57 protein-coding genes and 1 pseudogene (1 of these 58 only partly in view) are annotated in these 56,874 nt (G+C 51.7%); 23 read left to right on the top strand and 35 right to left on the bottom strand.

Going from position 1 to position 56,874, the window contains the following annotated elements; translation table 11 throughout:
- Both PGL01S_RS11895 and PGL01S_RS11890 read right to left on the bottom strand, forming a co-directional pair.
- On the bottom strand, positions 1-1,176 hold the 5' portion of the coding sequence (locus PGL01S_RS11895; RefSeq protein WP_127494814.1) for a polysaccharide deacetylase family protein. It extends 129 nt beyond the left edge of the window; 1,176 of the gene's 1,305 nt are visible here — the first part of the coding sequence; it begins with the start codon at positions 1,174-1,176; the stop codon falls past the left edge of the window.
- 29 nt (positions 1,177-1,205) lie between these two features.
- Positions 1,206-1,922, bottom strand: a complete 717-nt coding sequence (locus PGL01S_RS11890) for a hypothetical protein (protein ID WP_127494812.1) — start codon at positions 1,920-1,922, stop codon at positions 1,206-1,208.
- Positions 1,923-2,174: 252 nt separating this feature from the next.
- On the opposite strand from PGL01S_RS11890, the gene PGL01S_RS11885 reads away from it, so the two are divergent.
- On the top strand, positions 2,175-4,616 hold the full coding sequence (locus tag PGL01S_RS11885) for a CLIPPER-2 domain-containing protein (RefSeq protein WP_127494810.1): 2,442 nt from the start codon (positions 2,175-2,177) through the stop codon (positions 4,614-4,616).
- An 87-nt stretch (positions 4,617-4,703) separates the two neighbouring features.
- Here the strand turns inward: PGL01S_RS11885 and PGL01S_RS11880 are convergent, their stop codons facing one another.
- The 4 genes from PGL01S_RS11880 to PGL01S_RS11865 all read right to left on the bottom strand — a co-directional run bounded on the left by PGL01S_RS11880 (position 4,704) and on the right by PGL01S_RS11865 (position 8,906).
- Positions 4,704-6,275, bottom strand: a complete 1,572-nt coding sequence (locus PGL01S_RS11880; RefSeq protein WP_127494808.1) for a helix-turn-helix domain-containing protein — start codon at positions 6,273-6,275, stop codon at positions 4,704-4,706.
- Between the two features lie 76 nt (positions 6,276-6,351).
- Positions 6,352-7,380, bottom strand: a complete 1,029-nt coding sequence (locus PGL01S_RS11875) for an ABC transporter substrate-binding protein (protein ID WP_164775446.1) — start codon at positions 7,378-7,380, stop codon at positions 6,352-6,354.
- A 193-nt stretch (positions 7,381-7,573) separates the two neighbouring features.
- Complete coding sequence (locus PGL01S_RS11870) at positions 7,574-8,290, bottom strand: DUF5666 domain-containing protein (RefSeq protein WP_127494804.1); 717 nt, start codon at positions 8,288-8,290, stop codon at positions 7,574-7,576.
- A 118-nt stretch (positions 8,291-8,408) separates the two neighbouring features.
- Positions 8,409-8,906, bottom strand: a complete 498-nt coding sequence (locus tag PGL01S_RS11865) for an RNA polymerase sigma factor (RefSeq protein WP_127494802.1) — start codon at positions 8,904-8,906, stop codon at positions 8,409-8,411.
- 272 nt (positions 8,907-9,178) lie between these two features.
- On the opposite strand from PGL01S_RS11865, the gene PGL01S_RS11860 reads away from it, so the two are divergent.
- On the top strand, positions 9,179-9,484 hold the full coding sequence (locus PGL01S_RS11860) for a hypothetical protein (protein WP_127494800.1): 306 nt from the start codon (positions 9,179-9,181) through the stop codon (positions 9,482-9,484).
- A gap of 77 nt (positions 9,485-9,561) precedes the next feature.
- Complete coding sequence (locus tag PGL01S_RS11855; RefSeq protein WP_127494798.1) at positions 9,562-10,200, top strand: class F sortase; 639 nt, start codon at positions 9,562-9,564, stop codon at positions 10,198-10,200.
- Between the two features lie 44 nt (positions 10,201-10,244).
- Here PGL01S_RS11855 and PGL01S_RS11850 read toward each other — a convergent pair whose 3' ends face one another.
- From PGL01S_RS11850 to PGL01S_RS11835, 4 genes are all read right to left on the bottom strand, one after another.
- Positions 10,245-11,075: a sugar phosphate isomerase/epimerase family protein gene (locus tag PGL01S_RS11850; protein WP_127494796.1), complete on the bottom strand. Its 831-nt coding sequence runs from the start codon at positions 11,073-11,075 to the stop codon at positions 10,245-10,247.
- A gap of 126 nt (positions 11,076-11,201) precedes the next feature.
- Positions 11,202-11,642 carry an SRPBCC family protein gene (locus PGL01S_RS11845; RefSeq protein WP_127494794.1) on the bottom strand — a complete coding sequence of 147 codons (441 nt, stop codon included), beginning with the start codon at positions 11,640-11,642 and terminating at the stop codon, positions 11,202-11,204.
- Between the two features lie 108 nt (positions 11,643-11,750).
- Positions 11,751-13,307: an SAM-dependent methyltransferase gene (locus tag PGL01S_RS11840; RefSeq protein WP_127494791.1), complete on the bottom strand. Its 1,557-nt coding sequence runs from the start codon at positions 13,305-13,307 to the stop codon at positions 11,751-11,753.
- A 91-nt stretch (positions 13,308-13,398) separates the two neighbouring features.
- The gene (locus PGL01S_RS11835) at positions 13,399-14,169 is read right to left on the bottom strand and encodes a TerC family protein (RefSeq protein WP_127494788.1); all 771 of its coding nucleotides are present in this window, start codon (positions 14,167-14,169) and stop codon (positions 13,399-13,401) included.
- A 234-nt stretch (positions 14,170-14,403) separates the two neighbouring features.
- Here PGL01S_RS11835 and PGL01S_RS11830 point away from each other — a divergent pair, with 234 nt between their 5' ends.
- A complete protein-coding gene (locus PGL01S_RS11830; protein WP_127494785.1) occupies positions 14,404-14,919 on the top strand; it encodes a cupin domain-containing protein in 516 nt (171 codons plus the stop codon).
- Here the strand turns inward: PGL01S_RS11830 and PGL01S_RS11825 are convergent.
- From PGL01S_RS11825 to PGL01S_RS11790, 8 genes are all read right to left on the bottom strand, one after another.
- Positions 14,916-15,530, bottom strand: coding sequence for a histidine phosphatase family protein (locus PGL01S_RS11825; RefSeq protein ID WP_127494783.1), 615 nt, complete (start codon positions 15,528-15,530; stop codon positions 14,916-14,918). The two genes, PGL01S_RS11830 and PGL01S_RS11825, sit on opposite strands and share 4 nt — an antisense overlap.
- Positions 15,531-15,635: 105 nt before the next feature.
- Entirely contained in the window at positions 15,636-16,343 is a 708-nt protein-coding gene (locus PGL01S_RS11820) for a DNA alkylation repair protein (protein WP_127494781.1), read from the bottom strand.
- Between the two features lie 156 nt (positions 16,344-16,499).
- On the bottom strand, positions 16,500-17,852 hold the full coding sequence (locus PGL01S_RS11815) for an LLM class flavin-dependent oxidoreductase (RefSeq protein ID WP_127494779.1): 1,353 nt from the start codon (positions 17,850-17,852) through the stop codon (positions 16,500-16,502).
- A gap of 38 nt (positions 17,853-17,890) precedes the next feature.
- Positions 17,891-18,724, bottom strand: coding sequence for an ABC transporter permease (locus PGL01S_RS11810; protein WP_127494777.1), 834 nt, complete (start codon positions 18,722-18,724; stop codon positions 17,891-17,893).
- A 4-nt stretch (positions 18,725-18,728) separates the two neighbouring features.
- Positions 18,729-19,523, bottom strand: coding sequence for an ABC transporter permease (locus tag PGL01S_RS11805; protein ID WP_127494775.1), 795 nt, complete (start codon positions 19,521-19,523; stop codon positions 18,729-18,731).
- A gap of 15 nt (positions 19,524-19,538) precedes the next feature.
- Entirely contained in the window at positions 19,539-20,594 is a 1,056-nt protein-coding gene (locus PGL01S_RS11800; RefSeq protein WP_127494773.1) for an aliphatic sulfonate ABC transporter substrate-binding protein, read from the bottom strand.
- Between the two features lie 27 nt (positions 20,595-20,621).
- Positions 20,622-21,389, bottom strand: coding sequence for an ABC transporter ATP-binding protein (locus tag PGL01S_RS11795; RefSeq protein WP_127494771.1), 768 nt, complete (start codon positions 21,387-21,389; stop codon positions 20,622-20,624).
- Between the two features lie 251 nt (positions 21,390-21,640).
- On the bottom strand, positions 21,641-22,246 hold the full coding sequence (locus tag PGL01S_RS11790) for a TetR/AcrR family transcriptional regulator (protein WP_127494769.1): 606 nt from the start codon (positions 22,244-22,246) through the stop codon (positions 21,641-21,643).
- Between the two features lie 170 nt (positions 22,247-22,416).
- Between PGL01S_RS11790 and PGL01S_RS11785 the strand changes: the two genes are divergently transcribed.
- Positions 22,417-23,481, top strand: a complete 1,065-nt coding sequence (locus PGL01S_RS11785) for an SDR family oxidoreductase (protein ID WP_127494767.1) — start codon at positions 22,417-22,419, stop codon at positions 23,479-23,481.
- On the opposite strand, the gene PGL01S_RS11780 is transcribed toward PGL01S_RS11785, so the two are convergent.
- From PGL01S_RS11780 to PGL01S_RS11770, 3 genes are all read right to left on the bottom strand, one after another.
- On the bottom strand, positions 23,471-23,854 hold the full coding sequence (locus tag PGL01S_RS11780; RefSeq protein WP_127494765.1) for a winged helix-turn-helix transcriptional regulator: 384 nt from the start codon (positions 23,852-23,854) through the stop codon (positions 23,471-23,473). The genes PGL01S_RS11785 and PGL01S_RS11780 overlap by 11 nt on opposite strands.
- A gap of 109 nt (positions 23,855-23,963) precedes the next feature.
- A complete protein-coding gene (locus tag PGL01S_RS11775) occupies positions 23,964-24,590 on the bottom strand; it encodes a nitroreductase family protein (protein WP_127494763.1) in 627 nt (208 codons plus the stop codon).
- Between the two features lie 98 nt (positions 24,591-24,688).
- Positions 24,689-25,036, bottom strand: coding sequence for a winged helix-turn-helix transcriptional regulator (locus tag PGL01S_RS11770; protein ID WP_127494760.1), 348 nt, complete (start codon positions 25,034-25,036; stop codon positions 24,689-24,691).
- A gap of 141 nt (positions 25,037-25,177) precedes the next feature.
- On the opposite strand from PGL01S_RS11770, the gene PGL01S_RS11765 reads away from it, so the two are divergent.
- Both PGL01S_RS11765 and PGL01S_RS11760 read left to right on the top strand, forming a co-directional pair.
- Complete coding sequence (locus tag PGL01S_RS11765; RefSeq protein WP_127494758.1) at positions 25,178-26,068, top strand: alpha/beta fold hydrolase; 891 nt, start codon at positions 25,178-25,180, stop codon at positions 26,066-26,068.
- A complete protein-coding gene (locus PGL01S_RS11760; RefSeq protein WP_127494756.1) occupies positions 26,065-26,574 on the top strand; it encodes a dihydrofolate reductase family protein in 510 nt (169 codons plus the stop codon). Before PGL01S_RS11765 ends, PGL01S_RS11760 begins: the two co-directional genes overlap by 4 nt.
- A gap of 18 nt (positions 26,575-26,592) precedes the next feature.
- On the opposite strand, the gene PGL01S_RS11755 is transcribed toward PGL01S_RS11760, so the two are convergent.
- Positions 26,593-26,946, bottom strand: coding sequence for a winged helix-turn-helix transcriptional regulator (locus tag PGL01S_RS11755; RefSeq protein ID WP_127494754.1), 354 nt, complete (start codon positions 26,944-26,946; stop codon positions 26,593-26,595).
- A gap of 261 nt (positions 26,947-27,207) precedes the next feature.
- Here PGL01S_RS11755 and PGL01S_RS11750 point away from each other — a divergent pair, with 261 nt between their 5' ends.
- Both PGL01S_RS11750 and PGL01S_RS11745 read left to right on the top strand, forming a co-directional pair.
- A complete protein-coding gene (locus PGL01S_RS11750; RefSeq protein WP_127494752.1) occupies positions 27,208-28,083 on the top strand; it encodes an aminoglycoside phosphotransferase family protein in 876 nt (291 codons plus the stop codon).
- Positions 28,084-28,213: 130 nt separating this feature from the next.
- Positions 28,214-29,848: a response regulator transcription factor gene (locus PGL01S_RS11745; RefSeq protein ID WP_127494750.1), complete on the top strand. Its 1,635-nt coding sequence runs from the start codon at positions 28,214-28,216 to the stop codon at positions 29,846-29,848.
- Between the two features lie 306 nt (positions 29,849-30,154).
- On the opposite strand, the gene PGL01S_RS11740 is transcribed toward PGL01S_RS11745, so the two are convergent.
- From PGL01S_RS11740 to PGL01S_RS11730, 3 genes are all read right to left on the bottom strand, one after another.
- Positions 30,155-30,991: a carbohydrate ABC transporter permease gene (locus PGL01S_RS11740; protein WP_174806555.1), complete on the bottom strand. Its 837-nt coding sequence runs from the start codon at positions 30,989-30,991 to the stop codon at positions 30,155-30,157.
- Positions 30,992-31,002: 11 nt separating this feature from the next.
- The gene (locus PGL01S_RS11735; protein WP_127494748.1) at positions 31,003-31,899 is read right to left on the bottom strand and encodes a carbohydrate ABC transporter permease; all 897 of its coding nucleotides are present in this window, start codon (positions 31,897-31,899) and stop codon (positions 31,003-31,005) included.
- Between the two features lie 115 nt (positions 31,900-32,014).
- On the bottom strand, positions 32,015-33,406 hold the full coding sequence (locus PGL01S_RS11730; RefSeq protein WP_127494746.1) for an ABC transporter substrate-binding protein: 1,392 nt from the start codon (positions 33,404-33,406) through the stop codon (positions 32,015-32,017).
- Between the two features lie 207 nt (positions 33,407-33,613).
- Here PGL01S_RS11730 and PGL01S_RS11725 point away from each other — a divergent pair, with 207 nt between their 5' ends.
- The 9 genes from PGL01S_RS11725 (at position 33,614) to PGL01S_RS11685 (ending at position 42,845) form a co-directional block, all read left to right on the top strand.
- On the top strand, positions 33,614-35,422 hold the full coding sequence (locus PGL01S_RS11725; RefSeq protein WP_127494744.1) for a cache domain-containing sensor histidine kinase: 1,809 nt from the start codon (positions 33,614-33,616) through the stop codon (positions 35,420-35,422).
- Positions 35,423-35,729: 307 nt separating this feature from the next.
- Positions 35,730-36,641, top strand: coding sequence for a dihydrodipicolinate synthase family protein (locus PGL01S_RS11720; RefSeq protein WP_127494741.1), 912 nt, complete (start codon positions 35,730-35,732; stop codon positions 36,639-36,641).
- 50 nt (positions 36,642-36,691) lie between these two features.
- The gene (locus tag PGL01S_RS11715) at positions 36,692-38,092 is read left to right on the top strand and encodes an ABC transporter substrate-binding protein (RefSeq protein ID WP_127494739.1); all 1,401 of its coding nucleotides are present in this window, start codon (positions 36,692-36,694) and stop codon (positions 38,090-38,092) included.
- Between the two features lie 103 nt (positions 38,093-38,195).
- The gene (locus tag PGL01S_RS11710) at positions 38,196-39,050 is read left to right on the top strand and encodes a carbohydrate ABC transporter permease (protein WP_236013253.1); all 855 of its coding nucleotides are present in this window, start codon (positions 38,196-38,198) and stop codon (positions 39,048-39,050) included.
- Between the two features lie 21 nt (positions 39,051-39,071).
- On the top strand, positions 39,072-39,914 hold the full coding sequence (locus PGL01S_RS11705; protein WP_116394582.1) for a carbohydrate ABC transporter permease: 843 nt from the start codon (positions 39,072-39,074) through the stop codon (positions 39,912-39,914).
- 32 nt (positions 39,915-39,946) lie between these two features.
- Positions 39,947-40,627 (top strand): N-acetylmannosamine-6-phosphate 2-epimerase, encoded by a 681-nt coding sequence (locus PGL01S_RS11700; protein ID WP_127494735.1) that lies wholly within the window; start codon positions 39,947-39,949, stop codon positions 40,625-40,627.
- Between the two features lie 5 nt (positions 40,628-40,632).
- Positions 40,633-41,484: an ROK family protein gene (locus PGL01S_RS11695; RefSeq protein WP_127494733.1), complete on the top strand. Its 852-nt coding sequence runs from the start codon at positions 40,633-40,635 to the stop codon at positions 41,482-41,484.
- Between the two features lie 10 nt (positions 41,485-41,494).
- Positions 41,495-42,349, top strand: a complete 855-nt coding sequence (locus tag PGL01S_RS11690) for a MurR/RpiR family transcriptional regulator (protein WP_116394579.1) — start codon at positions 41,495-41,497, stop codon at positions 42,347-42,349.
- Positions 42,350-42,374: 25 nt separating this feature from the next.
- The gene (locus PGL01S_RS11685; RefSeq protein ID WP_127494731.1) at positions 42,375-42,845 is read left to right on the top strand and encodes a NanQ anomerase/TabA/YiaL family protein; all 471 of its coding nucleotides are present in this window, start codon (positions 42,375-42,377) and stop codon (positions 42,843-42,845) included.
- A 14-nt stretch (positions 42,846-42,859) separates the two neighbouring features.
- Here PGL01S_RS11685 and PGL01S_RS11680 read toward each other — a convergent pair whose 3' ends face one another.
- Both PGL01S_RS11680 and PGL01S_RS11675 read right to left on the bottom strand, forming a co-directional pair.
- On the bottom strand, positions 42,860-43,390 hold the full coding sequence (locus tag PGL01S_RS11680) for an SRPBCC family protein (RefSeq protein ID WP_127494729.1): 531 nt from the start codon (positions 43,388-43,390) through the stop codon (positions 42,860-42,862).
- Entirely contained in the window at positions 43,387-43,719 is a 333-nt protein-coding gene (locus PGL01S_RS11675) for an ArsR/SmtB family transcription factor (protein WP_127494726.1), read from the bottom strand. Before PGL01S_RS11675 ends, PGL01S_RS11680 begins: the two co-directional genes overlap by 4 nt.
- Positions 43,720-43,924: 205 nt before the next feature.
- On the opposite strand from PGL01S_RS11675, the gene PGL01S_RS11670 reads away from it, so the two are divergent.
- From PGL01S_RS11670 to PGL01S_RS11660, 3 genes are read left to right on the top strand one after another with little or no spacing between them, the layout of a single operon-like run.
- On the top strand, positions 43,925-45,439 hold the full coding sequence (locus PGL01S_RS11670; RefSeq protein WP_127494724.1) for an MDR family MFS transporter: 1,515 nt from the start codon (positions 43,925-43,927) through the stop codon (positions 45,437-45,439).
- Between the two features lie 45 nt (positions 45,440-45,484).
- The gene (locus PGL01S_RS11665; protein ID WP_127494722.1) at positions 45,485-46,447 is read left to right on the top strand and encodes a helix-turn-helix transcriptional regulator; all 963 of its coding nucleotides are present in this window, start codon (positions 45,485-45,487) and stop codon (positions 46,445-46,447) included.
- A 26-nt stretch (positions 46,448-46,473) separates the two neighbouring features.
- A complete protein-coding gene (locus PGL01S_RS11660; protein ID WP_127494720.1) occupies positions 46,474-47,217 on the top strand; it encodes an SDR family NAD(P)-dependent oxidoreductase in 744 nt (247 codons plus the stop codon).
- A 100-nt stretch (positions 47,218-47,317) separates the two neighbouring features.
- On the opposite strand, the gene PGL01S_RS11655 is transcribed toward PGL01S_RS11660, so the two are convergent.
- Positions 47,318-47,659 (bottom strand): zinc ribbon domain-containing protein YjdM, encoded by a 342-nt coding sequence (locus PGL01S_RS11655; RefSeq protein ID WP_127494945.1) that lies wholly within the window; start codon positions 47,657-47,659, stop codon positions 47,318-47,320.
- Entirely contained in the window at positions 47,659-48,264 is a 606-nt protein-coding gene (locus PGL01S_RS11650; RefSeq protein WP_127494718.1) for a hypothetical protein, read from the bottom strand. Before PGL01S_RS11650 ends, PGL01S_RS11655 begins: the two co-directional genes overlap by 1 nt.
- Before the next feature lie 174 nt (positions 48,265-48,438).
- Here PGL01S_RS11650 and PGL01S_RS11645 point away from each other — a divergent pair, with 174 nt between their 5' ends.
- Both PGL01S_RS11645 and PGL01S_RS11640 read left to right on the top strand, forming a co-directional pair.
- Positions 48,439-48,774 carry an ArsR/SmtB family transcription factor gene (locus tag PGL01S_RS11645; RefSeq protein ID WP_127494716.1) on the top strand — a complete coding sequence of 112 codons (336 nt, stop codon included), beginning with the start codon at positions 48,439-48,441 and terminating at the stop codon, positions 48,772-48,774.
- Between the two features lie 173 nt (positions 48,775-48,947).
- On the top strand, positions 48,948-50,702 hold the full coding sequence (locus PGL01S_RS11640; RefSeq protein ID WP_127494714.1) for a SulP family inorganic anion transporter: 1,755 nt from the start codon (positions 48,948-48,950) through the stop codon (positions 50,700-50,702).
- 54 nt (positions 50,703-50,756) lie between these two features.
- Here PGL01S_RS11640 and PGL01S_RS11635 read toward each other — a convergent pair whose 3' ends face one another.
- The 6 genes and pseudogenes from PGL01S_RS11635 to PGL01S_RS11610 form a co-directional block, all read right to left on the bottom strand.
- Positions 50,757-51,020 (bottom strand): HPr family phosphocarrier protein, encoded by a 264-nt coding sequence (locus PGL01S_RS11635; protein ID WP_127494712.1) that lies wholly within the window; start codon positions 51,018-51,020, stop codon positions 50,757-50,759.
- Positions 51,020-52,738, bottom strand: a complete 1,719-nt coding sequence (gene ptsP / locus PGL01S_RS11630; RefSeq protein ID WP_127494710.1) for a phosphoenolpyruvate--protein phosphotransferase — start codon at positions 52,736-52,738, stop codon at positions 51,020-51,022. Before ptsP ends, PGL01S_RS11635 begins: the two co-directional genes overlap by 1 nt.
- A 42-nt stretch (positions 52,739-52,780) precedes the next feature.
- Complete coding sequence (locus tag PGL01S_RS11625; protein ID WP_127494707.1) at positions 52,781-53,932, bottom strand: mannitol-1-phosphate 5-dehydrogenase; 1,152 nt, start codon at positions 53,930-53,932, stop codon at positions 52,781-52,783.
- Positions 53,932-54,366, bottom strand: coding sequence for a PTS mannitol transporter subunit IIA (locus PGL01S_RS11620; RefSeq protein ID WP_116394569.1), 435 nt, complete (start codon positions 54,364-54,366; stop codon positions 53,932-53,934). The genes PGL01S_RS11625 and PGL01S_RS11620 overlap by 1 nt, the downstream gene beginning before the upstream one ends.
- The gene (locus PGL01S_RS11615) at positions 54,363-56,426 is read right to left on the bottom strand and encodes a BglG family transcription antiterminator (protein ID WP_127494705.1); all 2,064 of its coding nucleotides are present in this window, start codon (positions 56,424-56,426) and stop codon (positions 54,363-54,365) included. Before PGL01S_RS11615 ends, PGL01S_RS11620 begins: the two co-directional genes overlap by 4 nt.
- Positions 56,427-56,511: 85 nt before the next feature.
- A pseudogene (locus PGL01S_RS11610) lies at positions 56,512-56,874 on the bottom strand (PTS mannitol transporter subunit IIBC); the annotation flags it as partial.

The following is a 56,874-nucleotide window of genomic DNA, read 5'->3' as shown; positions in this document are numbered from 1 at the left end:
CGCGGTGATATCCTCCGGCGTCTTAGCATTCCAGTCCTCCGGGTCCCGGTTCCACAGTAAAGTCTTCATATTATGCTGATCGGCCGCGGAGACGAGCTCGTCATTAACCGCGCCATACGGCGGGCGGAATAACGTAACCGGCTTATCGGTCAGCTCTTCAATCGCTTTGCTTGCTTTGGACAAGTTCTCGCTTTGTTCTTGCACGGTCGATTTGGTGAGCACGCTATGATCCCAGGAATGATTGCCGATGGACATGCCATGCCCGGCTGCGTAAGTGACGGCTTCTTTATGGCGGGCCACATTTTGCCCGATAAACAGGAAGGTCGCCGGTACGTTCTGCTCCGTCAGGATATCAACGATATCCTTTGTCAGCTTGGAGGGGCCATCGTCGAAGGTTAAAGCCACATACTGCTTCGGCAAACCGAAAAACTTCTTGTCTTTATCGATATCAATGATTTTGAAAGCCGGCTTCTCTTCCTTTGACTCGGACAGTACCGTATTCTGAGCAGCGGCAGTGACAGGCTGTTCAGCCGTTACTACAGCGGCAGCGTCCTGAGTGACTGCCGTGTCGCTTTCTGTGGATGAAGCATAGACAACCGGCAGGCCGGAATTACCTTTTGTCACCTCGGCCTTCGCCACTTGACCGCCAAGCAAACGCGCGGAGTCCACCTTGCCTCCGGTAGCGATCGAAAGGATGGCCAGCAAGCCAATCATTATAAGAATAGCAACCGCAACCTTCGGCAGCCGCGAAGAGAAGCCGCTTCTTGAATCCGGCCGGTTGGGAACAGGCATCAAGATCGCTTGAACCACTTGCTCTTCTTTTGCCGGCGATACAGGCGGAAGCTCCCCTTGGCGGATTTGTTTAATCAACGCCATATAGGCTTCGCTGCAAGCAAAATATAACGGAACGCGGGTACTGCCCGTCGTTCGGATAAAAGAACTATAATACGAATTGCGGTAAGGATCCCACTTGGAGTAAGGAGAGATTCGAATCCTGTCTCCATGCAATGGCCCCAGCGCTTCAAGTTCAAGAAACGTAAACTCGTCAACTTCGATTACGTAGGTTGCGTAATTGTCATCTTGGGTGACGCCGATCTTCATCTGGCTAATACCGCTTGAGGTCCTCCCAAGAGACAGCAGCTCCAACACCTGCGTGCTGTATGTCTCCATCCCCATATCGTTCTTCTCCCGTTCCCGGCATGACTTTAATCGGATGAACCACCATCAATAGAGCTTGTGTTTGGCGCAAACGGAGACGTCAGCCGGTTCGTAAAGTCGTTTACAATGTTAAGAAGATGCGTCTTCTCCTGACGGAGGGCATCAAATTTCTGCTTCATCTGGGAGAGCTCGGCTTCCAGCCGTGTATTCTTCTCCTCGAGCTCGTTAATCTTCTTGTTCTTTTCCGCGGTTGTTTCATTGTGCTTCTGCAGCAGGCCCGCATAGTTCTGGCGCTCGAGCTCGATCACGCTCTTAAGCTCCTCTATCTCCCCGGATAAAGTGGCGTGAAGCTCGCGGTAGTCATCCATCATCTGATCAACCTTCAGATTCTTGTCGCTAAGCCGCTTTTCCAGATCCAAAATGCTTTTTTCCCGTTCCTCGATAACCTTGCCGAGGTTCTTCAAATCCCTGTTCAGCCGGTCAATCTGACCATTCGCATGCCCAAGCCGGTCCTGCAGGTCGTTATGGCTCATTTCGACATGCTGCTTGGCTTTAATCATCTGCTCAACGGCGAATACGAGATCAAGCGACCGCTTGTCCAAGTGGCCCTTATTAATCAGAACCGAGCCTGAAGACTCATCGCTCTGTTCAGCTTTGGCCGAACTAGCCGACACTTCCTCCTGAGGCTCCTCCACGTCCCTCCTAATCCCAAGATCCTCTCGCGATTGCTGCTGCTCTTTCTTCTTTTGGAAAGGAGAAAACATAGATCAACTCACCTTTTCTGAGAAAATATGTCGATTAATATCGAAAAATGTTTCCTTCATTATAGATTAATTTTCCAAGTTTATATGCGGGGCTAAAGTACCTAATTGCGCCGTGTAACTAGGCTTAAAGGAGTGGTCATGCAGGAGGATATGCCGATTTTTCCGCGGCCTGCCGGTCCTCCGAAATATGACACTATAGGCGGCCGGAGAGCATATATTGGCTTATCTATTTATGGGATAGGCGGTGATGACATGCCATTTATTCTTCGCTTCAGCGGCAACGATACCGGAGCGATTACCTTTACAGGCAATACGCTGGGATTAAGCAGATCCTCGACCGAAGGGGTTCCCGGCACCCGCGATTATATCGGAGATTTTATTACTGTAAATACAGCCCTGCAGTTCGGAAGCTACCCGCCCGGATCAACCTCTGACTTTAATCTGGACAGTTCCATGGCAATGCTTCGATTGCCGGAAGACAGTACGGTTCTTTACGCAGAGCTGGTGTGGGCAGGTACTTACCGGGTTAGCGGCGGGACAAACAATTATTTGCCATTCATCGATAAATCCGTTTCCATTACAACGCCGCAGGGCACGACCTTGTCCGTGGCGCCCGATCCCGCTACGGCGCAGGTATCTTACCGCAACGCGACCTACAACTATTTTCGCTCTGCCAATGTGACCTCTATCGTACAGGCCGGAGGTGCCGGCCCCTATATCGTGGGTGGCGTTGTCGGCAATATCGATTTCGGCAACAGCACGGCCAACAGCTGCGGCTGGACGCTCTGCGTCGTTTACGAAGATACGAATATGCCGTTCCGTAACCTGAGCCTAAATGTCGGCATCGTAGAGATTGCCGCCGGCAGCGATCCCTCCGTAACGACGGTCCTGACCGGATTCGCAACACCCGTCTCGGGGCCGGTGAGCGGCCGCATGGCGCTTTGCGCCCAGGACGGCGATGCCAACAAGGTTGGCGATCAGGTATTATTCGGCCCCAATGAAGCCAGCCTGACCGTCTTGTCCGGTCCCAACAACTTCCCGAACAACTTTTTTGCCTCGCAGATTAACGATGACAGCGGTCAGTTGGACACCTCCGGCACCTTTGGCGACCGGAACCAGATTAGCGGCGAGCCCGGAACCCAAATCGTCGGCGGCCGGCAAAGCTGGGATATTACAAACGTCGATATTTCCGAAACGTTAACGAATAATCAAACAACGGCCGCCTTCCAGCTCCGGACGTCCAATGACGGCTACTCCGTCATCGCCGCGGGAATCTATATCGACATCAATTCCCCACGGATTACGGTTCAGAAGAGCGTTAATGCCGAAACGGCGGAGTTAGGCCAAACGCTTACCTATACAGTGATCGTTAGCAACTCGGGCACGGCAGCGGCAGACGCCGTATTCCTGCTCGACACCTTGCCGAACGACACCTCGTTTGTGCCCGGCAGCGTTACCGTTGACGGAGCGCAGACGGAAGGCAATCCGCTGACCGGAATCAGCCTGGGCATTCTGGAGCCGGGCGGAACCATTACCGTCACTTTTCAGGCGGTAGTCGGTTCTTACCCGGAGGACGGTCTTATTCGCAATCAGGCCCTTGTGGAATTCCAATACGAGAGTATAATCGGCGGTCCGATTCTAGCAGGCGATATTCCATCCAACGAAGTCATTACGACGATTATCCCTCCCGACTACGAGCTAGCCCTTGTCAAATCCGTCGACCGTGAGATTGCGCTGCCGGGCGAAACGGTCCAGTATACGATAACGGTAACGAACCTGTCGAACGCTCCGCTGACGAATGTCCGTGTGACCGATCCTACTCTGTCGCTGGATCAGACGATCCCGATTCTTCCGGCCGGCGAATCTCGGAGCTTTCCAGTCGCATATGTTGTTCCTGCGGAGACAAGAGGCAACACCGCAATTGTCAATATCGCCTCTGCCGTCTCCGATCAGACCGGCCCCGTCCTGGGATCGGCAACGGTACTTATTCCCGCCCTGCCGGGTCTTGCCGTGGACAAAACCGCAAACCGTTCAACCGCGGCGCCAGGCGATACAATCATCTACTCCATTAAGGTAACGAATACGGGCAATATTCCGTTAACGAATGTTCAAGTTTCGGATCCGCTGCTTGGCCTTGTGGAAACGACCGGCATTCTGGAACCGGGTCAATCCATTACGATTCAGCGGTCTTTCGTTGTACCGCTAAACGCCGCGAACGGCAGCATTATTGCGAATGCGGTAACGGTCGTATCCGTCGAGACTCCTCCCGTAACCGATCAGGAAGAGACAACGGTTGTTCCCCCTCCCGTCGATTTGACCAAATCCGCTTCACCAGACGAGGTGACAGTAGGGGAACATATTACCTACTCGGTTACGATTGTAAACCGCGGCCAGACCCCTTTGGTCGATTTGCGCCTGTCGGATATACTCCAGGAGCCTCTGGAGTTTGTGCCTGGCAGCGTCAGGGTAAACGGCCAGCAGCGCCCCGGCGTTCAGCCGGATCAGATTGCGCTTGGCACTTTGCCCCCGGGAGCCGAGATAGAAGCAACCTTCCGCGCGGTTGCCAATCAGGTCAGCGCGGACGAGAAGATCACGAACCAGGCGGTCGCCATCTTCCGCGTCGAAGTCGCAGGTCCTACCTTCCAGGTGCCGTCCAATCCCGTTGAAATCGAAGTGAAGGAAGAAGAGGAGTAAGCACGTCCATACAAGCGAAGCCCGGCAGCAGAACTGCCGGGCTTCGGTCTATTTACACGATGAAATGTTTCACGTGAAAAACACAGTTCACGCATTAGCCCTCATCAGACTTACGGCGTCCTCCAGAATGCGCATGCTGGACAAGGGGTCCTCGCGTACCCAGTCGACGTCCATTAGATAGACGCGGCCTTGCCGGACGGCTTCCAGCCGTTTCCACTGCGGGCTTTCGGTCAGCTTAAGAAACTCCCTCTTTGCGTCCGCATCAGAGGTTAGGACAACAAACAGATGATCTCCCGCATAAGAGGACAACTGATCAAGCGGGACTTGTACCTTAAACGGATGCCCCGGCAATCGCCGCGCCTCCTCAATGGCCGGAGGTCCTTTTAACCCAAGATCCCGGTAAAGCACGCCAACGTCCAGATAAGCATCGAACTGGACGGGAAGCTCCCTCATCCAAAACTGGGATACCGTCTGTCCTTTCGCCAGAACGGGAGCCAGCTTTTCCTGCGCTCTGATAACCGCCCTCCCGTATTGCTCCATCCACCGCTCCGCCAATTCCAATCTGCCTATCTGATTGGCGATATGGCGGAACCGATCGAAGAACGGCATCCTCCATGCGACATCCAGTGTGTGCGCGATTTTGGAATACCGCTGCAAATGGTGGCCGTCAAAGGTAATGATCAGATCCGGCCGCAGCTCCGACAACATGTCCATATACGGAGTGACCACGCTGTCGCCCACGGCTTGTATGCCCTCGGTGTAGCCGTCATAGAAGCGGCAGTCCAACAGCTGCTTCGGCGCCCCTACCGGACGAATATCAAGGGCCAGCATTTCGCCCAGAAATTGATGCGAGACCAGCCGCACCGTCTGTTTGCTCAGCTGCGTATATAGCCGCGGTGAGATGCCGGTATGCCGCTTGAAGCTGCGGCTGAAATGGAACGGATCGCGGAAACCCGCTTCATGGGCAACCTGATGAATAGACTTCCCGGATCCGGTGAGCAGCGATTTGGCATGCTCCATTCGGCGTTCGATTTGATAATCAATCGGGCTTTGTCCGGTCAACTGTCTGAATATCCGCGAATATTGCCTTGCGGACAGTCCCGTCTCCTCAGCCAGCTCTTGAAGGGTGAAGCCTGCCGCCTTCTGCCGCTGCATGAGTTCAATCGTCCGCTCCACCGCTGCGAGGGATGCCCGCTCCTCGCCCGCTTGGCCCTCCGACAGGACAAGATAGATCAGCTCCTGGAACCAGGCATGATTGCCGTAAGCGGCTAATCCCTGCTTGTTCCCGCGGTTGTCGTATAGCATAACGGACAGCTCTTCGATACGAATAAAGGATTTGGGTGACAGCTCTCCTGCAGGCAGCTCCCAGGCCGCTTCACTCTCCGCAACAGCTTTCGTGAGAGAGACGCAGTCAAATAACAGTTCCTGTATAACTAGAACCGATGATGGCAAATGGGCCAGCCTAAGCGTAATGCCAGGCCCGAACACCAGACATTTTCCGCGCGACAGAGCGTATTCTCTGCCATTCGCCCATAACTTCCCCTTTCCTTCGGACACGACAAAAAGCGTGTATCCGGCCGACATCCAGCTGCTTTGGAAGCTTGCTCCCTCGCATACCATCCGCCTCGAATCCGACCATGCATAAATGAGCGGCAGCATGTCCTTCAACCTCCTTTATAGAGACAAAGAGGTCCGCCGGGAGCCCCATCGGGATGTACCAGCGAACCATCGAATATTATTGACTCAAAATTTGAACGGCGTCATCCAGTTGGGCATGAAAGGACATAACGTCGTAAGAGAACCACAGATCCGGATTTACGGTATAGACCTTGCCGTTTTTTACGGCCGGGAGGTTTTTCCACAAGCTGCTTTCATTCACTTGCTTCGCGAAATCGGGATCATTGTCGAAGGTTACGAGGAACAGCCGGTCCGCGGAAGCAAAGTCTGACAGCTTTTCGAGCGAGATAGTAAGACCATTCTCGTTATTGCCCTTCGCCCACTCCGTCTTTACCGTATCGGTCATCGGGAATTGCAAAGAATTGAACAAGGTGAAGCCTACGTTTGAATCGCCGTACACGCGCAGCTGGTTCATTTCATAACCGCCGATCGCCACAACGCCAAACGTCTCGCCCGGCTTCACGGTGGAAGCAAGCTTAGCGCGTGCGTCTTCGGCTTTCTGGTTATAAGCCGTTATCCAGGCATCCGCCTTGTCGCTCAGCCCCAGAACCGCGGCAGTCTCTTTAAAATGCTCAAAGGCATCGTGATCCGCCCATTGAATGACGATCGTTGGCGCGATCTTGCTCAAGTTCTCAAGCTGATCCTTGTTCCATTCGGCAACGATAATAAGATCGGGCTTCAGCGTGAGGATTTTCTCCAAGCTGGGATTATTTGCTGCGCCAATATCTTCGATTCCGTCGATCTGATCCTTGATAGCAACAAAGTTCGTCAGCAAGTGCGAAGCTGCGCCAACCGGCTTCACCCCTACCGCAATCATCTCCGGCAGGTATTGCGTCGCGATGATCCGCTGCGGATGAGTCGGAATGACGACCTCACGGCCAAGCGCGTCCTTATAGGTATAGGTTGCCGGTTCCTCGCTTGCAGCAGGCGTGGCCGACGGCGTTTCCGCAGCGGCCGAATTGGCGGAAGGAGGTGCCCCATTCGAATTTGAATTGGAGTTCGAGTTGCCGCATGCGGCTAGTAAAACCATCATTAGAATAAAAGCACCAAGAAGCGCTGAACGGCTTCGGACAGACTGAATGAGCATAACCGACTTCCCCTTTAATATAATAATGATATTCATTATCAATTATTATAGAGAGCAGCTATTCTTTAGGCAATGTCGGATATGGACATTTACCGTCCGAACCATGTCCAGATTGTACATTTTCTCCGAATGCTGAACCGTTGCGACAAAAAGAAAAGCGCCTGCAGTCAGGCGCCTCTCCCGGGTATGGCTATTATTTTTGCGGAGCGAAGTTATTGTAGATACGTGTTGCGTTTACCTTGCCGGAGCTCAGGTCATCCGTTGTAAAGCCGGATACCGCGTTGCCCACTTTGAATTCTTTTTGCAGCAGCTCGTCGGATTGTTCGCCAGCGGTTGGCTCCGTGATTCCCATGATCGTGTCCGGAGTAACCGTTACCCATACGTCGTTGACTTTGAAGCTTTTGCCGTCGGCACTTACTTCGGAGATAAAGCCATCGATGTTAACGGCCATTTTACCCGTCGTAGCAGGCTTTCCTGCGTCTTCTTTCTCAGGCGCGATCAGGTTGTAGATCACATCAGCCGTAACTTTGCCCGTGCTTACATCCTGGGAAGTATAACCAGATACGATGTCGCCCACTTTAAACTCTTTATTAAGAAGCTCTTGGGACGGCGCTGCCGCTGTTGGCTCGCTGCTTCCCAGCTGCGTTTTATCCGTTACTTCCACCCACAGATCGCCTACTTTGAAGCTTTTGCCGTCCGCGCTTACTTCGGAAATAACGCCATCGATGTTAACCGCAACTTTGCCCATGATAGGAGGCTTAGTTGTCGCTTCAGCTGTTTGCCCTTGATTCGTTGGCGTGGAAGCCGGGCTGTTTTGATTCTGGTTTACGCTAATTACGCCAACCGCCAAAATTGCTGCTGCTGCGATGCCTACCGTCCAACCTGTCAATTTCTTTTTGCTTTTTTCCATTTTAATCGGCTCCTTTTGATTTGTAGGATTATGTGAAGTCTTCTCTAATTCCAGCATTAACTTCTGATAGGTTGCCTCTTTGAAGTCGTCGCTGGTTCGCAATTGAGACATCGCGGACTTATAGACAGATTTCTTCATTCTCCAGGCCTCCAATCTTATCTTTTAAGAGTGCGCGTCCTCTGGCCAGCCAGGTTCCTACCGTTGCGGCCTTCGCCTGCATAATAACGGCAATCTCCTGGATCGAATATCCTTCGTAATAATGAAGATGGATCGGAATCCGATACTTCTTGTCCAAGGAGAGCACCGCCTGCAGAACGTCGTTTTCTTCCTTGGGGAGGTAGCTCAGGTCTTCGGGAACAGGGTTTCTGCTTTTGAACCAGCCGGTCTTCAGCATATTTTTGCTTTTATTGATGGTTGTTCGAATCAACCAAGCTTTTTCGTGTTCGCTGTTCTCGAAGACAGGACGCTTCTGCAGATACGTCAGGAAAACCTCCTGCGTCACTTCTTCCGCATCAGCTATATTTTTCAAATAAGCGAAAGCAATCTTGATCATGCTTTGCGAATATAGATCCAAGGCCCGTCGCACAGATTCATTGAGCTCATATGAATTGTACACCTCAGCACCTCCTTTCACTTGTAATACAACTGAGTGCCCCATTATTTTTCATTCATGCGTTATTTTTTTTAGTAGACGTAATGAGAGGCGGAAATGACTGCAAAGATTCGGCTAGTAAAATAGCCCAAACGCCAAAAAGGCACATTCCCCTGCCTGCCGGGCAGGTTGAGGAATGTGCTTTTTTACGGAAACAAAATCCACTCATATTTTTATTTCTACAGCGAACCTTAAGTGAGGGAAAAAACATACCTAACTTAAGGAGAGAATTACAAATGAAAAAAGCAGCTATGATCGCAGTAACTACATGCCTATTCCTGTCCGTGTCCGCAGCAACAGCTTCCGCATCGGCTGTGGAACCAACAGCGACTAAAAAAGTTGAGCACAAAATGCATGTTAAAGAACACAAAGTAAAAGCAAAGGAACATAAGATGCATGCGAAGCAGCACAAAGCAAAAGCGCATGAGCTTCGCGCTAAATCCGAATCTAAAGTGCATAAGCTGCATGCCAAATCAACTAAGGAACAAAAGCTGCGTGCAAAGGCTCTCCCTAAAACAGGCTACGGCGGAGTAAGCGAATAAGACGCCGATCGAAACACTAACAGCGGAGGAATAGAGACAGTTGCTCTCTATTCCTTTCCCTTTAGAGGATGAATAATATGAGCAATCGTTATGGTATTTTAATTTTGGCACTATTTATATTGCTAACAGGCTGCACGTCGGGACAAACCAAGCAGCAAAGTAAACCAAACAGAGAAATCACGCTGCCCGTCCCTTCTCACACTATGGTACCGTTGCGTGCAGCGGAGACAAAAGCTTCGTCAAAGCCTAAAGACATAACTGCCAAAACTCCCGTTATTGTACCTAATCGGATCTGGATACCGTCTGTCGGGATAAAGGCTCCCGTGGAGCCCGTTGGATTGCTGGATAACGGACAGTTAGACGTGCCTGCATCCAGCGATATCGCCGGGTTATTTATAGATGGAGTTCTTCCGGGAGAAAAGGGCAATGCTATTATTGCGGGGCATGTTGATAATTATACAGGGCCAGCTATTTTCTATCCCCTAAAAAAGCTGAAACCGGGCGATCCCGTCGTCCTTTCCGACTCGTCCGGCAAATATCTCGTATACGCGGTTGATGCCGTTGAAACCTATCCCACGGCTCAAGCGCCGCTAGATAAAATTTTTGGCGATACGAACGGCAAAAGGTTAAATATGATTACCTGTACCGGAAAATACAATCGCCAGAAAAAGGAGCACGAAAAGCGGCTTGTCGTATATACCCATTTGCTGCAATAAAAAGCCGCGAGACTTGCTCGCGGCTTTTACATATTCAAATTTCGCTACTTGCCTCTGGCAGCCAGCCGGCCTTCCCGCACGAACCTTGCGGCTTCCGCCATCTGCAATTCGCTTACGGCCTCCATTGTCGCAAAGCCGTATGGCTTATGCTGCTCAAGCAGCTCGAAGAATAACGGATAGTTCAGCTCGCCAAGACCGGCTGCCGTTTCTATTAAGGTACCGTCTGCCGCGCGGTTCAAATCCTTCACGTGTGCGCTTACGATGCGCGGGCCAAGCAAACGGAAAGCTTCGCGGACCGTATGATCCTGATTCTCGAACCGGGCCGGATTCATTAAATTGCAAGGGTCCATCACGACGCCCACGCAAGAGGATGGAAACCGTTCAATCGTCTCGGCCAAGGTTTCAGCCGTATCGATCATATGTCCCTGGGCCGCCTCCAGCCCAATCGTTACGCCCCAGCGCTCAGCCTCTTCAACAAGCTCATCAAGCGCTCGGTTTAACCGGTCTATGTGCTCCCCGCGGCGCTCGGGATCCGTTACTCCGCCAACCTCTGTCGCCACAATCGGCGCGCCGAAATGCCGTGCATTCCGAAGATGCTCTTTGAAGCGGTCTACATTATGGCGGTAAACCTCGTCATCGAGATCGACCAGACTCGCATAACAGCCCAGCACCGCAATACGGACGCCGTTCTCCGCAAATACGCCGCCGACCTCCTGGGCTAGACCGGGGCTTAGCTTGCCCAGCCGCGAGTCTACATCGGAGAACGCTTTCCCCAGCGCTAATTGAACATATGGAAATCCGTTAGCGGCTATCTTGGCCGCCAATTCCTTATAAGGCAAAGTTCCAAGCAAATGAGCTAAAATTCCGACTGACATGATAACCATCCTCTCACGTTTCATCTGAAATCTACTTGTCTCTCATTATACGTTGTAATGCCCGGATGGCAAGGCGCAACGAACGTAAAGAAACCCGCGCTTCGCTCGAAGCAACGGGTTTCCTAACTAGCCTTCCTGCAAAACAAGGTTTAACCGATCAAAGTTCTGCTCATTGCCGTCGGCCGCATAAGCCTTAACCGCCTCAAAGGTCTTCTTGTCCATGAACAGCTGACGGAACGTTAATCTCGCGCGGCCGTCCAAATCCTCGAATATAGCCGTCACCCGGAACTCGGGATTGGACATATGCTTAAGGACAATCCGCTCCAAGGGTACAATCTCCTCGAAGACATTATGATTCTCATAATCCACGCCGTTTGGGCCATGCATCGTAAACCGCCAATTACCGCCCGGCTTGATCTCGAACTCATGGAAGGTATTCGTGAAGCCGTTAGGTCCCCACCAGCGCTTAAGCAGCTCCGGATTTACCCATGCTTCAAACACCCGTTCACGTGAAAATTCGAACTCGCGCGTCGAAACAATCTCATTCTCACCAAGAATAGCAGCCATAATTAATCCACTCCACCTTCCGTGTATTCATTTATTAGAGATTAGCGCTAACTGTTTACCGGTAGCCTAAGCATAATAGATGACGTTACGTAAGGTTCAAGCGTTTTTTTAGGCGAGCTCAAAATTTTTCATCAATGCCCTTGCTTCCTCGTGGTCAGGTTCAAGCCTCAGCAGCTCCCCTAAGTAATGCAAAGCCTGTTCTTCCAGCTCCAGCTCGAAACAGCATATGGCCAGACAATAAAAGACGGTAGATACAATCTCCTCTTCGTCTTCCTCAACGGAAATCTCCAGGAACCGCTTGGACTCGCCGTACATGTCCATTTCGAACAGCAGCAGGCCCGCTTCAAGCGCCAGATCGTACTTCTGCTCCATCACGTAATACGACGACCACATCCGCTCGATACCGAGCAGAATATCTTCCTTCTCCTCATCGAGGGCTTCCGCCATCAGACTCGAAATCCGCTTTGTGCTCTGGATAAAGAATTCCGCGTCGTAGCCGCCAAGACGCCAGAAGCTCAGGATTTGCCGAAGCCCCATATCGTCGATATAGCGGTCTAACCACCACTTCAAACTGTAAAAATCATCCGGTCCAAAACGCTCCACGGAGCGGCGGTACGCCAGCCTGGTCTGGTAATAGTCCTGCGGCGAATTCACGCTGATCATACAGCCGATATTGATATTGTCATAGTGATGCGAAGGGAACATGACCAGAGCGCCGCTGCGTTCCAACACTTCCCCCATCGCATGATAGTTCGCCGTCAGAGAAAAGCTGCCATGAAAAACAAGCTCGGGCGGCTCCGCGAACCTCCAGTGCTCGAGCAGGTGATCCCCTTTATCCGCCGTCAGCAGCACGATTCCCGCCTGAGATAACTGATTCAGCCGGTCCAGGCAAGCCAGAGAGGCCTCCGGGAATAAAATATGCGAGTCCTCCAGCTGCTCCTGATAGACGGCAATAACGTCGCGGTAAGGATAAGACGCATCCTCGTACTGCGGCGCGCGCCGGAGCTCGTAGCTCAAAGCGATTTGCGACAGCAGCTCCGATGGTTTAAGCGAATCCTTGTCTTCAGGGTACTTTACCAACACATCGGCCTCATATACCTGACCTTCGCCTATATAGAGCAGCTCCTGCGGAATACTGTCAAAAAAGTAGTTCGCCACAATGACGAGAGGCTGCCGCAAGTCTCCCCTGCGGATCGTTTCTCCCGATGCGGCCAGTGCTAATTCCGAATCTTGGACAGCATCAAACCGGGCAAAATCAAGCATTCCCCGCTCGATAAAAGACTGAAGGGCAGGATGCTTCCGCCAAGCCTCCACATTGTTTACAGCAAGGTCGGTCATGATATACCGGAACGGCGGTACCGCGATTCCCGCAAAGTCTATTAACCGGCTTAACTCATGCAGCACATGGAAAGCGAACCGGCCAGCCCCTGCTCCAAGCTCCACAATCTGAACAGGCTCCAGGTTTTGTCCTTGATTCGCTCTGTCCTGAAGAAATCCGAACAGCATCTCGGCATAAGCCGCCGCAATCATCGGATTACTCGTAATATATTGAGGAACCTGGTCGTTATTCCAGGCCCTCAAGCCTTCTTCTTCGTAATATTGCCTGTTTATTTCCCATATTGGCGCTTCGCTAAAGCGGTAGCGCTGCGTATTTGAAATCGTCATCTATTCTTAACCCTGCTTTCTATGCTTCGAACAATACCTCCTATATTACCTTAATAGAAGGCATTTTACGAAATTTAGGGCTAAATTTCTCTTAAGAGGCCTCAACCTTCTGCGTTTTCTTGCCCGGAGCAAACCAGCCGAGAAGCGCAATCGCAACCAACACGCCATAGAATACGAGCGTCCAGCCCGTGCTATGAGGGAAATCATGATCCAGAACGCCGATATCCTCATGCGCCAGCGTAATGACGGCTAGCTTTACCCCAACCCAAGCGACGATGGCATACGCCGTAGTCTCCAGTGCCGGGCGATCGGCAAGCAGCTTCACAAACCAGGTTGCCGCGAATTTAATTAGGACTAGGCCCGCAATGCCGCCAAGCAATACGACCGCGAATTTGCCTCCATCCATACCGCCAAACTCGCCAAGCGGAGAATCTGGCAAACCAAGCGCAAGAGCTACCGCAGCCAGAATGGAATCAATTGCAAACGCGAGATCCGCGATAGCGATTTTGCTTACTGTAGGCCAGAAGCCCGAACCCGCTTTTTGTTTCTCATCTTTGTGAACATCCTCGTTCTTTTTGCCAAAACGCGCCTGAATAATGTGCTTTAAACCCAGGTATAGCAGATACGCTGCGCCAATCGCCTGTACCTGCCAGACATTCGCAATGAAAGAGATTGCGAATAGAGCGCCAAAACGAAAAACAAACGCCATAATAATACCGTAGTTAATCGCTCTTTTCTTCTGATCGTCCGGTAAATTCTTGGCTATTACCGCAAGCACCAGCGCATTATCGGCGGATAACAAGCCCTCCAATCCTATCAGGATCAGCAATGCCCACGCATACTCCAGCCAGATCGATTCCAACGTGGATTCCCCTCTCTTCGAACATAATCGGTATGAGTAATTTTCTCTTGTCCGTTAATGCATATACGTAAGAAATGCTCAAAGGAGTTCACTTTTTTCTCAATAAGAAGGAACTGGAAACGAATTGGATAAAAAACGTATCCGGAGAGACGTTATGAAGCTTCTTCCCCTTTCGGTAGGCGCATGCATAGGATAAAGCGATGAATATATCGTTTTGCCGAGAGGAGAACATCGATGTATCTTTATCCTTACCACTATGATCAATGGCCTAACCACTATTGGGGTTATTATTGGAATCCCCGGTATTACAATTGGAGCTATAATGCTCCGAATGCGTACTACAGAGAGATTGCGCTAAAGGATTACGGAACAGGCCCGCTGGTTGTGAACCTGGAGGATGCAACCAAGCAAAACAGGAACTACCGTACCGCATTATGGACAGGAAAATACCTTCAAATGACATTAATGAGTATTAATGTTGGCGAAGATATTGGGCTGGAGGTCCATCCGACAACCGATCAATTTATTAGAATCGAACAGGGACAGGGATTGGTACAAATGGGTGACAGCAAGGAGCATCTGGACTTTCAAACCATGGCTTACGAGGGCTTCGCCATTCTTGTCCCTGCCGGAACATGGCACAATGTCATAAACACAGGTAACGAGCCGCTTAAGGTTTATGTCATCTATGCTCCGCCCCATCATCCTTTTGGTACCGTACAGGAAACCAAACCGACTGAACAGGGCTAAGGCGAGTTCAGCTCATCCAAATCAAAGTGCCCTGCAATCTCATAACCATTTCCTTGACCTTTGGGCTTAATAACAACCGTTCCCAATGATTGGATCTCCCCTAATCCAACGCCCGGTGGGAAGCTATGGGCAATGATAACCTTGTTGGTCCCTGGAGACGGCGGGATTTCCAACTGGGCCGATAAAGCTTTTAGAACAGCTTCTTGCTGGGCAGGAGGAACGGATCCGCCTAATTGATAGATCCGCACCCAGAACGGATCCGTACGGACGTTACCTGCTCCGAATGCTAGCTCGGCGGACTCCTTGGTCCTGCAGAACGGGCTTGCAACAACCGGCATCTGAACGGGGATATGCAATTGGCGAAGCGCATTTCCATAGCTTACAGCCTGGCTCCTGCCGGTCTCCGAAAGATTTCTTTGGGTTGAGCAGTCATTGAAGTTGATTCTTGGCGAGTCGGTGCCAACCGTTGCGTCTCCATGCCTGACATACAGGATGTAGCCTCCTTGTTGAAGAGACCTTAGCAAAGAGGGATCCGCAGGCATAGCTTCAGCCAGGTCCGCTTGAAGCAGAATAAGTATGCACAACATGCTGAAAAGCCAAAGCTGTTTCATATTCATCCTCCTCTAGGTACTTACGTTCCGTGAACTAGTATCCGCAAGCCGGAGGAAATAAAACCAATCAAAAAGGCGCCCGGAATCCGGGCGCCTTTTTTGAGCCTAACATCTTACATACTTGCGTTTGAAGCCAACCTGCCCTCTGCCTAAAAACTTCTCGATATTAACGGCAGCGTTGATGTGCTTGCTTTTCTTCGTGTCTTGACCGACCTCAACCGGACCTACTTCCTTCGCGATCTCAACCGCCTTATCATGAAGCGGCTTGTACGATATGGCCACCGTGTACAAGAAGTTGTTCATCGAATATTTGGTCCGCTCGGGAGCATCGTGGATCGTATTTTTCACCAGCTCCAGCATGCCGGCGATTTTCTCCTCGGAGAACTCGCTGTCCTTGCGATTGCCAAGCAGCCAGCAGTAGCAGCTCCAGCCCGCCGACATCTTCAGCTCTTCGCCGCTTGCAATCCATTTATCCGACACCTCTTGGGCGATGTCCGTCTCGGATAAGGTGACCGCCACCACATAGTCGGAGATCATATAGAAATACGCGCTGTCGATCCAACGCTCGAAATCCGCCTCGGTCATCGCCTTTGGTTCGGCAATGATCCCGGCGAAATACATGGCATCGTAATTGCCTGTTGCATACAGCTGATCGGCCAGCGGCTGATTATGTTTGATTTTGCGGAAAATAGGCTTCATCTCGCCTGTCGCCACGCCAAACAGCGGTTCGTGCGCGCCATTGCCCATATAAATCTTCTTGGTTCTTTCCTTGCCAAGCCCTTTAAGCTCCTGCATGACCTCTTCTAGAATCATTGTTCGCACATCCTTCGGAATGGATTGTTGTCAGGGCTATCGCCTTCTTCCTTGAATATACCATATAAACGCCCACCCTCTCACTAGGACAAAAAAAGACACCCCTTCGGGTGCCTTTAACCTGTTGCCAGATAAGTCCATGGATATAAAAATGAGTTATGCCTGCTGTAAACCGGCTAGTCTCTTGAAATGATCGACCGACGGCACCGGCAGCCCCAGATGCTCGCGCAGCGTGGAGCCCTCGTACTCCTCGCGGTAGAGCCCGCGGCGCTGAAGCACCGGAACGACTTGCTCCACGAAATCGTCCAGATCGCCCGGCAATACCGGCGGCATGATGTTAAAGCCGTCGCAGCCGTAACCGTCATACCATTCTTCCATTAGATCAGCAAGCTGCTCCGGCGTGCCGACGAATTGCATATGCCCCCGGGCGCCTAGAAGTCTGCGGCCAAGCTCGATAATGGACAAGTTGTCTTTGCGGGCAAGGTCCATAATAAGCTGGACGCGGCTTTTCATGCCGTTGCTTGCTTCCACCGGATCCGGAATGTCCGGCAGCGGACCGTCTGCCGGGAATTTGCTGAGGTCCGTCTGAAGCATACCGGATACCATCATGACCGCTTCCTGCGGATCGATCAGGTCAAGAAGCTCCCGCTCCTTGCGGCGGGCTTCCTCTACCGTCGAGCCAAGGATAGGCGACAGTCCCGGCATAATGAGCAGGCTTCCCCGCTCCCGTCCTGCCGCGATCAGCTTCTCATTTACGCTCCGGTAGAAGCCCTGAGCGGAAGCCAGCGAGGTCTGCGCCGTGAAGATCACCTCGCCAATGCTAGCGGCAAAGTCCTGCCCAGGTCCCGACGAACCCGCCTGAATAAGCACCGGGTAGCCTTGCGGCGGACGCGGCACATTCAGCAGCCCATGCGCGGAATAGAATTGCCCGCCGTAATCGGCGGCGCGGAACTTCGACTCATCCGCGAACGTTCCCGATGCCCGGTCCATCACGAGCGACTCCTGCGGCCAGCTGTCCCACAGCGCCGTTACAACGTCTACAAACTCCTTCGCCATCTCATAGCGCGTCGCATGCACCGGATGTTTCTCCCTGCCGAAGTTGCGGGCCTCCGTATCGACCTGGGACGTTACAATGTTCCAGCCGGCCCGGCCGCCGCTCAAATGGTCAAGCGTAGCAAAACGGCGTGCCGCATTATAAGGCTCGTTATAAGTCGTCGACAGCGTGGCCGTCAGGCCGATTTTCTCCGTTACCGTAGACAAAGCGGACAGCAGCGCCACCGGGTCGAGCATGCCTGCCGCCGCGCGGCTTGGATAGATCAAGTGCAGCAGATCCGCAAAAAAGATCATATCGAACTTGCCCTTCTCCGCCGACTTTGCGATCCGCTTATACCATTCGATATCGAACATCCGCTCCACGCCGGATTCCGGATGACGCCAGCCGGCATGATGATGCCCCGTGAAATAAATAAACGCGCCTAGATGAAGCTGCCCTTGTCGTTGTCGACTCATGCCTATTCCCCACTTTCCAAGTAAGTTTCGATCTATCCTTAACCTTTATAGCTGTTGTTCCAGCGAAGGCATCTTCTCTCCACCAGCCGCACGACCGAATCCGACAGCTTGCCGACCAGAGCGAACAAAATAATGCCAACGAACACGATATCCGTCTGCCCATACACGCGGGCATCCTGAATCATATAGCCGACACCGGCGCTTGCGCCCATCATCTCCGCTACGGCAAGCAGCAGCCAGGAGGTCCCGACGGACAACCGGACGCCAAGCAGAATATTCGGAAGCGCCGCCGGAATAATGAGCTTCGTCAGCAGCTGTAGCTTGGAATATTGCAGAATGCGCGTCACCTCGTACAGCTTGCGGTCCGCGCTGCGAACGCCAAGATGCGTATGGAAGTAAAGCGGGAAGAAAGAACCTAGCGCAATGAGCAGAACCTTCGAGAATTCGCCTACTCCGAACCAAAGAATGAAGAGCGGAATTACCGCAAGCAGCGGAACCGTCCGCAGCATTTGAATGCTTGGATCAAGCGTGCGCTCTGCCCATTTGCCAAGACCGGTAAATACGCCAAGCAATAGGCCCGTCGCGCCGCCAAGCAAGAAACCTCCGCCTGCCCGAATCGCGCTTGTCGATACATGCTTCGCCATATCCCCGTCCACGCAAAGCTTCCAGAACGCCTCCGCAATCCGGGATGGCGCCGGCAATGCCGATTCGGATATAAGTCCAAGCGCCGATGCCGATTCCCACAAGGCCAGCACGATAACGGGCAGTACCCAGCCGTACAGCCACTTCGGCATTCCCGCCCGGCGCTTCCGGCCAATCGCCGCTTGCCTTCCGCCGGCTTTAGAGCCTAATGTCACCTCGTTTGCACTCATCCCATTATCCCTCCCCGCCTAAGGAATCCCGCCAGCGCAAAAGTCTCTTCTCCGCCAGCCTTACCAGCGAATCGGTAACCTTGCCAACTACCGCGAACACAATAATGCCTACGAAAATAACGGACGTCAGCGAGAACGATCGCGCGTCGTTAATGATATAACCGATGCCGGAGCTGGAGCCCATCATCTCGGCTACGACCAAGCCAAGCCAGCTTACCGCGATGGAAAGCCGAATGCCGAGAAAGAGAGAAGGAAGAGAGGCAGGAAGAATAAGCTTCGTAATCGTCTGCCATCTCGTAAATTCCAGCACGCGCGCTACGTCAAACAAATTGCGGTCTACGGAACGGACGCCAAGGAAGGCGTTCACGTAGAGGGGGAAGAAGGCCCCCTTTGCGATGAGAAGGATTTTGGACGTCTCGCCAAAGCCGAACCACAAAATAAAAAGCGGGGCCACGGCAAGGTGAGGCAGCGTCCGGAGCAGCTGCAGCGACGGATCGAGCAGCCGCTCGGCTTTGAGCGAGAAGCCTACCCATAATCCGGCCGCTAAGCCCAGCCCACCGCCGATAAGGAACCCAAGCGCTGCCCTGCCCGCCGAAACGCGCAGGTTGCTCAGCAGCTCGCCCGAGGAGAGCATGCGTCCGAATTCGTCCACAATGTCCTTCGGAGGAGGGATCAGCACGGCATTCACCCATCCGTTTGAGGACGCGATCTGCCAGATGACCAGCACGGCCAGCGGAACCATCATTCCGATCAGCACGTGAACCGCGCGAAACGCAAGCTTATTCCTCGTTATCTGCATGATTACACCTCTTCTTTACTTAAGAGCTTTTTCGATGTATTGGTTGTCGAACACGTCAGCGACCTTAATCTGTTTGCGGATAGTGCCTAATTCGTATTGGAAATCGGCCGTTTTTTGCTGCTCGGCGATTGTCTCGTCGCTTACCGGAATATTAATCATGGTCGAACGGTCCTGAATGCCCTTCACCAGTTCAAGCGGAATGCTGCGCTCGTCGGCGTAACGCTTGAAAGCCTCGTCTTGATTGTCCGCTTCCCATTTGCGAGCCTCTTCGAATGTCTTCAGATACAGCGTCACAAGGTCCGGATACTTCTTCGCAAATTCCGAACGAACCAGCTGGAACGACGGGGACAATACGCCTTCGCTCTCGCCGTCTGCCAGCACGCGGGCTTTGCCGCTCAGCGTATTCAGGGAAATGTACGGATCCCATACCGCCCATGCGTCTACCTTGCCGCCCTCGAAGGAAGGCTGCGTCTCATCCGGCTGCAACTGAATCTCTTGAATATCGGATTGCTTCAGACCGGCCTTATCCAGTACCCGGTAGAGGAAGTTGTAAGCGTTGCTGCCCTTCGTTACCGCTACCTTCTTGCCTTTCAGATCGGCAATGCTCTTAATGTCGCTGTCTGCCGGAACAATGATCGCCACGTTGTTCTTGCCGTCGAGCAGCTGCGAGATGATCGTGAAATCAACGCCTGCCGCCTGCGCCGCGATCGGAGGCATATTGCCCATGCCGGCAAAATCGAGATGATTGGAAGCCATCGCTTCAATCATCGGAGGACCGCTTTGGAACTCTACCCATTCCACCTTGGCGCCCAGCGCTTCAAAGGCAGTTTCAAACCATTTCTCCTCTTGCGCTTTGCCGAACAGGCCGCCCTTGCCCTGCACGCCGATCTTAACGGTTACGCCGTCATAGGAAGCCGGAGCCGTCGAGGCATTGCCTTCCGCATTCGCCGAAGCACCAGCCGATTCGGCAGGCTTGTTGTTGCCGCCGGCATTGTTATTGGAATTGCCGCAGCCCGCTACGATAAGAACCAAAGCGATGATTGCCGTTATCAAACCGTATTTTTTTCTCATATATACGCATCTCCCTTAAGTTTCCGATTAAATGCCTGCACCCTGATCAAGCAGGGGCGGCTGTTCTACCTTTTCAAACTCGCCAAGCACCTTCGAGCGAAGCTCCTGGAAGGCTGCTCCCGTCCGCTTGCGCGGGTAGGGAAGATCCACGTTAATGACATTGCGGATATGGCCGGGTCGCGGGTTCATAATAACGACCTTCTCCCCGAGGAATACCGCTTCGTCCAAATCATGCGTCACGAACAGCATCGTCGTCTTGCTGCTTCGCCAGATGTCGAGCAGCGCCTCCTGCATGTGCGTCCGGGTAAAGGCATCCAGCGCGCCGAACGGCTCGTCGAGCAGCAGAACCTCCGGCTTGCGGAGCAGCGCTCTCGCAATCGCGACCCGCTGGGCCATCCCGCCGGATAACTCCTTCGGATAAGCCTTCTCGAACCCCTTCAGGCGTACCAGCTCAATCAGCTCGTCGACCTGGCGGCGAACTTGCGCGTTGCCAAGCGACAGGTTGGCGGCAATGTTCTTCTCGACGGTCAGCCATGGGAACAACCTGGGCTCTTGAAAAATAAAACCTTTATCCACGCCCGGTCCCGTAATGGCCTTGCCGTTTAACTCGACCGTTCCTTCGTAAGCCGTATCCAGCCCTGCTACGATCTTGAGCAAAGTACTCTTGCCGCAGCCGCTTGGTCCGATGAAGGTAACGAATTGTCCCCGCTCTACCTGCAGCCGAATATTGCTTAGCGCTACCACAGGTCCTGCAGGAGCCGCAAAAGTCTTGTTTAATCGCTCAATCGTTAGCATGAATACCGCCTCCAGCTTAATCTAAATTTTTCACACCGATTTACTTGGGATTATAGTTATAAAAAATGGGGCATCTGCCCTCGTCGTTTGTACCCTCGCCAATCTCTGGATGTCCAGTCGATATTTCGGCGTACTTTTCCACAAACCGAATAATCGCTCGGTTTGTTATTGGCTAAATTGTAGCAGTGGCCCCCATTCGTTGTCAATCACAAAAAAAAGCGAGTTCTGCGCAGCCGCGCAACCCGCTTTTCCTACTGCTTGGTTCGTGTCGCGAATAGAGCGACAATCGAGCTCGCTTGCGCATGGATCGGCACCTCCGCGCCGGGAACCTTCTGCAGGGTTAAGCCTTGAATCAAGCTTACGAAATAATAGGCAAGCTCAAGCGGATCGCCGCCGACAACAAGCCCCTCCTGCTGGCCCTGCTTCATCATGGCCGCGACCGGTCCAAGGTTGTTCGTAAAGCGCTCCGTAACCGCCTTGCGGATCTCTTCGGAGGAAGCATCGGACAAGCGCGACGTATGAATAAGAATGGTATAAGCCCAGCTATTCTCAAGAGCAAGCCAAGACTCAGCTAGCATAAACAGCTTCTCCAAGGCCGGACATTCCTGTTCTGCAATTCGGGTGACGTGGTCTCCGTAACCCGTCTGACCCCTTCTCAGAATCTCGCTTATAATCTCGGTTTTCGATTTAAAGTAATGATACATGTTGCCTATGCTCATGCCTGCTGCCGCAGCAATATCGTTGATGCTTACCGAACCGATCCCTTTTACGGCAATGGTCTCGAGAGCGGAATCTAGGATGTGGTTAATTCTTTTCTCCCTTTGCATGAGATCCTTTTCTACGTTTCTAGGCGACATAAAACAAAGCAGCCCCTTTCTTGACCTCCATTATAGCAGAGGGCATGAAACAGGGCGATCCCGGCCTTGCCATGGTTACCTGAAGGTTCGTATAGGAGTTGAAAGTGCGTACTTCACGGCTTCCCTTTTCTGTTTCACAATAGTCATCAGAAGCAGAGGAGGAATGTTAGATGAGAACAACAGACACATCCAAAACAGCCCTGGTCGTAGGTGCAAACGGCGTAATCGGACGGAATCTGATTGATTATTTGAGGACGCTTCCCGAATGGGATATTATCGGCGTGTCGCGCCGCGGCGGAGAGGCTTCCGATCGGGTGCGGTATATCGCGGTTGATCTTCTGGACGAAGCGGATACCCGGGAGAAGTTAAGCGGCCTGACCGCCGTTACGCATATCTTTTACGCTGCCTATCAGGATCGGCCGACGTGGGCTGAGCTTGTGGCCCCCAACCTTGCCATGCTCGTCAATGTAGTCAATGCCATTGAACCGATTGCGCGGGATCTGCGGCATATCAGCCTCATGCAAGGCTATAAAGTATACGGGGCGCATCTTGGTCCCTTCAAGACGCCGGCGCGCGAGACGGATGCCTATCATATGCCGCCTGAATTTAATATCGATCAACAGCAATTTCTTGAGCGTCGGCAACCGGAAAGCAGCTGGACATGGTCGGCCCTCCGTCCATCGGTTGTTGCCGGTTTTGGGCTAGGAAACCCAATGAACCTGGCGATGGTTATCGCCGTCTACGCTTCCATGTCCAAGGAGCTTGGGCTGCCGCTTCGATTCCCGGGAAAACCCGGGGCTTATCACAGCCTGCTGGAGATGACCGATGCGAATCTGCTTGCCCGCGCAACCGTATGGGCGGCTACCGACGATCGCTGCGCCAATCAGGCTTTTAACATTACCAACGGCGACCTCTTCAGGTGGAACGAGCTCTGGCCGAAGATCGCTGCCTATTTCGGACTCGAAACCGCCCCTCCGTTACCGATGTCGCTTGAGGTCGTTATGGCGGACAAAGAACCTCTCTGGAATGCTCTGGTCGATAAATATGATTTGCAGAGAATCAACTATAAAGAAGTCTCCTCCTGGCGGTTCGGAGATTTCGTGTTTTCCTGGGATTACGACTTCTTTGCCGACGGCTCAAAAGCCCGCCGCTTCGGGTTCCATGACTATATCGACACGGAGAAAATGTTTATGGACATCTTCGAGGACTTCCGCCGGCGGAAGGTCATTCCTTGATTTCATTATCGGATACCGGAGGCTGGAACAGCACCTTTCCTTTGCCGCCGTACTTTTTGTCGATATACCCATCGCCCCACCGGCACATCGCATGCAGGATATCCTTCAGACTCCACCCGTAATCCGTTAACTCATATTCGACCTTCGGAGGTATCTGATTATAGGAAATGCGGTTGATGATTCCATCCCTCATGAGTTCATTTAGTTGCTGCGTCAGTACTTTTTGCGAGATCTCGGGGATTAGGCGCAGGAATTCGCCATTACGCTTCTTGCCGAATGTAAGATGGAACAATAGGACCGGCTTCCACTTGCCTCCGATCGCTTCGAGAGTGGCTTCGACCGCGGTATTGAAAATTTTCTCTTCATTTTGCATAACCTGGAATCGCCTCCTATGCTCAACTTTATCATTTTACCTCTAACAGGAGTACCATTCCGAAGCAAAAATAAAGGGCGTCCATACGATGGACGCCCTTCCCTTTTATTTAGAAACGCTCAAAGCTGACGAACTCGCCAACCGGCTTGCGGTAGCCGCGTACCCGGCGGTTCGATGTATCTTCTTTCCCGATGCCAATGAGCAGAGCGGGAACATAACGGTCCGGCACGTCCAGCGTCTTCATCATCGCCTCCGGATCAAAGCCGATCATCGGGCTCGTGTCCCAGCCTTTCTCTTTGGCGGCGAGCATGAACAGCATGGCGGATAGATTCGCGTTGCGGATAGCCTCGTCCCGCTTGAAAGTTTCGCCGCGCTCTTCGTAAAATTGCTGCACGGACTCGACGGTATGATCAAACTCTTGTTTATTAATAACGCCGAGATGCAGCAGCCCTTCATTAAGCTCAGCCGTGTTCTGATGCGCATCCAGGTGGCCGAGTACAAGAATAACAGCCGAAGCGGTTTTTACTTTATACTGCTTGTTTGCCGCTTCATATACTTTCTGCTTCATCTCCTCGTCCCTAACGACAACATAATGGGCATGCTGCAGATTGAAGGACGACGGCGCGTATTTCACAAGATCAAAAATCTCGTTCAGCTCTTTATCTTCGATGGAAACCCCTTTAATGAATTTGTTTGCGGATCTTCTCTCTGTTACTACGGATACGAAATCGTTCATTTCGCCCGCCTCCTCTATGTATAATTTGAATGCGTGTATTATCTTTAATTTAATTATCTTAACTTTAAGACATTTGAAATGGAAAGGCAAGCCTTTTTTTAAGCCTGCCTACTCTCCTTCTTCTCTTGTGCCAGATAGGCGCCATACTGCTGGGTCCACGTCCACATTGCTTCAAAAATCGGCTTCAGGCCCTGGCCGCTCTCCGTCAGTTCATATTCGACATGCAGGGGTACGCCCGGATAAATCGTGCGGGTGACAATTCCCTTCTCCTCTAACAACCGCAGGCGGTCCGTTAAGGTTTTGGGGCTGATCGGCTCCAGTTTGCGGCGCAATTCTCCAAATCGCCGGGTCCCGTTAAACAGTTCGAATAAAAGAAGAAGCATCCATTTGCCATCTAAAATCTCCAGAATCGGTTCTACCGTGCCCGGACAGGATTGGTCCATCATCCTGCTTCCCTCCCATAGTTCATTTTTTGAAACTATTGCACATTAATGTAACTACTTTTCAAATGTACCATATCTCCCTTATGATGTGAATCAAGCAAGAAAGAAAAAGTTAATAAATGGATTTGAAGAGGAGGCTGAACGTTGAATAGACCTTTTAATTTAGATCCTGCAGAGTATCCGTTTACCGATCATTGGCTGCCCTACCGTGACGGTCGCATTCATTACCTGGATGAAGGGCAAGGACCAACGGTTCTTCTGCTGCACGGCAATCCGACTTGGTCATACCTGTACAGGAATGTGATCAAAGAGCTTCGCGGGGAATGTCGTCTCGTTGCTCCGGATTACCCGGGGTTTGGCATGTCAACGGCTCCCGAAGGCTATCGGTTTACGCCGCAAGAGCAATCGGAAGCCATTCAATATCTCATTCGTCATTTGGAACTACGGGACTTTGTTCTTGTCGTTCAGGATTGGGGAGGTCCGATCGGGTTGAACTACGCCGTACAGCACCGCGAGAACCTTCGCGGGATTCTCGTGATGAATACATGGGCCTGGCCGGCGACCATTTTACCGATGAAACTGTTCTCGCTCGTTATGGGGGGATGGCCAATCGGGTATTGGCTTCAGACACGCCGCAATTTTTTCGCCAAAGCGATTGTGCCACACGGGATTTACCAGACCGGCAAAGTGACGGACAGCTTGCGAAAGGCTTACACGGACCCGTTCCCTACCCCGAAATCCAGAATACCTACCTGGGTCTTTCCGGGACAAATCCGCAAGGCGCGGGAGTGGCTCGCCGGTATCGAATCGAAACTGTCGAACTTGGCCGATCTGCCCGCCCATATTCTATGGGGAACAAAGGACAGCGCGGGCTTCCCGCTTGGGCAAATGGTCAAATGGCAGCGCTATTTGCCTTTTAATGAAACCGAAATACTGGAGGATGCCTCGCATTATGTACAGGAGGACCGGCCGGACCGGGTAGCGGCATCCATTCGGGAACTTATGAACAGAACCAGAGGAGGAGTATTACGATGAAAACGATTTTATGGGCAACATTAAGCGCCAACGGTAATTACGCGCAATCGGGTCCCGAAAACCCGCCAACCAAGGAAGCCTTGCAAGACTTCGCAGCGCAGGCTGGAGCAGCAGGGAACTTTATTGTAGGACGCCGGACCTTCGAAGGAATGCGGGGCAGCGGCAATCCCGACCCATTCGGCGGAATCGACATCGTGGTTATCTCCAGGAATACAGCGGAAATCCCCGGGGTAAAGGTTGCGAAATCGCCGCAAGATGCCTTGGAATACCTGCAGGAGCGAGGGCATCAGACTGCTCTCATTAGCGGTGGAGCGGATATCCATAATTCGTTTCTGGCTTCGGGTCTGGTAGACGAATTGATCTTTAACGTGGCGCCTGTATTAGAGGGTAAAGGGTTAAATCTTGTCACAGAGAAAGATCGGTACCAATTCAAACATGTAGAACTGTTGGACTGCAAGCCGCTAGGCGGCGGTGTCGTTCAGCTGCGTTATGGCATCGACAGATAAGTTGCAGTTGCATGCGGATCAATCGGACTTTTTCTCTAAACGATCTGCCCCATGCAGCGATTCCATATGCTCGATATGCTCCTCGCCCCAATCGTTCATCACCTGCAGCACCTTGCTTAATCCTTGGCCGTACTCCGATATCGAATATTCCACCTTCGGAGGAACCTGATTATACACCTCGCGGTGAACGATATCATTATACTCAAGCTCTCTTAATTGCTGGGTAAGCATTCTTTTGTTAATGTCCGGTATGGCTTTAAGAAGCTCGCTGAATCGCATCGTCCCGTTGGCGATAAGCTGTAGCAGGATAACGGGCTTCCACTTGCCAATCAATATATCGAGCGCCGATTCGAATTTGCAATATTGCTTCATGACCTCTCCACCCCTTATGCTGCGCTAGGTAACTTTTTATTTCCTATACGATACTCTGCGGGAATCCGTCGTCAAAGCGGTTGAGCTGCTGCTCCAAGCCAAATAAATAAACGCCCGATGAATGCCTGCCTGCGCTTCGCGACATTCATTAGGCGTTTTTTGTGTTATAGCCGTTTTCTCCTTTGATATGCCGAAGACAGGTTGCTATGATCTAGTTACGATTTGCGATGCAGCGACTAATTTAAGAAAAGGGGCGAGTTTATGATTGAAATTACGACTGAGCTGGTGCATGGATTAATTAGCAGTCAATTTCCGGAATGGAAGGACTTAGAGATCAAGCCCGTGGAAAAAAGCGGGCACGATAACCGTACCTACCGGTTAGGCAACGAAATGACCGTACGCCTGCCGAGCCATGAACGTTACGCCTCCGCCGTTGCGAAGGAGCTGCTCTGGCTTCCCGTGTTTAAGCCTCTCCTATCTCTGCCGATACCCGCTCCCGTTGCTCAGGGCAAGCCTGCCGCGGAGTATCCTCTTCCTTGGTCCGTTAACCGCTGGCTCGAAGGCGACACCGTTACATATGCCAACATCCGCGATCTCAACGAATTTGCCGAAGACCTTGCCGGCTTTCTGAAGGAACTGGAGGCGATCGATGCGAAGGATGGCATCCCTGCAGGCATACAAAACTTCCATCGCGGGGGAAACTTAGCCGTATACGATTCCGACTCCAGAACGGTCATCGAGAAGCTGGAGGGCGAGTACGACCGGAAGCTTCTAACCGAGATTTGGGAGCTGGCCCTGGCGACGAAATATGAAGCGTCTCCGCTATGGCTTCACGGCGACGTTGCCGTAGGCAATCTGCTTGCGCGGAATGGCCGGCTATCCGGCGTCATCGACTTCGGAACCATGGGTGTCGGCGACCCCTCCAGCGATCTGGTCATGGCATGGAACTTTTTAGACGAGGCCAGCCGCAAAGTATTTTTGAATGCCATGAATGTCGATCAGGGTACCATAGATCGCGCCCGAGGCTGGGCCCTATGGAAGGCGCTTATTACTTACGCCTGGAATGAGCCGGGCTCGGAAGCTTCGGATTGGGGCAAGCGCGTTATCGATGTTATTGTTCAGGACTACGGCAGCTAAGCGGATATCCCTCAAAATTGACATAACAGGTCCATTCTTTACGCTTATCCCGCAGCCCGATTCAAGCCAATCCGCCTTTCCGGTATAATTATTTTAATATTTCGTAAAAATTCGAATCCGGGTGAGCGCTATGCTAAAAGTAATGATTGTCGAGGACGAACCGCTTATTCGCGCTGGCTTAAAGCATTATTTCCCGTGGGAGCAGCTCGGCGTTGGCGGAATTGTGGAGGCCGAGAATGGCAAGGCCGGCGTTGACGTGGCTCTGCGGGAAAAACCGGATTTAATCGTGACCGATATACGCATGCCCGAGATGAACGGGCTCGAAATGATCGAGCAGTTAAAGCCGCTGCTTCCGAATGCCAGCTTTATCATTCTTACCGGCTACAACGAATTCAAATATGCGCAGGAGGCTATTCGTCTCGGCGTTGTTCAGGAGTATTTGCTTAAGCCGCTGGAGTATGACGTCAGCATGGAGGCGATAACGGCCTGCATCAACCGGCTGGAGCAAAAGCGGGAAGAACGGCGGAAGAAGCAGGACTTCGAGGCAAAAGCCGCAGAGCTGACGAAATGGCAATATGGCCAGGCTGTGAAGCAGCTCATGGACGGAAGCTTATCCGATCTGCCGGGCTGGAGACAGCTGCTTGGACTTAACGAGCAGTCAGAGCCGACTTACGTGGCGTTAGCGGCAAGCTGCTTTGGCCGAGGCGGACTGCAGCAGGAGCGCAAATGGCGTCAGACGGCGGAGCAGCTTATCGGCAAAGCGGCTGCCGACATTTCCCCGGTGCATCGGCTTATGGGCTATACGAGCAGAGGCAGGCTTTACGTTCTGTTGGTACTGGCAGGACTATCCGATCCGGCAGAGGCAGGCCAGCTTCTGAGCAAGCGGCTAGCCTCTTCTTTAAATCCTTTGCATCCCGATACTCGGCTTTATCTCTCCGTAGGGGCAGCAACGTCCGATCCGGCACAAGCCGGCGTTGCACTCAAGTCCGCCGGACAAAGCCTGCTTCAACGTTTTGCTTCACCCGAACAATGGTTGATATCGGCGGATCAAGGGCCGGTTGACGAATCCCCCGCAGGCGGCGACCGCTTCGTCTCGCTTCACCCGGATGACCGCAAGAAGCTGCAAGCCTGCCTGGAGCAAGGGGATTCCGCTGCTGCCGGCGAGCTGATGGACAGGTTGCGCGAGCAATCGGAGAAAGCTCTGCCCCATATTGAAGCGGAACAATGGCTCGTATTCCTGCAGGAGATCATTAACGTCACCCTGCGCTTTGCCCACAAGGAGGGCATACCGACTCAGGGAGTATCCAGCGAGAAGCTGCTTGATTTGTCTTTTGTCCATGACTACGGAACCCTTAGGAGCTTATTTGATTATTTGGCGTTATGGGTCGTGCACCTGAATGATGTCTATTCCAAGCAGACTCATTCCGCTTCCCAGGAGAATGCGGTGTTCAGCCAGATTAAAGGGTTTATCGAGAAAAATATTGATCAGGAGCTTAGCCTGCAGATGGTAGCCGATCATTTCTTCTATAACCCCTCGTATTTAAGCCGGCTGTTCAAGTCGAAGCTGAATCAGAACTATTTGAGCTTTGTCACCGAGATTCGCATTGACTACGCCAAAAAGCTGCTGCGCGACCCTAACCGGCTTGTGACCGACGTATGCGCGATGTGCGGTTACAAGAGCTACAAGCATTTCGTGAAAATGTTCCGGCTTGTGGCTGGCGCAACGCCAACCGACTATCGCAGGCAGCTGGGCATTATGCATTAAAAAGAAAGTGGGCTATTCCATTCGTCACTAAGCGACAAAGGAATAGCCCACTTGCAATCAGATTGCCTATAACGGCTAACTACATTGGATTTCACGCAGTATAATACGGCATTTTTGGCCGGCTGATTGCACTACGTTGGATTGACTACAGTATAATGGGCTCAATTTGCTGATTTCGGCTCCATCCTCCCTCTTTTACTGGAGCGAATCCAACGTAGCTGTCGAACTACTTTCTCAAGTCCTGTTTTACTGGAGGGAATCCAATGTATGGAGGATTGCTGCATCAAATCTTGTTCATAGTTACTCTTACCCTTTCACGGCCCCCATCGTAATGCCTTGCGTGAAGGCTTTCTGGAACAATAGGAAGATCACAATCATCGGAAGCGAAGCGAAGGCCGCGCCAGCCATCAACACGCCGTACGGCGTCGTATATTCTCCCTTCAGCGTTGCGACGCCAAGCGGCAGCGTCATCATAGGGGTAGAGCGGATCATAATGAGCTGGCTGAAATAATCATTCCAGGCATTGATGAAGGTAAAGATCGCAAGCGCCCCCAGCGCAGGCTTGAGCAGCGGAAGCACGATGCTGTAATAGAGCCTCAGCTCGGAGCAGCCGTCCACCTTGGCCGCCTCGAGCAGCTCCCCGGGCAAGGTCTGCGCGAACTGTTTAACGAGAAAGATGCCAAAGGGCCAGCCGATCGCGGGAAGAATTAACGCTTTATAATGGTCGATCCAGCCGAAGTCGGCAATCATCGTGAATAGCGGGACCAGAATAACCTGCTTGGGCAAAGCCATAGCTGCGACAAACAACGTAAAAATGATTTTTCGTCCGGGAAACTGCTTTTTTGCCAGCACGTAACCCGCCATGGAGGCTACGAGGCATACGCCCGCCATCTCTGCCGCGGCAACAAAGAAGCTGTTGAAGGTCCAGCGCCAGACGGGATTTTTGAACAGAACCGTGAAATTATCGAGCGTTGGAGCGTGCGGGAACCATTCCGGCGGAATAGCCACTGCCACATTTTGCACCTTGAAGGCGCCGGTTACGATCCAATAAAAGGGAAAGACAAAAAACAAGGCCACCGCAAGAAGCACGATATTCGAGATCAGCTTTTTTGGTTTTTTTCGAAACGGCATGGATGCATGCATGAGTTCTCCTCCTAGTACTCGACGTCGCTGCCCAGAAATTTGAACTGAATGAGCGAAATGATGCCAATGACAACCGCCAGAAGCATGCCCATCGCGGCTGCTACGCCAAACGACCCCAGCATAAACGCTTTCTCGTACACGCCGTACATGACGGTCGAAGTAGCGTTAAGCGGCCCCCCAGCGGTAAGGAGCTGGACAATCGCAAAGGTCTGGAACGTATTAATCGTCGTGATAACGATAATGTACAGATTGGTTGGCATCAGCATCGGCCATATGATCTTCCGGAAAATTTGTCCCGGGGTAGCCCGGTCAATTTGAGCGGCTTCGATATAAGAGGTTGGGATATTCCCCAAAGCGGCTACGTACAGAATAATCGGCTGGCCGACGGAGGTCGTCACAAGCACCGCGATAATCGCGAATAACGCCGTCCGGAGATCGCCCAGCCAGGCAATGGGCTCCGCGCCAAACAGGCTGGTTACATAGTTCAGAATGCCGTAATTCGGGTCATAGATAGAGGCCCATACCACGGTGATGCTGACTACCGAGGATACCGCCGGCAAGTAAAATACGCCCCGGAAGAAGGATCTCGCGAGCTCGCTTTTCCGGTATATCGTGTTGGATACAAAAATCGAAAAGGCAATAACGGCCGGGACGGTAATAAGAACGATCAATATCGTGTTCTTCATCGATTTCAGAAACGTCTTATCCCGGAACAGATCGGCATAATTGCGGAGGCCAATGAATTCGAATCGGTTCAGACTGTAGTCGAACAAGCTGATATAAGCGCCTCTGAGCATCGGATAAGCGACGAACAGCAGGAAGAAGGCAAGAGCGGGAAGCAAGAATAAATAACTGGCCAGCCATTCGCGCCATAATAAGCGTTTGGATTTTAGAGCCGTCAGAAGCATAATGCGTCTCTCCTTTCTTTCTGAAAAAAAGAGCAGCGCAGAGGCGCATATAAGCCGGTGCAAGCTTGGCTTCTATGTCGTTCAGCCTATGCGCTGCTCAGTGTAGTACGCTTTCCTATTTCAGCTGGGCTTTGGCCTTCGCAATCGCTTCGTCGGCGCTTTTCGCAAAGCTGTCCAATGCCTCTTTGCCGGTCTGCTGGCCTAGCAGAACGCTTTGCAGCGCCGGGAACCAGTACGTGCGGATTTCCGCATAGCCGTCCGCGATGGTCGGAGGTGCCGTAATGAACTGGCGCGCAAGCTCCGAGTAAGCATATTCCTCGTCGTCGTACAGGCCCGTAACCGAATTGCGAACGGACAAGCCGCCGGTCTGGATCAGATTTTTCTTGCCGTATACTTCGTCATTGGCTACAAAATCGATAAACGTTTTTGCGGCCGCAATCTTCGCATCGTCGCCGTTGTTGAAGATCGCCATGCCTCCCAAATAGGGCTCCAGCTTAGGCGCTGATCCGTCCAGCGTCGGGAACGGCAGCAGCGCTTCTTCAAACTCCGCTTTTTTGAGCGTCGAGTTCTGCGCTTTCAATACGGCCGAGTAGTTGATGGAGAAGGCCACTTTACCTTGCAGGAACAAATCGTTGACATCGGAGGCCGCGAGAGCAGCCGAGCCCGAAATGACCAGCTTATCCTTCTGGGCTTGGGCAATCCAGTCCAGCGCCGCGCCGGCTTGATCGGTATTAATCGCAATGGCGGAGAGATCATCCTTCAGGAAAGACGACAACCCAAGATTCGCAATATACGCCCGCGTGCCTTGGTCGCCCGCTTGGCTCTTGGCGAAGAAGACGGATGGAATAACGTCCAGTGCCTTCTCTTTCACCGCTTGCAGCGCAGCCTTATACTCGTCAAAGCTCCATACGCGGTCCTTGCGGTCCAGCGGAAGCAGATCGAGGGCGCCTATTTTCTCGAATACCGTTTTGTTTACGGCCATCATGAACGGAGCCGTGTTAATCGGGTACATAACCGTTTTGTCGCCTACCATGGACTGCTTCCAGAACGCATCCGGAATATCGCTGCGCACATCCTGCGGGATCATGTCGTCGAGCGGTGCGAGCAGTCCTTTTTTGCCCCAGTCGATGATACGTCCGGGAGCGTCATAGATGACATCGGGAGCGGAGTTGGAGGCAATCGCCACGTTCAGCTTCTCCGGCCCTCCGTCGAATGTAATCATCTCGAGATTCACTTTAATTTCCGGGTGTTTCTGGTTGAATGCGGCAATCATTTCTTTCTCGTACTTGCCAACCTCACCGTCTAAAGCCTGGAAGTTGGGAAAGTTCCACCATGTAATCTCAACGGGCTTTGCGGCCGGTGTTGCTTCACTGCCGCCCGATGCGGTATTCTGCGGTTCGCTGGTTGTCTTGTTGCCTGGCGCATTGTTGTTGGAACTGCAGGCTGCCGTAAGCATAACTAACAAGATGGTCATCAGCATTGCTGCCTTCTTGGTCCGTGCTGCCATTTCTATTCCCCCTGCTCCTGATTGAAGACAAGCAGCTGCAGCTTGCTCGTCTCCTGCCGTTTAAGCATAATTTATTTGAAAAAGGGGGAGAATCCCCCGGTTTTTACATGACATTCCCCTTTTTTTACGTCATCTCGTCTATATTATCATTGCAGTAGCAAATCTTATAAACAGTGCTATATTTAGGTCGTAAAGGCGGTGAGAAGCTTGGGCAGGTTCAGACAATTGCGCGTCAATCATCAAATTTTCATCCTTATGATTTGCATTATTACCCTTCCGCTGACGATCATGTCGGGCATCGTGTACCTGTTCTCGCTTCAAACGGTAAAAAACGAATACCAGAACAGCGCCAACCTTATCCTGAACAATCTGTCCTTCAATATCGACCAGTACCTGCAAAGCATCGAGACCGGCACGCTTACCGCCCAGCTCGACAGCCAGCTGCAAAGCTCGCTTGTCCATTGGTCGGAGAACAAGAATACGGATCCAAGCGATATCAGCATCAAATACGGCGGCGTCATCGAACAATTTATTAGCCGGATTGAGCTTACGGTTAAGAACGTCGACAGCGTGCAGGTATTTGCCGGCGGCCGGATCTTCTATTCGGCGGACTTTAATCAATCCGACTATAACACGGATGATGTCTTCAACCAGGACTGGTATAAGAAAACGCTCCATTCGCAAGGCAAGGCGGTTTTATTTGGCGCGCATACCCCTTTTCTGCGGACGAATTCCTCCGAATCGGTCATTTCGATCGCCCGGGTCATCAACAAGACGGGAACCCGAACCAATCTTGCCGTCATCCTTGTCGATATCCGGCTTGATTCCCTTCGCGAGATCTTAAGCTTGTCCGAGAATACGAACCGTAATTTTCTTATTCTCGATGACGAGGGCGGCATCGTCTATTCCTCGGACCCTAATCAGGAGCAGCTGCTGAAGGATCTTGGGCAGCCGGGCAGTCAAGCGAAGCTGCAGGCGCACACGGGGAACTATTACTCCACCATGAACGGCGTCCCTTCCTACCTGAACTTTATTACCTCGCCTTTCTCCGGCTGGAAGGTTATTCAGTACATGGATGAGCATAACATGACGAAGGATGCGGCCATGTTCCGCAAAATCTTGCTGTGGGGCGCTTTATGCTCCCTCGTTACCGCGCTGCTGTTCATGATTATGCTCTCGAAGCGCGTCACCAAGCCGATTATTCAGCTCAGCAAGCAGGTCAGGGCGGTTGGCCTTGGCAAGTTCGACGTCGATCTCAGCACGCAGCGGCAGGATGAGTTCGGCGTGCTCTATAAAGGTATTCGCAAAATGGTCGAGGATCTGCAGGAGCATATCGAACGGTCTTCCATGACGCTGGCCCAGCAGAAGGTTGCGCAATACGGAGCGCTAAAAAGCCAGATTAACCCGCATTTCCTGGCCAATGCGCTTGAGTCGATCCAGATGAAGGCGATTATTGCGGGACAACGGGATATTGCGGATATGGTGGGCCTCCTTGGCCGGCTGTTCCGCATTCATATTCAGACCGGCAAGGATATCGTAAGCCTGCGGGAGGAGCTGGAGCATACCCGGCTGTACGTGAAGGTGCAGCAAATGCGCTTTGGCGATAAAATCAGCTACTCGGAAAAAATCGAGCCCGGCGCCGAAATGCTTCCGGTTCTGCATTTCTCGCTGCAGCCGATTGTGGAGAACGCCATCGTTCACGGCTTGGAGCGCAAAAGCGGCCAGGGCAGCCTTGAAATAGCCGCTTTTGTCTCCGGGCAAGCCCTGCATATCGAAGTCACGGATAACGGTGCCGGCATGACGGAGGAGGATTTCGCAAAGCTCCGTCAACGCTTGAACGAAGCCGCCGAGGACACGCTTGGCAGCACGCATATCGGCGTTAAAAACGTGCAGGACCGCATCCGCTATTATTACGGCGACGGATACGGAATCGCGATTGAAAGCCAGCCCGGAGAAGGCACAAAGGTAATCCTTCGGTTCCCTGCCGCCAAAGCGATTTCCGACTCCCCGCGTTAACTGACAACCTCTGAAAGTCTCGTCCAAACGGCGGGGCTTTTTTCTTTTTAGCCATTTTGGAAGCGCTTCCCACAGAGATACCTCTCTTTTTACACCCCAAGGTTCATTTTTTACCTCATCGCCCGAAACCGCAGGCAAAGCCGTTTTTTTGTGTTAAAACGTTAGCTAAGGACAGCCGGCAGTCCTTACCGCAGTTCAAACCAACGATCGGAACGCTGTGTTCCAAAAGGGAGAAAATTATTTTCAGTCCTCCACCGGGCGAGAAAATAATCCTCCAATTACTTCTAGAACAATAGGGGGACTAACCGTGAGCCTGCAAAAATTTCATGGGATCATTCCGGCTTTTTACGCCTGCTATGACAATGACGGAAACATCTCGAAAGACCGTACCGGACAACTTGCTTCCTATCTGTCAGCCAAGAAGGTACAAGGCGTGTACGTAGGGGGAAGCTCGGGCGAGTGCATTTACCAAAGTATCGAAGAGAGAAAAGCGGTACTCTCCTATGCAGCGGAAAGCCTGAACGGCAAGATGACGCTTATCGCTCACGTTGGAGCTCCGTCGACCAGAGACAGCATCGAGCTGGCGAAGCATGCCGCGGAGCTGGGTTACGACGCTCTTTCCGCTATACCGCCGATTTATTTCAAACTGCCGGACAGCGCGGTCATTCGTTATTGGAACGACATTATCGATGCGACCCCGCTTCCGTTCATCATTTATAACATTCCGCAGACGACCGGCTACCAGTTAACGCCTGCGGTATTCCGCAAGCTGCTTGCAAGCGACAAGGTTATTGGAGTAAAGAACTCGTCTATGCCGGCCCTCGACATCGAGCGGTTCAAATCCGCCGGCGGCGACCGCGTCATCGTCTTTAACGGTCCGGACGAGCAATTCGTGGCTGGCCGCATCATGGGAGCGCAAGGCGGAATCGGCGGCACTTATGCCGCAATGCCGGAGCTGTTCCTGGAAGCCAACGTTCTGCTGCAGGAAGGCAAGCTGGAAGAAGCAACACGTCTTCAAAGCGCGATCAACGACATCATCATTGCGCTTTGTTCCTTAAACGGCTCGATGTATGCCGGCATCAAGGAAGTGCTTCGCGCAAGAGGGGTAGACATTGGCGGCGTTCGTGCCCCGCTCGAGAACCTCAGCGGCAATGACGGAGAGAAGATCCAGCTGATTGTCGCGAGTATCGATAAGGCCATTGCCGATTTTGTTCGCTAGAAAAGTCCACTGCCAGATCAGATCCTAACACGAAAAGGGAGCGGTTAAAGATGAAGAAATGGTCCATGGGCATTACCGCAGTAACGATTATGGCTTTGCTCGCCGGATGCTCCGGCAATGCCAATAACGAGGGTTCAAGCGCAAACGGCGGAGGTAATTCGAAAGGCAAAGAAAAGGTCGCGATTAACGTATGGCTGACCCCGCAATGGAAAGGCGTGCTGGATGCAACCGAGCAAGGCGCCGATTACGACAGCTTCCTGAAATACGCGGCCAAGAAATTTACCGAGCAATACGACAAATATGACGCTGACATTAAAGTGGAAGTCGTCGCCGGCGATCAGCGGGACCAGCTGCTGAATGTCAACCTGAACGGCGGAACTGCTCCAAACGTCTTCTTCGAAAGCACCTTTGCCATGGGCGACTACGTGCACCGCGGCGCGCTTGAGCCCCTTACCGACATCATCGACGACAATGCGAAGAGCGATATCGCCCAGAACTACTGGGACATGGTGACGTTTGGCGACGATATTTACTTCTACCCGTTCCAGAACAACCCGGGAACGCTCGTCTACAACGCGGATATGTTCAAGGCAGCCGGACTCGAGCAGTACGTCGGCGGAGAGAACGAGATCAAGACCTGGACGCTTGCCGAATACGAGCAAATTCTTGAGGGTCTCAAAACCAAGCTTCCAAAAGACAAATACTCCAACGCTTACCCGATGGCACTGTTTGCCGTCAACAACCAGGGGGATACCTGGAACCTGTCTTACCTGAGAATGTTTGGCTTGGACTTCTTCGATAAAGACGGCAATATCGTGCTAGGCGAGAACGGCGTTAAATCGGCGGCATGGCTGAAGAAAATCTACGACGCCAAATATACGAATCCGGGCGCGGAATCCGTCTCCTCCAATGACGCAAACGCCATGTTCCAAAACCAGCAGCTCGCCATCAGCTTTACGAATCCGGTTCTGTTCAACGGCATTAAAGCCAATATGGCAAGCGGCACTTCTCCGAAGTTCGATATCAGACTGGCGAATATCCCTTCGGAAAGCGGCGACCCGCTGACCTTCACTTACGTCGTTGGCGCAAGCGTATTCCAATCCAAGGATCCGAAGAAAACCGAAGTGGCTAAAGACTTCGTGAAGTTCTTCTCCAGCGATCCGGAGCTCGTGAAATCGTCGAAAAACGGCATTCCGGTGCGCGCATCGGTCATTAAAGAGCTGAGCGGCGAGAATCCGTTCTTTGCGGCCTACGATGCGAACTCCAAATACATTTTCAACTTCAGCGGCAACGTTCCGGGCTACAGCCAACTGCGCGAGGCGCTTTATCCGGAGCTGCAGGCTTTGTACATGGGAGCAAAAACGCCTGAGCAAGCCATTAAAGACTATGTAGCGAGCGGCAATAAGGTTATTCAATCCAACAAAGAAAACTCGGTCATCTATAAGAAATAGCTAGGTTAGACAAATAAACAGGATCAGCGGCTCTTCGTCTTCGGGGAAGCAGGAAGAGCCGCTGATCGGAAAGGCAGCCACCATGCGCATTCGGAACAGTTTTTTGAAAGAGAACCTTACCGGCTATTTGTTTATTTTACCGCAAATGCTCATATTCCTTGCTTTTCTCGTGTATCCGATACTGGAAGGCATCCGGCTCAGCTTTTATAAAATCAATTACCAGAATGAAACCTTTGTAGGCTTCGACAATTACGCAGCTTTGTTTCATGATCCCGTCTTTTTCAAAGCGCTCGTGAATACGGTCGTGTTTGTTGTATTTATCGTTCTGTTAACCGTAGGCTTTGCCTTGTTTGTGGCATCCGCCATCTTCGATAAAAATGCCAAGTACGTTTCCTTCATCCGGGGAAGTTACTATATACCGGTCATGGTCTCCATGGTCGTCATGAGTATGGTGTGGAGTTTCCTGCTTAATCCGGCTAACGGCCTTATCTCCTACTTCGCTAGAGAAGCAGGGCTGGGCACGGTTAATCTGCTCGGCAATACGCAAACGGTCATGCCCGTTATTATCTTCGTGACGTTCGCCGGCAACGTCGGTCAGTCGATTATTCTTTATATCGCTTCCATGATCGGGGTATCGAAGGACCTCTTCGAAGCCGCCGAGGTGGACGGGGCCAGCAGATGGCAGGTCATTACGAAAATCCTGATCCCTTCGGTTCAGCCGACCACGATCTACATTACGATCATCAACATTATTGCCGTGCTGAAGATTTTTGTGGTTATTCAGCTTCTCACAGGCGGCGGGCCTAACAACGGCTCCGTCACCCTTATGTATTACTTGTACAATAACGCGTTCAAATACAACCAGCTTGGCATAGCTTCCGCAGTTGGCGTTATCATGTTCGCCATCACCTTGCTGCTGTCGATCCCTCAATTAAAGGCCATGCTCAAACAGAAGTAGAAGCGAGGAGTTGAAATCACGATGTCGCAACCGAAGAAAGCAAATAAACTGCAGCCCTTTGATCTGGTGTCGAATATTCTGGTTACCTTCTTTGCGGTAATCAGCTTGTTCCCTCTGTATTGGCTGTTCACCAGCTCCTTGAAAAATAGCTCCGATGTGGTGAAAATGCCGCCGGACTGGTGGCCCGCTTCCATTACCTTCGCCAACTACGTCGATATTTTCCGGAACCAGCCCGCTTTAAGATGGACGTTCAACAGTATCTTTGTCGCCGGAGCTACGACGATTCTCGTCATTGCCGTTGGCTCGATGGCGGCTTACGCGTTCTCGAAGATCCACTTCAAAGGCCGGCAGATCATCTTTATCGTGTTTATTTCGAGCCTGATGATTCCAAAAGAAATTATGATTGTCCCTTTATTCCGCATTGTGCAGGATTTCGGCATGGTCAACAGCTTCCACGGCATGATCTGGCCTAACGTAGCCGGTGCATTTGGCGTGTTCCTTCTGAAGGGCTTTTTCGACAGTACGCCGGATGCGCTTAGGGAAGCAGCGAAAATCGACGGCGCCGGGGAGTGGCGGGTATTCCTGCAAATCATGCTGCCTATCGTCAAGCCGGGCATCGGAGCTCTGTTTATTTTAAACTTCGTGCAGATTTGGAACGATTACCTGTGGCAGCTTGTGATCGGTCAGGAGAAGACCATGAAGACTCTGATGGTTGGCACCGCGACCCTGATGCAGGACCTCAATCCGAACTTTGCCTACAAAATGGCGGGAGCTACCGTTGCCGCGGTTCCCATGCTGATTATCTTTATTTTGTTCCAGCGCTATTTCACTTCCGGGGCTACGGCCGGTGCCATTAAGGAATAGCTTCACACATTGAGAGAAGAGAGGTCATTGGCATGAATAACTTGTTTGAGCGAATACATGGAAAGCTGGTCGTCTCCTGCCAAGCGCTTCCCGAAGAGCCGCTGCACAGCCCGTTTATTATGGGGAAAATGGCCTATGCCGCTTCGCTTGGCGGAGCGGCCGGCATCCGGGCGAACAGCGTGGAGGACATCCGAGAGATTAAGACGCGCGTTAACCTGCCGATTATCGGCATTATTAAGCAGGTATACGGGGATTGCCCCGTATTCATTACGCCAACGATGACAGAGGTGGATGCGCTTTGCGAGGAGGGCGTTGAGCTTATCGCCATGGACGCTACGGACCGCGTAAGACCGGATCGCTCGACGATCGCCGAGCTGTTCCCGCAAATCCGCGCGAAGTATCCGAACCAACTGTTTATGGCGGACTGCTCGACCTACGAGGAAGCGCTGCAGGCCGCCGAGCTTGGCTTCGATTGCGTGGGCACAACGTTAAGCGGTTACACGGAAGCAACAAAAGGCCAAGTGCTCCCTGACTTCGGACTGATTACCAAGCTGGTGCAAGCCTTGGATGTGCCCGTTATTGCCGAAGGCGGCATTTCATCGCCGGAGGAGCTGCGCAGGATGTTTGACCTTGGCGCGTATTCCGCTGTTGTTGGCTCGGCTATTACAAGGCCGATGGACATTACGAAACGTTTTCTGAAAGCGCTGGAGTAGATCCCATGCGGATTCTAGCGGCGGATATCGGCGGCACCCATACAAAGCTTGGTCTTTGCGATGAGTTTGGAAATGTAGAGCAGTTTACGGAGTATCCAACGGAAAGCAAAAAAGGCGGGCCGCATGTCATCAAGCGGCTGATGGAGCAGTTGTCTTCCTATACGGGTTATGACCGCATCGCAATCAGTACGGCCGGACAAGTAAACGCCGAGGAAGGCTCTATCGTGTACGCCAACGCCAACATTCCGGACTATACCGGCATGCAGCTAAGCAAGATCGTTGGCGAGCGGTTTGAAGTGCCGGTGAAGGTGGAGAACGACGTAAACGCGGCGGCGCTTGGCGAAGCCCGCTACGGCGCGGGCAAAGACCTTGCAAATTTTTTATGTCTTACCTTTGGAACCGGCATAGGCGGCGCTATTGTCATCAACAACCGGCTTTATAAAGGAGCGAATGGAGTCGCGGCGGAGTTCGGCCATATGTTCACGCATCCGTCGTCCTACTATGAAAGCTTCGCTTCCACAACCGCTCTGGTAAACAAGGCGCGGCAGGCCGACCCAGCCTGCGTCAACGGCAGAATGTTATTCGAGTTCATTCAACAGGGCAATGAGCAGCTGGACGGAATCTTGAATAGATGGATTGACGAGGTCAGTCTTGGCCTCGCTTCCTTGATTCATATCTTCAATCCGGCGGCTATCGTTGTTGGCGGCGGCGTAATGGAGCAGCTTCCTTTAGTAGAACGCGTAGAAGCAAGAACCAAAACGTTGATTATGAGCAGCTTCGCGGGCGTTGCCATCCGTCCGGCTGCGCTGGGCAATAAAGCCGGCCTGCTTGGGGCGGCATCCTTGTTTCTAAGCTAGGGGGGACCATTTGCGGGAGATCAGCATTACCTCAACGATTCATTCTCACTATAACCGGTTTACGGCCACGGAGAAAAAAACAGCCGATTATATTTTGGAGCATGCGGATGCCGTCGTCTATATGTCGATTACAGATCTGGCCGAGGGCTGCGGCGTAGGGGAGGCCAGCATCTTTCGGTTTTGCAAAGCCTTGGGCTTTAAAGGCTATCAGCAATTTAAAATTGCGCTTGCCCACAGCATCTCCGCGGATAATGAAATTCCGCAGCTCTCCGGCCAGGTAAGAATACAGGATACGCTGGAGGACGCCGTCTCCAAGACGCTTCAGAGCAACATTAATGCTTTAAATGAAACGTTCAAGCTTATTCAGCTGGACAGCATCAACCGGGCGATTGATCTGCTTATCCGGTCCGACCGGTTTATTTTCTACGGAGTGGGCTCGTCCTTGATGACCGCAATGGAAGCGAACAACAAGTTCATGCGCATTACGAACAAGACCGGCTGCTCCGTTGATTCGCATCAGCAGGCGATGTCGGCTGCTCTAATGAGCGAGAAGGATGTCGCGATTATTATTTCCTACTCCGGTTCAACCAAGGATTCTATTGAGGTTGCGAAAAAAGCCAAAGAGCGGGGAGCCGCGATTATCGTCATTACCCGCTTCGTCAAATCGCCGTTGACCTCCTATTCGGACATTACTTTGTTGTGCGGAGCCAACGAAGGTCCGCTGCAAGGTGGGTCCTTATCGGCCAAGATCGCGCAGCTCTATTTGCTTGACGTGCTGTACGTGGAATATTTTAAACGCACGTATGAAGCATCCATCGTAAACAAGGAGAACACGTCGGCGGCGGTTGCCGTCAAGCTGTTCTGATAAGGAGAAAGGGGAGCAGGCTAGTATGATACTTGGTTTATTATCCGGGGCGAATAATCCTCATTCCGGCGGCTATGCCGTCATTGACGAAGCCCTGCAGGCTTTGCGTCAATGGAGCGAGAAGAAGGAATGGCCGGAGGGCAGGCTGGAGCTGCGAGGTGACCAGCTTTATATCAACTTCATGTCCTTCGAAACAAAGAGCCAAGAGGAGCAGATTGCAGAGAAGCATGAGCAATACCTCGACATTCATTATTTAATCGAAGGCTCCGAGCAGATCGGTTGGTCGCCGCTGCGAGAGGGTATGATTCCATCCCAGCCTTATGACGAAGAGGACGACTATGCGTTATACGCTCCTCAAGCCGAAGAGCAATTGTTGGCAATGAAGCCGGGCATGTATGCCGTCTTTTTCCCCGATGACGTTCACCGGCCGGGCATGGGCGATGGATCGATGATTAAAAAAGCCGTCGTTAAAATTCACAAGGCGCTACTGACGTAGCGCCTTTTCGGTCTTCATTCGCTTATTTCCTGCTCCATGCCCAATAGCTTCGCATACTGGGAGTACAACTCTTTGTAACCAAAGTTATAAGCCTTATGCCCAACCATGGATGGCATGTCCTTTCCTTCCAACCGTCCCGCAAGTCCGGCTAAGCATAAATGCCAGCCTGCCGCATAAGACGGAGCTTGCTTATGCTCCATGAATCTATGCTTGAGGACAAGAATTGTCCGCTCCTTATCGCCGCTTAACTCCCAACGCAGAATATCATCGCCCCATTGCAATACAAGAAGCTCCGGCGCTGTTACCTCCAGGACCGTACCCTGCATGGTCTCTGCCTCAGGCATATCGATATGCTCCAGCTGCACGGCTCCGACGGAAACAAGATCTCTTTCCGGTTTAAACGGACCCCATGAAGCAAGCTGCTCCGCCTCGGTAAGCGTTGCCCATACCTCATCAATCGGATGCTCCAATGTGCGTACAAGCACGAGCACCCATTTGTCTCCGTCTCTATTCAGCCTTGGATATTCTTTATCCGTAATGATCATGACTCTTCCTCCTCCTTGCGTAATTGTTTCTTTTTCTTGAGATATTCATCCATGGCGTCAACATGGCGGTTCCATTTGGACCGATAAGCATTGAGCCACATGTCGATCTCCGCAAGCGGTCCCGGTTCAAGCGAGTAAATGCGCTGCTGGGCTACGATTCTTACTCTCACCAGTCCGGTTTCCCGGAGCGCCCGCAAATGCTTGGAGACGAGGGGCTGCGACATATCCAAAGCCTCTACTAGCTGAGAGACGCTTGCGTCTCCCCGAAGCAGCATATCCATGATGCGTCGGCGCGAGGGCTCGGCGACTATTGCGAATGTGCTTAACACAACCTTCAACCTCCTCTACATGCGTTTATTATAACCTTAAGGTTATATAACCACAAGTTTATATAAAAAGAAGCGTTTAAACTTTTTAAATAATTTCCCAACGGATCAATCTTCCCTGACACACTGTTGTCAACAAGGGTAGCTTATGATGATCTCAGATGATTGTTCAGCAATCAATTCGGGAAGAAGAAGGGAATGGTATGGAATGAAGAATAAATTAGGTGCCATCATTGGAGGACTGCTGCTGGCCATTCTAATGGCATCCATGGACAACACGGTTGTGTCCACGGCGATTGGCACAATCGTGGGAGAGATGGGGGGACTCGATAAGTTCGTCTGGGTCACCACCGCTTATATGGTCGCGGAAATGGCGTGTATGCCGATCTTCGGCAAGCTCTCCGATATGTACGGCCGCAAGCGGTTTTTTATCTTTGGGATTATCGTGTTTATGATCGGCTCGGCGCTCTGCGGAATGGCCCACTCGATTATCGAGTTAAGCATTTACCGGGCTGTTCAGGGGGTTGGAGCCGGTGCGATGGTATCCATTGCGTTTACGATTTTGTTCGACGTGGTGTCCCCGAAGGACCGCGGCAAAATGATGGGAGCGTTCGGTGCGGTATTTGGCCTCTCCAGCGTAGTTGGTCCTTTGCTTGGCGGCTATATTACGGATCACCTCAACTGGTCGTGGATCTTCTACATGAACCTCCCGCTTGGCTTCATTGCCCTGCTGATTATTGCTCTGTTCTACAAGGAATCGGCGGCCCATTCGAAGCAGCGTATCGACTGGGCGGGCTCCATTCTTCTCGTAGGAGCTGTTGTCTGCTTTATCTTCGCGCTGGAGCTCGGCGGCAAAACCTATGCCTGGGATTCTCCGCAAATTATCGGTCTGTTTGCCGGATTTGCCGTTCTTGCCTTCCTGCTTGTCCTGGTCGAGAGAAAAGCGGCCGAACCTATCATCTCGTTTGGCTTATTCCGCAGCAGACTGTACACCACAAGCAATCTGGTCGCTATGCTTAGCGGCGCGGCTTATATGACGGCAGCGATTTTTATTCCGATCTATGTGCAGGGCGTCATTGGCGGATCCGCCTCTAACTCCGGTCTGACCCTATTGCCCATGATGGTTGGTTCGGTTATCACCGCAACGCTAGGCGGCTTCCTCATGACGAAGCTGCAATACCGGACGATTATGATTGGAACGCTTGCCATTCTGCTCATAGGCCTTGCTCTTCTTTCGCAAATTACGGTAGAATCTTCTCGACTTTTCATCACGGGAATTATGATTCTGATTGGTCTCGGGATCGGCGCTTCCTTCTCGGTATTAAGCAGCTCCGTGCTTCATTCGTTCCCTGCCGCGCAGCGCGGCGCGGCAAGCTCGACCTTGAACTTTAACCGTTCGCTTGGCATGTCGCTTGGCATTACGGTCTTCGGTATTATTCAAAGCCACAGCATGCTCTCGAAGCTTACCGAATCGCTTGGCAACGGCACGGTTCCCCCGGGCTTGAATTTAAACGATCCGCATTCCTTGCTGAATCCGGCATTCCGGCAGACCGTCGATCCTCAGCTTCTGGATACGATAACGGCGGGGCTGTCGAGCTCTATTGGCGTGACCTTTGCCTGGAGCCTGATTCCTGCGGCATTAGCCTTAGTTGCGGCATTTCTAATGTCGAAGGACAAAATGGAGGCCCCCGCCGAAGGCGAAGAATACGCGGCCGCACACTAATCATATTACGGCAGGCTGTAGCATGCCGGTTTAGGAGAGATAACGATGAAGCTGGAACGGTTAATGGCCATTACGATTTTGCTGCTTAATCGAAAGCGGGTACAGGCGCAGGAGCTGGCGGAGCAGCTGGAGGTTTCCTTGCGCACTATCTATCGCGATCTCGATTCGCTTGGTCAGGCTGGCATTCCCATTGTCTCCTACACCGGCATGGAGGGCGGCTATGAGATCATGGACAGCTTTCGGCTGGACCGGCAGCTCCTGTCCTTCGATGAGCTGACCGCTCTCTTCACGGCGCTTCGCGGTCTGGAATCAACAAACGCTTACGACCGCTCGAATATGGATCTCCTCCTTAGCAAGGTTGGCGCCATGGTGGCGCAGGCGGAGCAAGGCCGGACAGGTGAAGGAAACCGTATTCAGGTGGATTTCACCCCTTGGAAGAACAGCGAAGAGGATCAAGCCCGGTACGACCAGCTCCGTCAGGCAGTTAATGACCATAAGCTGATCCGATTCCACTATACGAGCAGAACCGGCGGCGAGCAGGAGCGCGAGATCGAGCCTATGGCCCTTGTTCTGAAGAACTACTCCTGGTATCTTCACGGCTATTGCCGCTTGCGCGAGGATTACCGCATCTTCAAGCTGACGCGTATCCGGCAACTGAGTATTCAGGCCGGCACCTTTACTAGACGGACAGATTCGCTGAAACAGCTGAACGACAGGTGGAATACACCCGAGAGAAGAGGCGCAAGCGAGGGAATTCCTGCCGTCCTGCAGTTTAAAGCGGCGGCCGCCCTATCCGTCATGGACCATTTCGACGAAAAAAATATCGAACGGCTGCCGGACGGACAGCTTATCGTGCGAATGACGTACTCGAGTGAGCACTGGCTGATCCGTAACGTGCTTCATTATATGACCGATGTTATGGTGCTCGAGCCCGCCTCGATCGCGGCAAAGATCAAACAGACCGCTCTGGAAATCGCGCGTCAGTACGGCGGGCTGGAACAGGAATAAGTCACTCTTAAGGAGGCTTGCCCATCATGACCTTGCAAGGAAAAGTAGCGATTGTTACATGCGGTGCCCAGGGGATCGGGAGAGCGGCTTGCTTGCGGCTCGCCAAAGAAGGGGCGAAGATTGCAGTAAGTGATTTCGAAAGAGATTTAACCGCGGTGGTCTCCGAGATCAGGGCAAACGGCGGCGAGGCCATTGCCATTCCGGCCGATGCACGCAGCAAGGAGCAAATGGAACAGCTTGCCCGGACCGTCATTCATACCTTTGGACAAATCGATGTACTCGTATGCGGCACATGTCAATCAGCCGAGGCGGCCAGCTTTGCCGAGCTCTCCTGGGCATCCTTCGAAAGGCAATTGACCGGTGAATTGAAAGCCGTCTTTGAGCCAACAAAGGCTGTTATAAAAGCAATGATGGAGCAGCAATCCGGCCGAATCATCTATCTGTCCAGCACGGAAGGGAAGGATCCTACCCCGCATTATATCGCTTTCGGTACGGCAAAGGGGGGTCTTGATACCTTCGCCCGGTATATCGCGCAAGAGTATGGCTCCTATGGAATCACCGCCAATGTTGTGGCACCCGGATTGGTCCGATCGGATGAGACCTTCATGATATCGGAAGAGGAGAGCCGCGTCATAGGCAGCTTTACCCCGCTTGGCCGGATCGCCGAGCCAGAGGATATAGCGGGTGTGATTGCTTTTCTCGCCGGAGATGGCGCGGGGTTCCTGACAGGCACCTACACGCCCGTTACCGGCGGTCTAGTCATGGAGTGAGGCTGCCCACAACATGAAGTGGTTTTAAACTGCGAAAGGCATCCCGTTGGGATGCCTTTCGCAGTTTAAGATAAATAGGTTGGAATAATTGCTATAAAATTTAAACTTTTTTTACAAATTCCGATTTTAACTTCATCGCGCCAAACCCATCAATTTTGCAATCAATATCATGATCACCTTCAACGAGGCGAATATTTTTTACTTTTGTGCCTATTTTTATAACCGATGAACTTCCTTTCACTTTCAGGTCTTTAATGACAGTAACAGTATCGCCATCGTTTAGTACATTTCCGTTAGAATCTTTGATCATCTTATGATCTTCACTCATTTCAGCTTCAGATTCTTTCGACCACTCATGGCTGCACTCCGGACAAATAAATAATCCACCGTCTTCGTACGTATACTCCGAATTACATTGAGGACAATTTGGAAAATCCGCCATCATTTACTCTCTCCTTTTTCGATGCTTGGGTTATTGAGATAATAATCACGCAGTTCCTTTTGGAAACGATGAAAGTGACTTGATAAAACTTTAATATTTCTTTCAATTTTGATTTGCTTTTTGGGATCATTCTTGCATTGATTCAATCGGTCAATGTTCTTATCTATTTTCTCCCTGAGCGTTATAATGAATCCAATTGCAATATGTGCTGCTGCCAGCTCCTCCAGATCGATTGCCAAAGCTTGTCCTAGATTCCGAATACCCTCGATGTGTAACGACTTTTTCACGAAAAAAACTTCTGGAGTAAAATCCTCGCGAAAGTCTTGCCCGGGTACTTGTCTCCAAAAATCATTCCATTCCCTTAAAAGCCCTGTTGCGTACAACAGGTATTTTAAAAACCCGCATAACCATGCCGTACAACTTGTATTACGCTGTGTACATCCAATTCCATTTGCAAGGTGCCGACAGCCATTACAGCAGGAGCCCCCATTTGTTATACAGACCTTGCAAATCAAATCGGAGCCGGTTTCATACAAAGCATTAACGCCAATCTTGATGACTGTCTGTCTACTCATTTTCTTTTCATTAGCATTAAAGCTTGGCATTCGCCCTTCTCCCTTTATTAAAATCAAATATTCAAAAATTTGAATATAGTAATTATAATGCAGTTAGGTCCAAATAACAATTGATGCTCCCTTGTACCTTTCTCCATTAAGCATGATTTGAAATGTGATATTATATTCATATATTCAAAAGTAAGCTATTAAGGAGTAAATTCCATGAACCAGAATCAGAATATTCAACAATTTAAAGCTGATTTTTTTAAAGCGTTAGCCCATCCCATGAGAATTCGAATACTCGAGGTTCTTAGCGAAGGCGATCGGAACGTTAACGAATTGCAGAGCATCTTAGGTTCGGAAGGTTCTGCCGTTTCTCAGCAATTGTCCGTTTTGCGAAATAAAAATGTGGTTAGTGGCATAAAGGATGGGACATCGGTGATCTATTCGTTAAGAGACCCGCTGATTAAAGAATTACTGGTTGTCGCAAAGCGCATATTTGATAATCATCTTGTAGATGCCATTTCATTGCTTGAGGTCATTCGAAATGAACAATAATCAAAAAAACAAGGGCTTTCATGAGAAACATCAAGAAGCACCTTGTTTTTTCCTTTTTTCAAGTGCCTATTCGAAGAATTAGCGCCGATTTTACAGTTTGACATAAGGCATTCCGCAAGAGTAATATTCCTATATATTCAAATAATCAAATATATAGGAATAGAGGCGTGGAAATGAAATGGACGGGGAGATATAAAGGATATCATCTACCTGATTTTCGCAAAGATCTCATTTCAGGTTTGATTGTTGGGATTATTGCCATTCCGTTAGGGATGGCGTTTGCCATAGCCTCCGGGACAAAACCGGAGTACGGAATTTATACAACCATCTTCGCCGGAATTCTCATCGCTTTATTCGGAGGCTCCAAATATCAAATTGGAGGTCCGACCGGCGCTTTTATCCCCGTTCTTTTCGCGATTGTCTTGCAATACGGGTACGAGAATTTATTGATTGCCGGTTTTCTGGCTGGAATTATTCTTGTTTGCATGGGTTTATTCAGGCTTGGCGCATTGATTAAATTTATCCCTCGTCCTGTTACCATCGGATTCACTGCAGGGATCGCCGTAATTATCTTCAGTGGTCAAATCGGGAATTTATTGGGTCTTACCAGCCTCGAAAAACATGAAAATTTCCTTCCAAACATGAAAGAAATTGTGCTGCACCTGACAACCATTAATCTCTATAGTGTCACTACCGCAGCCATTTGTTTGATGGCTATCCTGCTGTCGACGAAATACTTGCCCAAGATTCCCGGTTCATTAGTAGGGCTTGTCTTATCAAGCGTTGTGGCTTCCTTGTTCTTTAATGGCCATTTAGCAACCATTGGATCTTCATTCGGAGCAATTCCGAGCACACTGCCTCATTTCCATTTCCCGCATATAACATGGGATCGAATAAATACGATGATTTATCCCGCGCTTACTATTGCTATGCTGGGCGGTATAGAGTCCTTATTATCGGCTGTTGTAGCTGATGGAATGACCGGCACTCGTCATAACAGCAATCGTGAGTTAATTGGACAGGGCATCGCGAATATGGTAACTCCGCTTTTTGGAGGAATCCCGGCGACCGGAGCCATTGCGCGGACAGCAGCCAACATTAAAAATGGGGCTGTATCTCCGATTTCCGGTATCATACATGGAATTGTTGTTTTTCTTATACTCATTTTGTTTGCTCCTTACGCTTCTAATATCCCTCTTGCAAGCATGGCTCCCATTCTGATGCTCGTTGCGTGGAATATGAGTGAGCGAAAAGAATTTGCATCTGTCCTAAAAACGAAAACAAGCGATTCTTTTATTTTGCTGATTACCTTTTTACTAACCGTATTCACAAATTTAACGACGGCTGTCGAAGCAGGGTTAATCATTTCCGTTATTTTGTTTGTAAAACGAATGAGTGGATTGTTGAAGGTGACCAAAGTTCTGCCCGATTCATCCGTCAAAAACAATAAAGTTAAAGCGTACATGGTTAGCGAAGGCCATGATTGTCCTCAAATCAATATTTATACCCTCGATGGTCCGCTATTCTTCGGTACCGCCAATATTCTGGAAAAAAGCATCATGGACTCTACTCATTTAAAACCAAAAATTTTGCTGCTTCGCATGTCAAAAGTACCCTATGTGGATACGACAGGTGAGTTCAGGCTTGCCCGATTGGTGAAAGACTTCAAGAAATCAGGCGGGACCGTCCTTATTTCGGGCATTCAACCACAATCAATGGAAGTATTCGAGAAAACAGGATTGTATATGCTCGTAGGAGAGAACTGTTTTTTTAACCATACAGGCGAAGCGATTGATTATGCTTTAATCCACCTGGATCACAATAAGTGCATAGGCTGTAAACATTTCGCATTCCGTGAATGCAAGAAGCTGTCGGACGCTTCACCATGTTCCGAAACGCCGTTTCCTGAAACAAGTAAGGGTTTTTGAATTAAAAGACAAAGCCCGCTACAGTAATTGCAGCGGACCTTCATAGCATTTTCTCTATTCTTCGTAGATCTTAGTCAACATAGCGCCAAGAGCGTTAAGCGCCTCTTCCTCGCGCTCGCCGTCCACTTCCAGCGTTACTTCGTCGCCTTTTGCCAGACCAAGGGTTAACAGGCCAAGCGAGCTTTTGCCGTTTACTTTTTTTGTTCCTTTGATCAGCTTCACACTGCAAGGGAACTCCGATGCCGCTTGAACAAAAAGCTTAGATGGACGGGCATGGAACCCGGATGGATGGATAACGGTATAGGTTTGCGATAGCATTATTGTGGTCTCCTTTGCTTAACGAATTGTTGGACTTCTTCCTGCGTGCTCATGGCAAGGGCTTCTTCCGCCAGAGCCGCCCATTCCGGCTTGGACAACTGCCCCACCAGCTCGCGGGCGGGCAATATGGAACCCGCGCTCATGCTGAACTCGTCTAACCCCATTCCGAGAAGGAGAGGAATAGCCGTCTGGTCGCCCGCCATTTCGCCGCACATGCCGGCCCAAATGCCAGCCCGTTCAGCCGCCTTAATGACCATGTTCACGAGTCTCAGGATCGAAGGATGATACGGCTGATACAGATAAGCCACCGATTCGTTCATCCGGTCGGCTGCCATTGTATATTGAATCAGATCGTTTGTACCGATACTGAAGAAATCGACTTCCTTTGCGAAAATATCGGCCCCAATCGCGGCAGCCGGAATTTCGATCATCATGCCCACTTCAATCGAGCCCGACACCTGAACCCCTTCCTGCTCCAGCTTCGCTCGTTCTTCCTCGAGAATACGCTTCGCTTCGCGAAGCTCGCTCAGCACCGCAATCATTGGAAACATGATGTTCAGCTTGCCATGCACGCTTGCCCGTAGCAAGGCCCGGAGCTGGGTACGGAACAAGTCCTCCCGTTTGAGGCATAACCGAAGCGCGCGTAATCCCAGGAACGGGTTGCTTTCCTTCGGCAGTTCCAGATAAGGGAGCTCCTTATCCCCGCCGATATCCAGCGTGCGAATAACGACGCGTTTGCCGTCTAATTTCTCAAGCACATGCTTGTAAATTTGGAACTGCTCTTCTTCCGTCGGGAATGAATTGCGTCCCATATAGAGAAACTCCGTGCGGAACAGCCCAACGCCGTCGGCGCCGTTCTCCAGCACTTTGTCCAGGTCTTCGATGCTGCCAATGTTGGCCGCAAGCTCGAGATGCTGGCCATCGGCCGTTACCGACGGCTGCTCGGCCAGACGCTTCAGCTGTACTCTGCGTTCATCGTATTGCTTCTTTTTCGCCTGATACTCGGCCAGCACTTCTTCCGAAGGATCCACAATCACTTTGCCCTCCGTCGCATCCATAATGACCAGTGCGCCGTCCGCAACGGCTGCTGCCGAAGGGCCCGCGCCTACTATCGCAGGAATCTCAAGCGAACGCGCCATAATAGCGGAATGCGAAGTACGGCTTCCGATCTCCGTTACAAAGCCGCGGATATAATTCAGGTCCAGCTGCGCGGTATCCGACGGCGTCAGATCCTCTGCCAGGATGATGGTCTCCTCGGAAATGCCGGAGAGCGAAGCATACGGCTTGCCGATCAGGTGGCTCATCACCCGACCGGAGACGTCTTTGACATCGGCTGCGCGCTCGCGGACCATCTCATTGTCCAGCTCCAGCAGCATTCCGACAACGGCTGTCGTTACTTCGTGCAAAGCGTATTCCGCATTAAGCTTCTCGTCTGCGATTTTGTCGAGCACCGAATCCACTAGGTCCGGATCCTCCAGCAAAAAAAGATGCGCTTCGAAAATTTCTGCTTTTTGCGCGCCTAGTCTTTCCTCGGTTTTTACGCGGATCTCTTCGATCTCGCCTTTGGATTTCTCGATGGCCTGCCGGAAACGGCCGGCTTCCGCCTCAGCATCCGTAATCGTCTCCTGCTGCGGGATATAGGATGAATGGTTAAACCGAAAAACCTTTGCGATAGCAACTCCGGGAGATGCGGCAACACCGGTAATTATATTAGCCATACTGCGTACCTCACTAATGTTTGTTTTTCTCAAGCCTGGTTCTTAACGCTGATTTGCGACAGCTTCGTAGCTTTCAAGGATCAGCCCGTATACCGGATGTCCTTCCGGAATCGAAGTATAATGCGACACGGTCTGTCCGATACCCTTGTCTTTAATCGATTGCTGCAGCTCAGCGGCTTCCGGATCATCGGCGTTAACGAAGTGAAGCGCCGCCGCCATTACTTTTGCCAGCTGAACGGGCCTCATCCCTTGCTCATGGGCTTGCAAAGCCGGCTTCACGAGACGGTCATTGGGCGACAGCTTGCGGATCGGCGACCGTCCAACGCGGGTAACCTCATCGGTCAGCTGGTCGTTGCGGAACCGTCCGATAATCTTCTCGATATATTGATCATGTGCATCTTGGTCAAAGCCATATTGCGCAACAAGTACGGCCCCCGTCTCCTTCAAGGTCGCCTTCACTTCGCCAACGATGGTCTCGTCGGCCATCGCCTGCTGGATCGTCTCGTAACCGCGAAGGCTTCCCAGGTAGGCGGCGGCGCAATGTCCGGTGTTAACCGTGAACAATTTACGCTCGATATAAGGCATCAGATTGCTTACGTAATGGACGCCGGCAACCGGTTTGTACCCTTCGAGCATCGCGGATTCGTCCACGACCCACTCATAGAATGGCTCAACCGTCACCTCTAGAGGATCCTCATTGTGCTGAATCGGAACAATCCGGTCAACGGCCGCATCCGGAAATGCAACCAGCTTGGTTGCCTTCGTCTTTGTCTCTTCATCGAGATGCCCGAATACATGCTCTTTCAGCTGGGTGCTGCCGCCGATAGCGTTCTCGCAGGCGATGATATGCAGCGGCCCCCCTCCGGATTCGATCCGCTTCTCGATACCGCGGGCGATACCCGCCGCAATATGCTTCAAGATGTTGACGCCTACGGCTGTGGTCACCAGGTCGGCTTCCGCTACTGCCGCCGCAACATCGTCTATTTTTGTTCCGTCAATGGCGGTCACGCCTGTTACCTGCAGCTGGTCCTTGGCTTCGTTCGCCAGCGTTACCGTGTAGGCACGGCGCTTCTGAAGCTCCGTAACAAGCGCCTGGTTGACGTCGGAAAAAATAACTTCATAACCCGATTGCGAAAGTAGGAGTCCGATAAATCCTCGTCCGATGTTGCCTGCTCCAAAATGCAAAGCCTTCATTATTCCATCCCGCTTTCGAAGATCTCGATCATCTCTTCGGCCGTGGAGGCCTTCAAGATCCGTTCCAGATTGTCGTCATCGGAGCAAACCATCGCTACATTCGTCAGAATGTCCAGATGATCGTCGCCAACCGCCGCAATGCCGATAACCAGATGCGCGATATTTCCTTCGCCGAAATCCACGCCAGCCGGAATTTGAACGATGGACAGGCCCGTCGACTTGATGGAGCCTTTCGATTCGTTTGTTCCGTGAGGGATAGCAAGGCCGCCGCCCATGTAGGTGGATAGGGACTGCTCGCGTTCAACCATGCTTTCCACATAGCTGGGATCAGCGTGACCTGCGTTAACCAGCAATTGGCCCGCCATGCGAACCGCTTCGAATTTATCCTTTACCGCTGCATTCAATTTCACTTTATCCGTAGACAAAATACTCACTGTACGTCACTCGCTTCCGCTTTTATATTGAAAAACATTCTAAGATGTATGGTTAAGTAATCTCGAATTGCCTCTTCATCGCCAGCCTCGAGCAGATCAATCATGACCGTATCGAGCAGCATGGCGCTTATTTCGCTTAATACCTCGAGCGCTTCCTTCGTTAAGATCCGAGGCGCCAGCATTAATAAAAAGTGGCTTAAACGGGACGGCGATGCCGTCTCCAAAGTAATGGGAGCTTCCAACCGGTATAACGATAGCGACGGCCTCGTTATTTCTTCGCCGCGGGTATGAAATAAAGCTACCGCGGTGCCCGGTATCATCTGACTGCCGCTTTGTTCACGCTGCAGCAGCCGCTGCGCTGCAAGACCGGCATCCGTCAGCACGCCTTTGGCTGCTTCCCGCGCGCAGGCTTCTTCCAGAATAACCGGCAAGTCTCGGCTCTCTTCCTTGATCAACACAACCTCAAAGCGCCGGATCAGGCTCACCATCTCGTCGAGCGTCGTCTTAAGGCTTACCAGCTGCTCGAAGGTAGAGGCTTCGCTTCCCGTCTTCTCTTCCTTGGTCAAAGTGCCGTCCCGTTTCTGGATTAAGCCCGTCTGGACGAAAACCCTCAATCGGTCCGTCTCTGCTTGCGTTAAGAGAGGACTAACCTTAATATATTGCTCGCCGTTAAGAGGCAGATCTACCGTGGATATGATCAGATCGTATTTGTCCTTCTCCGTCCTCGAGGCTTCGTACCACGATACCCGGTCAACGATATGAATTTCCGGCAGTTCCTTCTGGAGCCTGATCTGCAGCAGCTTGGAGGAGCCGATTCCGCTTGAGCAGACCAGGATAGCCCGGACATTTTGCCGCAGCTGCTTCAGCCGCTCGAGCGATGCTCCGAAATGCATGACGAGGAATCCGATTTCCTCATCCGGCACAGCCACATCGGTAAAGACGCGGTTTGCCGCTTTGCGAACGATATGAAATAAAGACGAATAATCCTTCTTGATCTGATCGAGAAGCGGATTACGGATATTCGTGCCTTCGTGCAGCCTCTGCAAGGCGTCCTTCAAGTGGAGGAATAGCCCGTCGCGCAGAGAGCGGTCTTTGTTGTATTCGGCATTCATGGCCTGCTGCACATGCTCGATCAGGGAACGAACCGTATCGGTTAAAATCAAATCATCCGCAGGCAGCACGGATAGATCGTCGCTCTGGACGGAACGCAGAAGCCTGCCGATATAAGCCGTCTCTGCTGGCGGAAATGCTCGTTCCGTCAGCGCGGCTAACCTTTCCGTCAGATATACCGCATCGGATTCCTGACGTAACGCCGCAACGGAAGAAGCCTCAACCGTCTTGCCCGCTTTGATTCGCCTCAGCGCAATGGACAGCCTGATCAACAGATCGGTATAAGCGCCCTCGCTTAACCGGCTGCCTCCGTATTCTTCCCAGCTCCATAAGATTTTCTCGACGGCTTCCATCTCCGATTGACCAACAATCGCAAGCAGCCGCCGGTCAAGGGGATGTGCCGGGAGCTCGTTGCGGCTGGAGATCAGCTCCGTATCTTCGAACCGGTCCCTTATGATCTGGCGAATCATCTCGCGCATATGCTCTTCCTGGCCGGTAAGCTCAATCCCGTAGCCCCTTCTTCGGGTCAAGGTTGCCTCGAACCTCTGCACCCATTGGTCAAGATCGTCCAGATCATTGGCTACGGTAGGAATCGTCACCTTGAACTCATGCGCCAGAGCGAACAGCTTAACTGGCTCCTCGCTCTCGAGAAGGAGGCAAAGCAAATAGATCTGTCTCTCCTCCGGCGAGTATTCAATCTCTTCCGATACGCTAACGAGCTGGGCTAATCGGTCAAGCGCCGCTTGATTGCCTTGAAGCCTTATGCCGGAGCCTGATTTTTTAAGCAGCCTTGCACCTTCGGCACGCAGGATCTCCTCCACCGCTGCCAATTCCCGGTGTACGGTTCTGGAACTCACCTGAATTTCTTCCGCGATTTGCGCCGCCGTCAGATCGTGATCATTCCGCAGCAGCAGCTCTAGAATTCGGCGGGACCGGCTGGATATACGCATTCACACAACCCTTCCTATAACGATAGAATGGCCCCAGCGCCGGAAAATAATCTCCAGCGCTGGCAGCCTTGATGAGAAAGGATTCTTACGAAAGCCGGTCTACGAGTTTGTCATACTCCGGACTTTTCAAGAAATTATCGATTGAAATATGCTCGGCTTTCGGCGCCTGAATTTTAGCGCGGTCCGTCAGCGTTTTGTGCGTAATGACGATGTCGGCGTCGCCGGGAATATCGCTGATTGCCGTATTAATGACGGTCACGTCCGAGCCTGCGGCTTTCATCTTCTTGCGAAGAATCGATGCGCCCATTGCGCTGGAGCCCATGCCGGCGTCGCAGGAGAAGACGATTTTATGAACGTCCTCTTTCGCTTTGACCGTTTCGCTTGCTGCCTCAGCATGCTGAACGGCTTGCGAAGCCGCTGCCGGAGCCGCAATCGCTGTTGCAGCTGC

This window comes from Paenibacillus glycanilyticus NBRC 16618, from assembly GCF_004000805.1.
In the GTDB taxonomy this organism is placed as follows: Bacteria; Bacillota; Bacilli; order Paenibacillales; family Paenibacillaceae; genus Pristimantibacillus; species Pristimantibacillus glycanilyticus.
Note: the sequence above shows the minus strand (reverse complement) of the source record. Positions and strands in the feature narration are given on the sequence as shown.

Coding starts and splice junctions, on each gene's coding strand:
- PGL01S_RS11685 (WP_127494731.1), top strand. CDS start 42,375: ATGATACTTGGTTTATTATCCGGGGCGAATAATCCTCATTCCGGCGGC.
- PGL01S_RS11755 (WP_127494754.1), bottom strand. CDS start 26,946: ATGAAGCAATATTGCAAATTCGAATCGGCGCTCGATATATTGATTGGC.
- PGL01S_RS11855 (WP_127494798.1), top strand. CDS start 9,562: ATGAGCAATCGTTATGGTATTTTAATTTTGGCACTATTTATATTGCTA.
- PGL01S_RS11845 (WP_127494794.1), bottom strand. CDS start 11,642: ATGGCTGCTATTCTTGGTGAGAATGAGATTGTTTCGACGCGCGAGTTC.
- PGL01S_RS11790 (WP_127494769.1), bottom strand. CDS start 22,246: ATGTCGCCTAGAAACGTAGAAAAGGATCTCATGCAAAGGGAGAAAAGA.
- PGL01S_RS11860 (WP_127494800.1), top strand. CDS start 9,179: ATGAAAAAAGCAGCTATGATCGCAGTAACTACATGCCTATTCCTGTCC.
- PGL01S_RS11615 (WP_127494705.1), bottom strand. CDS start 56,426: ATGCGTATATCCAGCCGGTCCCGCCGAATTCTAGAGCTGCTGCTGCGG.
- PGL01S_RS11870 (WP_127494804.1), bottom strand. CDS start 8,290: ATGGAAAAAAGCAAAAAGAAATTGACAGGTTGGACGGTAGGCATCGCA.
- PGL01S_RS11880 (WP_127494808.1), bottom strand. CDS start 6,275: ATGCTGCCGCTCATTTATGCATGGTCGGATTCGAGGCGGATGGTATGC.
- PGL01S_RS11830 (WP_127494785.1), top strand. CDS start 14,404: ATGTATCTTTATCCTTACCACTATGATCAATGGCCTAACCACTATTGG.
- PGL01S_RS11840 (WP_127494791.1), bottom strand. CDS start 13,307: ATGACGATTTCAAATACGCAGCGCTACCGCTTTAGCGAAGCGCCAATA.
- PGL01S_RS11770 (WP_127494760.1), bottom strand. CDS start 25,036: ATGATGGACCAATCCTGTCCGGGCACGGTAGAACCGATTCTGGAGATT.
- PGL01S_RS11650 (WP_127494718.1), bottom strand. CDS start 48,264: ATGCCAAGCTTTAATGCTAATGAAAAGAAAATGAGTAGACAGACAGTC.
- PGL01S_RS11760 (WP_127494756.1), top strand. CDS start 26,065: ATGAAAACGATTTTATGGGCAACATTAAGCGCCAACGGTAATTACGCG.
- PGL01S_RS11665 (WP_127494722.1), top strand. CDS start 45,485: ATGAAGCTGGAACGGTTAATGGCCATTACGATTTTGCTGCTTAATCGA.
- PGL01S_RS11875 (WP_164775446.1), bottom strand. CDS start 7,380: ATGCTCATTCAGTCTGTCCGAAGCCGTTCAGCGCTTCTTGGTGCTTTT.
- PGL01S_RS11890 (WP_127494812.1), bottom strand. CDS start 1,922: ATGTTTTCTCCTTTCCAAAAGAAGAAAGAGCAGCAGCAATCGCGAGAG.
- PGL01S_RS11705 (WP_116394582.1), top strand. CDS start 39,072: ATGTCGCAACCGAAGAAAGCAAATAAACTGCAGCCCTTTGATCTGGTG.
- PGL01S_RS11780 (WP_127494765.1), bottom strand. CDS start 23,854: ATGCAAAATGAAGAGAAAATTTTCAATACCGCGGTCGAAGCCACTCTC.
- PGL01S_RS11700 (WP_127494735.1), top strand. CDS start 39,947: ATGAATAACTTGTTTGAGCGAATACATGGAAAGCTGGTCGTCTCCTGC.
- PGL01S_RS11715 (WP_127494739.1), top strand. CDS start 36,692: ATGAAGAAATGGTCCATGGGCATTACCGCAGTAACGATTATGGCTTTG.
- PGL01S_RS11745 (WP_127494750.1), top strand. CDS start 28,214: ATGCTAAAAGTAATGATTGTCGAGGACGAACCGCTTATTCGCGCTGGC.
- PGL01S_RS11680 (WP_127494729.1), bottom strand. CDS start 43,390: ATGATCATTACGGATAAAGAATATCCAAGGCTGAATAGAGACGGAGAC.
- PGL01S_RS11735 (WP_127494748.1), bottom strand. CDS start 31,899: ATGCTTCTGACGGCTCTAAAATCCAAACGCTTATTATGGCGCGAATGG.
- PGL01S_RS11825 (WP_127494783.1), bottom strand. CDS start 15,530: ATGAAACAGCTTTGGCTTTTCAGCATGTTGTGCATACTTATTCTGCTT.
- PGL01S_RS11740 (WP_174806555.1), bottom strand. CDS start 30,991: ATGCATGCATCCATGCCGTTTCGAAAAAAACCAAAAAAGCTGATCTCG.
- PGL01S_RS11850 (WP_127494796.1), bottom strand. CDS start 11,075: ATGTCAGTCGGAATTTTAGCTCATTTGCTTGGAACTTTGCCTTATAAG.
- ptsP (WP_127494710.1), bottom strand. CDS start 52,738: ATGGCTAATATAATTACCGGTGTTGCCGCATCTCCCGGAGTTGCTATC.
- PGL01S_RS11750 (WP_127494752.1), top strand. CDS start 27,208: ATGATTGAAATTACGACTGAGCTGGTGCATGGATTAATTAGCAGTCAA.
- PGL01S_RS11660 (WP_127494720.1), top strand. CDS start 46,474: ATGACCTTGCAAGGAAAAGTAGCGATTGTTACATGCGGTGCCCAGGGG.
- PGL01S_RS11810 (WP_127494777.1), bottom strand. CDS start 18,724: ATGAGTGCAAACGAGGTGACATTAGGCTCTAAAGCCGGCGGAAGGCAA.
- PGL01S_RS11640 (WP_127494714.1), top strand. CDS start 48,948: ATGAAATGGACGGGGAGATATAAAGGATATCATCTACCTGATTTTCGC.
- PGL01S_RS11795 (WP_127494771.1), bottom strand. CDS start 21,389: ATGCTAACGATTGAGCGATTAAACAAGACTTTTGCGGCTCCTGCAGGA.
- PGL01S_RS11885 (WP_127494810.1), top strand. CDS start 2,175: ATGCCATTTATTCTTCGCTTCAGCGGCAACGATACCGGAGCGATTACC.
- PGL01S_RS11645 (WP_127494716.1), top strand. CDS start 48,439: ATGAACCAGAATCAGAATATTCAACAATTTAAAGCTGATTTTTTTAAA.
- PGL01S_RS11820 (WP_127494781.1), bottom strand. CDS start 16,343: ATGATTCTAGAAGAGGTCATGCAGGAGCTTAAAGGGCTTGGCAAGGAA.
- PGL01S_RS11800 (WP_127494773.1), bottom strand. CDS start 20,594: ATGAGAAAAAAATACGGTTTGATAACGGCAATCATCGCTTTGGTTCTT.
- PGL01S_RS11805 (WP_127494775.1), bottom strand. CDS start 19,523: ATGCAGATAACGAGGAATAAGCTTGCGTTTCGCGCGGTTCACGTGCTG.
- PGL01S_RS11815 (WP_127494779.1), bottom strand. CDS start 17,852: ATGAGTCGACAACGACAAGGGCAGCTTCATCTAGGCGCGTTTATTTAT.
- PGL01S_RS11785 (WP_127494767.1), top strand. CDS start 22,417: ATGAGAACAACAGACACATCCAAAACAGCCCTGGTCGTAGGTGCAAAC.
- PGL01S_RS11730 (WP_127494746.1), bottom strand. CDS start 33,406: ATGGCAGCACGGACCAAGAAGGCAGCAATGCTGATGACCATCTTGTTA.
- PGL01S_RS11695 (WP_127494733.1), top strand. CDS start 40,633: ATGCGGATTCTAGCGGCGGATATCGGCGGCACCCATACAAAGCTTGGT.
- PGL01S_RS11655 (WP_127494945.1), bottom strand. CDS start 47,659: ATGGCGGATTTTCCAAATTGTCCTCAATGTAATTCGGAGTATACGTAC.
- PGL01S_RS11670 (WP_127494724.1), top strand. CDS start 43,925: ATGAAGAATAAATTAGGTGCCATCATTGGAGGACTGCTGCTGGCCATT.
- PGL01S_RS11625 (WP_127494707.1), bottom strand. CDS start 53,932: ATGAAGGCTTTGCATTTTGGAGCAGGCAACATCGGACGAGGATTTATC.
- PGL01S_RS11775 (WP_127494763.1), bottom strand. CDS start 24,590: ATGAACGATTTCGTATCCGTAGTAACAGAGAGAAGATCCGCAAACAAA.
- PGL01S_RS11635 (WP_127494712.1), bottom strand. CDS start 51,020: ATGCTATCGCAAACCTATACCGTTATCCATCCATCCGGGTTCCATGCC.